Here is a 42,126-nt window from a genome sequence, read left to right on the forward strand (position 1 = left end):
GGTGTAATCCCACGCCTCAGTCAAGACCTCAGCCTTACTCGCCTGCGCCCACGCGATCACCTTCTCGAGGTAAAGCACCCGGTCGACGAACTGCGCCTGGTGCCGCTGAAACGGACTCAGCACGTCTGCCGGACCACCAGGGGCCAGACCGGGTTGGTCCGGATCAGCCTCAGCCGGGTCAGCCTCAGCACGGTCAGCCTCGCCACGGTCAGCCTCGGCACGGTCAGTGTGACGCTCGTCAGCGGTGCATCCGTCAGAGGTGCATCCGTCCGGGATGAAATCGACCGGGAGAAAATTGTCCGCGAGGTAGTTCGTATACAGGAACTCCTCGCGGAGGTCCTCATCGAAGAGGTTCTCGGGCGGCACCGCACCGAACACCTCGGTCAGATCGAGGCCGGCCGGAATGGTCGGGCAATCAATCAACTCCGGGCGGCCAATCGCCGGGCTCACCGGTGCCGGGTTGACCGGTGCCGGGTTGACCGGTTCCAGATCGACCGGGTCGGTGACCTCGTACGGGGCGAATTCTCCGAGCCCCTCGGCAATTTCACACCGCCAATCGGCCTGGCACTGCGCCCAGAACACCTCGAACTCGGCACGCTCTTCGAGTGTGGACGGCGGGTAGCCGTGAGCCGCGAAGAACGGATCGACACGGCCCGGCTGGGGAGTATCGCCGCTCTGGCTCATAGAAGAAGTGTACCAAAACCATGCGCCAGAGTCGAGGGTTTCTNGATTTCTGTGCGAATATGCATTCGGGCAGACCGCGCGTTGTCGAGACGGCTCGACCCAGTCCATGGCGGTCTCGGCAAGCTCGACCACCGGAAATGGTCGCGTTCCACAAACAGGCCACGTTAGGGAAGGCACGCTCCGGCACCCACAAGAGATCGCTTAGAAGCCCGAATGCGGGGCCACTAGTCCGTGGGTGCCTCGTAGGGGTCGACCGCCAGCACGTCGACCACGATCGCTGTGACGTTGTCGCGACCACCGTTTTCGAGGGCCGCGTCGACCATCGCTGAGACGGCATCCGCTGCCAGCTTCTTTTCGAGCAAAAAATGACGAATACCGTACGAGGTCAGTTCCTTGGTGAGCCCGTCTGAGCAGACCAGGATGCGCATGCCGGCCTGGATCGGCAGAATGCGATAGTCGGGAATAGGCGGTTCGTGAAAGCCGACCGCCCGGGTGATGATATTGCCGTGCGGGTGCACGTCGGCCTCTTCGCGGGTAATGCGCCCCGCATCGACGAGTTCCTGCACGACCGAGTGGTCGTTGGTGACCTGCTCGAGTACACCGTTGGACAACTGATAAACCCGGGAGTCGCCGATGTTGAAGACGATCCAACTGACGGCATCCGAAACCAGGGCCAGTGCAACCCCGGTCGCCGTTGTTCCGGTGCCCTGGTCGGTGACTCCGACACCCTGCGCCATATCCTCGACGGCCAGCACGAGGGCGCGGTCAATCGAACCGGCCTCGGCGACGAGCGTTCCGGACAGCTCGGCCAGCCTGGTGACGACGGCGGCACTGGCGACATCGCCGGCCGAATGCCCCCCCATACCGTCGGCGACGGCGAACAGCGGTGGCGCGGCGAGCAGGCTGTCTTCGTTGACCTCCCGGCGATGACCAACGTCGGTCAGGGCAGCCCACGCCAGCGTCAACGACGTTCCAACGCTGGGCAGTTCGACACGAAATTCGGTCGAACCTTGACCAATCTGGGTCACGGGTAGTGCCTTCCGAGTGTGGGGCGCGAAGCCGGCCCCGCCGTTCCAACGTTCACCGAAGGACTTGCACCATAATAACGGCACCGTCCGTTGGCACCGTACCGCACCTAATGTCCGATGTAGCTCATCACGTGCTTGATCCGGGTGTAGTCCTCGAAGCCATACATCGAGAGGTCCTTGCCGTACCCGGAGTGCTTGAAACCGCCGTGCGGCATCTCGGCCACGATCGGTATGTGGGTGTTGATCCAGACGCAACCGAAGTCAAGGTGCTTGGCAAAGCGCATCGCCCGACCGTGATCCCGGGTCCACACCGACGACGCGAGACCATACTGCACGTCGTTCGCCCAGCGCAGCGCCTCGGCCTCGTCAGTGAATCGCTGCACGGTCATCATCGGGCCGAAAATCTCTTGCTGCACGGCCTCGTCGGTCTGCAGCAGTCCGCTCACGATGGTCGCTTCGTGAAAATAGCCGGCCTGGCCGACGCGATGACCGCCGAGTTCGAGCACGGCGTGGTCGGGCAGCCGGTCGACGAAACCGGAGACCTGAGCGAGCTGGTTGACGTTATTCACCGGGCCGAACAGGATTCCCTGTGCGCTGGGAGCTCCGGTGCGCGCGTTCTCTCTGGCGTAGGCGGTGAGCGCGGCGACGAATTCGTCGTGAATGCCGGCCTGCACGAGCAGCCGGGTCGCAGCGGTGCAGTCCTGGCCGGCGTTGAAGAAGCCGGCGGCGACGATGCCGGCCACGGCGAGCTCGATGTCGGCATCGTCAAAGACGATCACCGGTGCCTTACCACCGAGTTCAAGGTGGACCCGTTTGAGATCGTGTGAGGCAGCTTCGGCGACGGCCATACCGGCCCGCACCGATCCGGTGATCGATACCAGCTGGGGAGTCTTGTGGTCGATCATGGCCGCACCGGTCGTGCGGTCACCGGTGATTACGTTGAGCACTCCCTTCGGCAGGAACTCTGCGGCGATCTCGGCGAGCAGCAGGGTCGCGCTCGGCGTCGTGTCGGAGGGCTTGAGCACGGTCGTATTGCCGGCGGCGAGCGCGGGCGCGAATTTCCAGACCGCCATGTTCAGCGGGTAGTTCCAAGGCGTGACCTGACCGACGACACCGATCGGTTCGCGGCGAATGAAGGAGGTGTGGTCGGTCAGATACTCGCCGGCCGCACGGCCCTCCAGATTGCGGGCGGCTCCGGCGAAGAACCGAATCTGATCGACCGAGAGCAGAATCTCGTCGTCGACGAGGGTCGAACGTGGCTTGCCGGTGTCGAGCGACTCGGCGTCGGCGAATTCCTCGGCACGCGCCTCCATCGCATCCGCTATACGAAACAGTGCGAGCTGCCGGACCGCCGGGGTCGTTTCGCCCCAAATTTCGAAAGCGGATGCCGCGGCGCGGTAGGCAGCATCGACGTCGGTCGCGTTCGAGACCGGGCTCGAGGCATAGACCGATTCGGTCGCCGGATCGATCAGGTCAAACCGTTCCGTCGACGTCGACTCGGAGTGCTGGCCATTGATGAAGTTGCGTAGTTCGGGGGCGCTCATGCGGCCCAGTGTATCGATTTCGGTTTGAAGCACACCCAGATTCACAAATGAAATCCGCAGTGTTTTGCGAAGACTGCTACGGATTCGCTTGCTGAAGTGCATTTTGACTGACACAATCGATGCATGAATGGACAAAGGCGTGGTCACCAGCCCAAGCCGGCCCAGCTCGACGATGTGTCGAAGAAGATCATCGAACAACTGCAGGTCGACGGACGCCGGTCGTACGCGGAGATCGGCAAAGCTGTCGGCCTCAGCGAGGCGGCCGTGCGGCAGCGGGTGCAAAAGCTCACCGATTCCGGCGTCATGCAGGTTGTCGCCGTAACCGACCCGATGCAGCTGGGCTTCTTTCGCCAGGCGATGATCGGAATTCGAGCCTCGGCCGACACCCGCATTCTCGCCGAACAGCTCGCAGCCATTGATGCCGTCGACTATGTCGTACTCACGGCCGGCACCTTTGACATTCTCGCCGAGGTCGTCTGCGAAGACGACGACGAATTACTTGAACTGCTCAACTCCAAGATCCGCAATCTCGAGGGGGTCCTCTCCACCGAGACCTTCGTTTATCTCAAACTCCACAAACAGTTCTATAACTGGGGAACACGGTAAAGAAAATGACGCTCACCACACCCATCGATTCACCGGTTGCCTTCAGCGACGCGCACAACGCCGAGTTGCAACAAAAGGCCAAGGATCATCTCTGGATGCACTTCTCCCGTCAGTCGGTGATGGAATCCGGCGCCGGAGTGCCCATCATCGTCAAAGGCAAGGGCCACCACATCTGGGATTCCCAGGGCAAGCAGTACATCGACGGCTTGAGCGGATTATTCACCGTCAACGCCGGACACGGACGCAAGCGCCTGGCCGAGGTCGCAGCCAAGCAGGCCGAAGAACTCGCATTCTTCCCGATCTGGTCGTATGCCCACCCGAACGCGATCGAGCTCGCTGACCGCCTCGCCTCCTATGCGCCCGGCGACCTCAACCGCGTGTTCTACTCGACCGGTGGCGGCGAAGCCGTTGAAACCGCATTCAAGCTCGCCAAGTACTACTGGAAACTGATGGGACGCCCGACCAAGCACAAGGTCATCTCCCGCAACGTCGCCTACCACGGCACCCCGCAGGGTGCGCTGGCCATCACCGGCATTCCGGCAATGAAGGAAATGTTCGAACCGGTCACCCCCGGCGGCTTCCGTGTTCCCAACACCAACTTCTACCGCGCCGACGAAATGAGCCCGGGCCTTGGCCTCGGCGACAACCTCGAAATGTTCGGCCAGTGGGCCGCCAATCGCATCGAAGAGATGATCGAGTTCGAAGGGCCGGAGACCGTGGCCGCCGTGTTCCTGGAACCAGTGCAGAACTCCGGTGGTTGCTTCCCGCCGCCTCCAGGCTATTTCAAGCGCGTGCGGGAGATCTGCGACAAGTACGACGTGCTCCTGGTCGCCGATGAGGTCATCACGGCTTTCGGTCGCATCGGCAATATGTTCGCCTCGACGACCTATGACATTCAGCCCGACATGATCACCTGTGCCAAGGGCATGACGAGCGGATACTCGCCGATCGGTGCGACCATTATCAGCGACCGCATCTACGAACCGTTCAAGCACGGCGATACGACGTTCTACCACGGCTACACCTTCGGCGGCCACCCGGTCTCCTCGGCCGTCGCCCTGGCCAACCTCGACATATTCGAGGAGGAGAAGCTCAACGAGAACGTGCGCGAGAACTCACCGTTGTTCCGCAAGGAGCTGGAGACGCTGCTCGACCTACCGATCGTCGGCGACGTGCGCGGTGCCGGCTACTTCTTCGGCATCGAGCTGGTCAAGGACAAGGGCACCAAGGAAACGTTCAACGACGACGAGTCCGAGCGTCTGCTGCGCGGCTACCTGTCCAAGGCGCTGTATGAGGCGGGCCTGTACTGCCGCGCCGATGACCGCGGCGACCCGGTGATTCAGCTCGCTCCCCCGCTGACGATTGGCCCGAAGGAATTCGCCGAGATCAGCGAGATTCTGCACGGCGTGCTCTCGGAGGCACCGAAGCACCTGTAGTTCGTTCGCCGGGACCCGGTCTCGCCTCCAAATGAATGCGCGACCGGGTCGCCGTCGGGCAGCACCTGCCTCAACCGCCGGCGGCCCTCGCCTCGTCGTCGTCTTCGTTGCTCTCGCCCTCGAAGGACCACAGAGCGTCGTCGCTGAGCGCGGCATCTTCGCCAAAGTCTTCGTCATTTTCGTAGCCGAAATCGTCGCTCTCCTCGTCGTCCCGGCGCGGAACCGCGAACGCCCACTCCGGCAGGTGTCCCGACCCGAGCAGCACTTCCAGCAGGTTCGCCATGCTGTACCGCGGGTCGATGGCGAGCGCTTGGTCCACGAAGAATCCGGCAACGGAGCCACTGCCGAGGGCCCAGGACAGCCAGGCGAGCATGCAGAGCGGCGCCGGTCTGGCGGAACGCGGCGCCAGCGCAACCACGGTGCGCAACAGGGTGATGGCCATCCGGATCCGGTCGACATCCGGTCGTTCCTGCCGCAGCCCGAGCATGATGTCCCCGGTATGTTGGGCGCTCGAGTCGCCGGAGTCCATCTCCTCGGCCACAAGATCGTCGAGGCTACGCCCGGTCTCGTGCTGGAGCAGGACGTAGTGCAGGTTGACCTTGTGGGCGCGAACGCCTTCCTCGCGGCCGAAGGCAAACTGCACCATGATCTGGTCGCGATTGGGCGGTGACTGCACGAGCACGAGCAGCGCTGCCGCGTCATCCTCGGTGGGCGGATTGCTCCAGGTCAGCGCTTCCTCCGCGATCGCGACCGGGTCGAGCAGCGCGCCGAGGGTAGGAAACAACTCCGGGGCATTTTCGGCCCGCGCGATCAGGTGGCGGTAGCGCCGGTAGACCCGGGCAAGGCGTTCCTTGGTGGCCAGATTGACGCCGACCGGTTCCGCGCCATTCTGCAGAGTGCCGAGCGGTCGCGCGGCCGGATCGGTCGCCTCGTCGTTCAGTGGGGACTCGGCAATGTCGCTGAGCGGATGCCCGCCCGCCGGGCACTGCGGGTCGAGATAGCTGCCCCAGGCATCAACTGACACGCAGAGCGAATCACGCAACAGAAAACCGCTGAGTTCGAGCCGCCGGTTCAGTATCTCCGCAAAACCCTCCCGTGGGATTCCGCGGGCTTCGACGAAGGAGTCGTCCGTGTAGATGACGGGAACGACAGCGTCGACGCCGGGAATCTTGCAGAGCATCCCGGCCAGTGTCGTGGCGATGCGTTGATACACCTTCTGCGGTGCGCCATCCTCGGGCAGGTTGAAGCGCAAGGCGCCGCAGGTGCGATTGCCGCGAAACGCGACGAGAACCGCGCTGGTCTCGGGCAGAAACCCGAGCAGCTGGGGAACGAGTGCCAGAAAGTCCTGGGCCTTCTGGGCTTTAACACGGGTTGGTTGCATGCCGCCACTGTGCCCGGTCGCGCGTAAACCCGCCGCTACCGACCGCGTATCTGGGGATCACCTCGGCGCCAGGACCCCTGTGAAGGAGACGCTCTAAACCTCGTCGGCGACCGGGGCCGCGAACTGCGCCGCATACAGCGCCTGGTAGGCACCGTTCGCGGCGAGCAACTGCACATGGTTGCCCTGCTCCACGATGCGGCCAGACTCCATCACGAGAATCAGGTCGGCGTCGCGAATGGTCGACAACCTGTGCGCGATGACAAAGCTGGTGCGTTCGGCCCGCAACGCGCTCATCGCCTTCTGCACGAGCACCTCGGTGCGGGTGTCGACCGAGCTCGTCGCCTCGTCGAGGATAAGAACGCTCGGCTTGGCCAGGAACGCCCGGGCAATGGTGAGCAGCTGCATCTCCCCCGCGCTCACGTTGCCTCCCTCGTCGTCGAGCACGGTGTCATATCCGTCCGGAAGCGAGTGCACGAACCGGTCCACGTAGGTGGCTGTGGCGGCAGCGAGAATGTCTTGCTCCGTCGCATCCGGTCGGCCGTAGGCGATATTGTCGCGGATGGTGCCGCCGAACAACCAGGTGTCCTGCAGCACCATTCCCATACGGCTGCGCAGGTCGTGCCGGGTCATGGTCGCCACGTCAACGCCGTCGAGCAGGATGCGCCCGGAATCAATCTCGTAGAACCGCATCATGAGGTTCACGAGGGTGGTCTTGCCTGCCCCGGTCGGGCCGACGATCGCGATGGTCTGCCCGGGTTCAGCGACGAGACTGAGCTCTTCGATCAGCGGCTTCTCGGCGCTATAACGGAACGACACGTTCTCGAAGACCAACCGACCGTGCGCTTCAGTCGGAGTCTCCGCCAAGTCCGGGTCTTCGCTCTGCTCCTCGGCATCGAGCAGGTCGAAGACCCGTTCAGCGGATGCGACGCCCGACTGCAGCAGGTTGGCCATCGACCCGAGCTGCGCGAGCGGCTGGGTGAACTGGCGGGAGTATTGAATGAACGCCTGCACGTCTCCGAGCTGCATGGCACCGGAGGCGACCTGCAGGCCGCCGACGACCGCGATGGCGACGTAGACGAGGTTGCCGATGAAGGTCATCGCCGGCATAATCAGTCCGCTGATGAACTGCGCGCCGAAGCTGGCCTCATAGAGTTCGTCGTTCTTGGCCTTGAACCGGGCGTCGACTTCCTTCTGCCGGCCGAACACCTTGACCAGGGCATGGCCGGTGAAGGTCTCCTCAATCTGACCGTTGAGCTCCCCGGTGTTCGCCCACTGGGCCACGAACAGCTTCTGCGAACGCTTGGCGATGAACGCGGTGATCACGAGGGTCAGCGGCACGGTGACGAGCGTGATCAGGGCGAGCAGTGGCGACAGGATGAGCATCATCACGATGACGCCGATCACGGTGAGCAGGCTCGTGACTACCTGGCTGAGCGACTGCTGCAGGCTCTGAGAGATATTGTCGACGTCGTTGGTGACCCGGCTGAGCAGTTCACCGCGCGGCTTCTTATCGAAGTAGCTCAGCGGCAGGCGATTGATTTTCGCCTCGATCTCTTCGCGCAGCCGGTAGACGGTGCGCTGCACGACTCCGTTGAGTACGTAGGCCTGCATCCAGCTGAACACGCTCGAGAGTACGTAGAGCGCGAGCGCCCAGAACAGCACGGTAGAGAGCATGGCGAAGTCGATTCCGAGCCCCGGCGTGAGCGTCATGCCACTGAGCATGTCGGCCTGCGTGCTGTCACCGGACGCCCGCAGCCCCGCGATCACTTCGGCCTGACTGCTGCCGCTCGGCAGCGATTTCGACACCACGCCGGAGAAGATCAGGTTGGTGCCCTCGCCGAGCAGGCGCGGCCCAAGCACCGAGAACGTCACGCTGATCACCGCCAGGGCGAACACGAGCGCGAGCCACAGGCGTTCCGGCCGCAGCTTACCGAGCAGCCGTTTGCCCGAGGCCGTGAAATTCAGGGATTTCTCGGCGGGCAGATTCCTCCCTCCGAAGGGCCCACCGCCGCGCTGCGGGCGCGGAGCCGGCTTGTCGTCAGCGTGTGTGTCGCTCATGCGGCTTCCTCCGCGGTGAGCTGGGCTGACACAATTTCCTGGTAGGTCGTATTGGACTCGAGCAGCTGCTCGTGGGTTCCTCGGCCGACGATGCGGCCGTCTTCCAGCACCAGGATCTGGTCGGCGTCGATGATGCTCGACACCCGCTGGGCGACGATGACCATGGTGGCTCCGTTGGCGCTCTGTTTGAGCGCGAGCCGCAGCCGGGCATCCGTCGCGAGGTCGAGGGCCGAGAACGAGTCGTCGAAAATGTACAGCTCCGGCTGTTTCACCAGGGCGCGGGCGATCGCGAGGCGCTGGCGCTGCCCACCCGACACATTGGTGCCGCCCTGGGTAATCTTCGCATCAAGCCCGCCCTCCATTTCGGTGACGAAATCCCGGGCCTGGGCGATGGTGAGCGCCTGCCAGAGTTCCTCTTCCGTCGCATCCGGTTTGCCGTAGAGCAAGTTGCTGCGCACAGTGCCGGAGAATAGGTAGGGCTTTTGCGGTACGAGACCGATATTGCCCCAGAGCAGGTCGGGGTTCAACTCGCGCACATTCACGCCGTTCACCAGAACGGAACCGCTTGTGGCGTCAAACAGTCGCGGCAACAGGTTCACTAGGGTGGTTTTGCCACTCCCCGTACTGCCGATGATCGCCGTGGTCTCGCCGTGGCGAGCGATGAAGCTCACGTTGCGCAACACCGGTTGTTCGGCGCCGGGATAGGCGAAGCCCACGTCGAGCAGTTCAAGCTCGCCGTGGCCGACGGTCACGTTCACCGGGTTTGCCGGCGGCACGACACTCGACGCGGTGGCCAGCACCTCGCCGATGCGGTCGGCCGAGACGGCGGCCCGCGGAATCATCACGGCCATGAACGTGGCCATCATGACCGCCATCAGAATCTGCATGAGGTAGCTGAGGAAGGCAATCAGTGTGCCGACCTGCATCGAACCGTCTTCGATGCGGAACGCGCCGAACCAGATCACGGCGACGCTCGACACGTTGAGCACGAGCATAACGATGGGGAACATGAGCGCCATCAGACGACCCGAACCCAGGGCCACGTCGGTGACGTCCTGGTTGGCCTTGGCGAACCGGGCAATCTCTTGCGTCTCCCGCACAAACGCCCGAACCACACGGATGCCGGTGAGCTGTTCCCGCAGCACCCGGTTGACGGTGTCGATGCGAGTCTGCATCTTGCGAAACAGGGGAACCATTCGTACGACGATGAGACCAACCGCGATGAGCAGTATCGGCACGCTCACCGCGATCAGCCAGGACAGCTGCACATCCTGGCGGATCGCCATGATCACGCCGCCAATGCTGAGGATGGGCGCGGAGACGAGCAGTGTGCAGGTGGTGAGCACGAGCATCTGCACCTGCTGCACGTCATTGGTGGAGCGGGTGATCAGCGACGGAGCGCCGAACCGGGTGACCTCCTGCTCGGAGAACTCCCCCACCCGGCTGAAGACCGCCCCGCGCAGGTCACGACCGACCTTCATCGCCACCTTGGCACCGAAGTACACGGCGACGATCGCGCACCCGATCTGGACGAGCGTGATGAGCAACATCAGCCCGCCGACACGCATAATGTAGCCGGTGTCGCCGGTAGCGACGCCCTCGTCGATGATGTCGGCGTTTAGAGCGGGCAGAAAAAGGGAAGCGATCGACTGGGCCAGTTGAAAGACGATCACCCCGGTGAGCAGTTGCCAGTACGGTCGCAGATAACGCACGAGCAAGGACCAAAGCACGAAACTCTCCTACTGAACCGTCTAGATGCGTGAATCGGCACCGCCCGGACCGGGGGGTCGGACCAGCTACCTCTGATGCCATAGTGCACTCTTTCCGACACGTCGTCGACCGAATTATTGCGTCCTGCGCAAAACTCGCCGACTTCGGCGCAACTTCACATCAGACGTTCAGGCAAAGAGGTCCGAAATGTAGGCCACCTCGTCGGCGCTCGGCTGCCACGCGGTCGCCGCGCTGGTATTTTGACGGATCTGTTCGGGCTTGGTCGCGCCGGCAATCACACTCGTCAGCCCGGGCTGGGCGAGCAGCCAGGCGAACGTCGCCGCCAACATACTCACGCCACGCGCGTCGCACCATTCCTGGTACTGCTCGATCACGTCCCAGGGAGCATCGTCAGCGAGATGGCGCCGGATCATCATGATGCGGCTGTCAGCTGGCCCACCCGAGCGGGAGAATTTGCCCGTGAACAGTCCGTTATAGAGGGGGAAGAACGGGAGAAAGCCCAGGCCGTAAGCGTTCACGGCCGGAAGGACCTCTTCTTCGACATCGCGCACCAGCAGGCTGTACTCGTTCTGGCTCGAGATGAATTTGGGATGCCCGTTCATTTGCGCTGTGAACTCCGCCTCCACGATCTGCCAGCCGGCCAGATTGGAGTGGCCGATGTAGCGAATCTTGCCCTCGGTGATGAGGTCATCGAGCGTGGACAGCGTTTCCTCGATCGGTGTCAATGGATCGGCGACGTGTAGCTGATACAGGTCAATCCAATCGGTTTGCAGACGTCGAAGCGATGCCTCAACGGCCAAACGGATGTACCGGCGCGAGCCGCGCGCGCCCCAGTCCGGGCCGTTCAGTCCGCCCATGTCCATGCCGAACTTGGACGCGAGCACAATCTGGTCGCGTTTGCCGCGCAGCGAGTGCCCCATCAGGGTCTCGCTCAGCCCTCGCTCGGCACCATAGATGTCTGCCGTGTCGAAGAGCGTCACCCCGGCCTCGAATGCCGCATCAATGACGGCGGTCGTGCCGTCCTGTCCCTCCGACGCCGTACCGCTGCGGCCGAAGTTATTGCAACCCAGTCCGATCGTTGAAACGGTCAGTCCGGAGGAGCCAAGTCTGCGATATTCAATCTGAGCCATCCCCTTAGACTAGGACTGTTCAGCCTGCTCGGGGCAAACCGACAGTCTCCTGCACAGCCTCACCGTTGCGGGCGTTCGGCACCGATGTCCAAAACCCGCGAGTGCGCTCGTGGGGTGCGGCTACAGTCGAAATATGACCACGACGCCTCCCGCGCTCCTTCGCCTGCCGAGCCCCGTCGGGCTGCTTGAGCTCACCGCCGATGATGACGGCATCCTCTCCCTCTCGATCGAAACGGACGGTCACCTTCCGCTCGCAGAATCCGCCGAGAACCCCTCCCCCGTGCTGCGACAGGCGGCCGAGCAGCTGGACGAGTACTTTGCGGGCACCCGACACTCGTTCGACCTTCCGGTGCACCTGACCCGCGGCACCGAATTTCAACGCAGCGTGTGGGCTCGCCTCTCAACTCTGGGCTTCGGCGAGGTCATCTCGTACGGTGCGCTCGGCACTGACATCGGGCGTGCCGGATCGGGCCGCGCCATCGGTGGAGCTGTCGGCGCCAACCCGGTGCCGATCATCATCGGCTGCCACCGCGTGCTCGCGACCACGGGGCGAATCACCGGTTACAGTGCCGGTCAGGGCATCCCCACCAAGGCCTGGCTGCTTGACCACGAGGGCATCATGCACCACTAGCCTGCTCCCGAAAACATGTCTGCGTGCTACCGGGTCGTGAAGATCGTCGACTTCGCCGGCTGGCCCTTGCTCGCCAGGTGCTGCTCGACGAGAAGCTGAAGTTCACCGGGCGCACCGGGTGCCAGGCTGATACCGACCGACCGGGCCCAGTCAATCAGGTCGGCAACGGCCCCGAAGTCCTGCCCGTTGTCGATCAGTGCCCGCGCGAATTCCCCCTTGGACTTCTTGTTGAAGTGATTGAGAGCGCGTCTCTGGCCGTCGCCGCTGTCGGCGACAACCCGCAGGTAGATCGAGTTCGGGCGCACCGGCCGGGCGCCCAGGGCGACATAGGCCTCCGAGCGCAAATCAAGCAACAGGCCCTCGGTACGGCCAAGGAGCTTCTGCACGTCGGCGGCCCAATGTTGTTTGAGCGAATGCTTGTTCAAGGTCAGATCCGGTACCCGGGAGTCATGCGACAGCCGGTAGGCCGGAATCGGGTCCAGGGCCGCGAGCGGCCCGAGCAGCGCAGAATGCACGACCAGGTGGGCCTGCGCGAACTCGCGCTGCGGGACCGTCAGGGTGGCAGCATCCAACCCATCGAAGAGCACCCCGGTATAACGGTCAATGACCGGCATGGTCGGCGACCGCAGAAGCTCACGGTTGCGGTCTAGTTCGAACAGCTGGGTGCGACCGAGTTTCAGGGCGGCCATCGCCGCCTCCGGGTGACGCGACAGGGTCACCACCGCTCGGGCCAGGGATCGGCGCTTGACGCTGAGGGCCGGGTAGGCCAGGAGGGACCAGTCCAGGGGTACAGCTTCGCCGCCGGAGCGTTTCGTCTCCGACGGCGGTAGCAGTATCAGCAAAGGTGTTCCGTTGTTAGACGAGTTCAGCCTTGCGAGCCACGACGGTCACAATGTCGTTGTCGACGGACAGAAAGCCATCTTCAGCCTTCGCGACGACCTTGGAACCATCGGCCAGGGTCAGGCGAACATCGCCTACGGCCAGAATCGCCAACATCGGTTCGTGACCGGCAAGAATACCGATCTCGCCCTCAACGGTCTTGGCGACAACCATCGTCGCTTCGCCGGTCCAGACCTGCTGGTCGGCCGACACAACGCTGACGGACAGCGACTTTGCCATGCTTAGTCGTTCTCTTTCTGAATCTGAGCCCACTTCTCTTCGACGTCGCTGATGCCACCGACGTTGAAGAATGCCTGCTCGGCGACGTGGTCGAAGTCACCGTTGGCGATCGCCGTGAACGACTCGATAGTGTCCTTCAGGGGAACCGTGGAGCCCTCAACACCGGTGAACTTCTTCGCCATGTAGGTGTTCTGGGAAAGGAACTGCTGAATACGACGGGCACGGGAAACCGTGACCTTGTCTTCTTCAGACAGCTCGTCAACACCGAGGATCGCGATGATCTCCTGGAGTTCCTTGTTCTTCTGCAGAATGGCCTTCACGCGAACGGCCGTGTTGTAGTGATCGGCACCCAGGTAGCGGGGGTCGAGGATACGGCTGGTCGAGGTGAGCGGGTCGACGGCCGGGTAGAGGCCCTTCGACGCGATTTCACGCGACAGCTCCGTCGTGGCGTCGAGGTGAGCGAACGTGGTCGCCGGAGCCGGGTCGGTGTAGTCGTCGGCAGGAACGTAGATCGCCTGAAGGGAGGTGATCGAGTGGCCACGCGTCGACGTGATGCGCTCCTGCAGGATGCCCATTTCGTCGGCGAGGTTCGGCTGGTAGCCCACGGCGGACGGCATACGGCCGAGCAGCGTGGAGACCTCTGAACCGGCCTGCGTGAAGCGGAAGATGTTGTCAATGAAGAGCAACACGTCCTGCTTCTCGACATCGCGGAAGTACTCCGCCATGGTGAGGGCAGAGAGCGCGACGCGCAGACGCGTTCCCGGCGGCTCGTCCATCTGGCCGAAGACCAGTGCGGTCTTGTCGAAGACGCCGGCTTCTTCCATCTCGGCGATGAGGTCGTTGCCCTCACGGGTACGCTCACCGACTCCGGCGAATACCGAAACTCCACCGTGGTCCTGCGCAACGCGCTGGATCATTTCCTGGATCAGAACGGTCTTACCGACACCGGCACCACCGAACAGACCGATCTTTCCACCGAGAACATACGGCGTCAGAAGGTCGATGACCTTGATACCGGTCTCGAACAGCTGAGTCTTCGACTCGAGCTGGTCGAAGGGCGGCGGCTTGCGGTGGATGGGCCAGCGCTCCGTGATCTCGATCTGCTCGCCCGGCTTGGCGTTCAGCACATCGCCGATGACGTTGAAGACCTTGCCCTTGGTGACGTTTCCGACCGGAACCGTGATGGGGCTGCCGGTGTCGCGCACTTCCTGGCCGCGGACAAGTCCGTCGGTCGGGTTGAGTGCGATGGCACGAACCAGGTCATCGCCGAGGTGCAGGGCAACCTCGAGGGTGATCTCGTTCGACTCGTCGCCGATGGTGATCGTGGTCTTCAGGGCGTTGTAGATGCCGGGGATCGAGTCATGCGGAAACTCGATGTCGACAACAGGGCCCGTGACACGGGCGATGCGGCCAACAGAGCCGGCCGTATCCTCCGCGCGGACTGGCGCGGTTGCGGTGTCAGTCATTGCTCTCTCTTCTCTGGTTACTTCTTGGCGGATGAGAGCGCATCGGCTCCACCCACGATCTCGGAAATCTGCTGGGTGATCTCGGACTGCCGCGCGTTGTTCGACAACCGCGTGTAGTCCGTGATCAGCTTGTCGGCGTTGTCGCTGGCCGACTTCATCGCCTTCTGACGGCTCGCGTGCTCGGAAGCCGCCGACTGCAACATGGCGTTGAACAGACGACTCTCGATGTAGACCGGGAGGAGGCTGTCCAGAACCGTTTCCACGTCGGGTTCGAACTCGTAGAGCGGAAGAACCGTGCTGTTGCCCGGTTCTTCCACACCCTCGACGACCTCGAGCGGAAGCAGTCGAACGACTTCGGGAACCTGGGTAACCATGCTCACGAAGCGGTTGTAGACGATGTGAATCTCATCGACGCCGCCATCGGAGTAGTCCGTGAGGAACGACTCGAGCAGGGCCTCGCCAATTTCCTTGGCCGTTTCGAACTGCGGCTGATCGGTGCCGCCGGTCCAGACTCGCTCAGACGCGCGGCCCCGAAACGTGAAGTAGGCGATGGCCTTACGGCCGACCAGGAAGTAGACGATGTCTTTGCCCTGGCCGCGCAACAGCTCACTGAGCGACTCCGCTTCACGCAGAACCTGCGAGCTGAACGCGCCGGCCAGGCCACGGTCGGAGGCGAAGATAACGACCGCTGCTCGCTCGATCTTCTCCGGCTCCGTTGTGAGCACGTGCTCGACGTTCGAGTACGTGGCCACGGCCGAGACGGCACGAGTCACTGCACGCGAGTACGGGGTTGACGCAGCGACTCGCGCCTGCGCTTTCTGGATGCGCGAGGCGGAGATCAGCTCCATGGCCCGAGTGATCTTCTTGGTCGTCTGGGCAGACTTGATCTTCTGCCGGTAGACGCGAAGTTGCGCTCCCATGTGTCTGCTTCCTTGTCTTTCAGTTTGATGAGATCAGTGGCACCGCAAGTCGAAAAGCGACTAGCGGCGGTGCTTGACGATCTTTTCCTGGTTGACGTCTTCGGCGGCGATGGCCTCAAACTTCTCTTTGCCAACCGAGGCGAGCGGCTTGCCCTCGCCGGTCTGGAACTCGAGCTTGAACTTGTCGACACCCGCGGTCAGAGCGGCAACGGTCTCGTCGGAGAGAACGTTGGTCTCGCGCAGGTTCTTCAGGATCTCGGTGTTGCGACCGAGGAAGTCGAGCAGCTCGCGCTCGAAACGCAGCACGTCGGGAACCGGAACCTCGTCGAGCTTGCCGTTGATGCCGGCCCAGATCGAGACAACCTGGTCCTCAACGGGGTACGGCGAGTACTGCGGCTGACGCAGAAGTTCGGTCAGACGAGCACCGCGAGCGAGCTGACGGCGGCTGGCCGCGTCGAGGTCGGAGGCGAACATCGCGAAGGCCTCGAGCGAGCGGTACTGAGCCAGCTCAAGCTTGAGCGTTCCCGACACCTTCTTGATCGACTTGACCTGCGCGTCGCCACCGACGCGGGAGACCGAGATACCCACGTCAACAGCGGGACGCTGGTTGGCGTTGAACAGGTCGGACTGCAGAAAGATCTGGCCGTCGGTGATCGAGATCACGTTGGTCGGAATGTAGGCGGCAACGTCGTTGGCCTTGGTCTCGATGATCGGAAGACCGGTCATCGAACCGGCGCCGAGGGCGTCGGACAGCTTGGCACAACGCTCGAGCAGGCGGGAGTGCAGGTAGAACACGTCTCCGGGGTACGCTTCGCGTCCCGGCGGGCGACGCAGCAGCAGCGAAACGGCACGGTAGGCCTCGGCCTGCTTGGACAGGTCGTCGAAGACGATGAGAACGTGCTTGCCGGCGTACATCCAGTGCTGGCCGATGGCCGAACCGGTGTACGGGGCGAGGTACTTGAAGCCAGCCGGGTCGGAAGCGGGGGCGGCGACGATGGTGGTGTACTCCATCGCTCCGGCATCCTCGAGCGCACCCTTCACCGAAGCGATGGTGGAGCCCTTCTGTCCGATGGCGACATAAATGCAACGAACCTGCTTGTTCGTGTCACCGGACTCCCAGTTGGCCTTCTGGTTGATGATGGTGTCGATCGCGATCGCGGTCTTGCCGGTCTGGCGGTCACCGATAATGAGCTGACGCTGGCCGCGGCCAATCGGGATCATGGCGTCGATGGCCTTGATACCGGTCTGCATCGGCTCGTGCACGCTCTTACGGTGCATGACACCGGGAGCCTGCAGCTCGAGGGCACGACGGGCCTCGCTGACAATCTCGCCGAGACCATCGATCGGCGCGCCCAGCGGGTCGACGACGCGACCGAGGAAGGCGTCACCGACGGGAACGGAGAGAACCTCGCCGGTGCGGTGCACCTCCATGCCCTCAACAACGCTGGCGAACTCGCCGAGGACGACGACGCCGATCTCATCTTCATCGAGGTTCTGGGCCAGGCCCAGGGTGCCGTCGGCGAATTTGATAAGCTCGTTGGCCATCACGCCGGGCAAGCCCTCAACGTGGGCGATACCGTCACCGGCCGTGGTGACGTAGCCGACCTCGGTCGTCGATGTCTTGTTCGGCTCATAGGACTTCACGAAGTCCTGGAGAGCGCCACGGATCTCATCGGGGCTGATCGTTAGTTCTGCCATCATCTTCCCTTTTCTGTACGGCTGTACAGGTTCTGTCTGTTCAAGACGCTGCCGCCCTGAATCTGGTACTGCGTGGTTTACGGTGCTGCCGGTTTTGCTGAACTGCGCAAAAATCAGCTGGCGAGCTGGAGTCTCAAATCGGCCAGGCGGGTTGCAATGCTGCCGTCGATGACCAGATCGCCGATCTGTACGCGTACTCCCCCGACCAGAGCCGGGTCGACGACCTGGTTGATGGTGAGTGCACGCCCATGGCGTTCCTGGAGGCTCTTGCGCAGACGGTCGAGCTGGCCGGGCGTCAAAACGCTCGCCGAAGTGATGGTGGCAATAGACGTTCCGGCCTGGTCGGCGACAACGGATGCCGCCTGCCGCAGCAATTCGCCGATGCGACGGCCGCGAGGCTGCTGCACCAGGTGGCGAACGATTGCGAGCGTCTGACCGGACACCTTGCCGGCCAGGAGCTTTTCAACCAGGGCGGCTTTGGCGTCGATTTTGCCAAGCTTGCTGGCCAGGGCCAGTTCGAGCTCGGCGTCAGAGGATACGGTCTTGCCGAAGGAGAACAGTTCGCCCTCGATCGACGTTTCGGCCGAAACAGACAGGGCGGATGCCCGAAGGCCCAGTTCTTCGATCCCGGCGAGCAGGTCGTCGTGGCTGGACCAGCGTTCGGCAACGGCTGCGACGAGCAGATCCAGCGCCCGAGGCGTCACGCTCGCACCGAAGACGGCACGAACGAGGGTGACCTTGGCCGCAGCATCCGCTGATGCATCGCCAAGCGCCGACAGGAGCTGCGACGACGAACCGATCACTCGACCGGCGCCGAAGAGGCTTTCGCCCGTCGCCAGATCAGTCGTGCTGCCGGGGACGGACAGTGCCGCCCTCGATGTGGCGAGTGCTTCTCTGGTGGCGCTTCCCATTGGTTAAATCTTTCCTGCTACTGGTGCTTCGCTGGCTTCGAGTTCAGCCAGGAAACGATCGACGATGGCGCTGGCCTTTGCGTCGTCAGAAAGGCTTTCACCGATGACGCCCGAGGCGAGGTCAATTGCAAGGGTGCCGACCTCACTGCGGAGCGACACGACTGCGGCCTGACGTTCGGCTTCGATCTGCGTCTTGGCACTGGCCGCGATGCGACCGGCCTCAGCCGCAGCCTGCTCCTTGTGCTCAGCGACGATGCGCTGGCCGTCGGTGCGGGCCTGGTCACGAATGGCAGCGGCTTCGGCGCGAGCGTCAGCGAGCTGGGCCGTGTACTGCACGAGTGCAGCTTCGGCCTTGCGCTGGGCGTCGTCCGCCTTGGCGATGTTGCCCTCGATGGCTTCTGCACGGTCGTCAAGAAGCTTCTGCATCTTCGGGAGCACGAGCTTCCAGAAGAAGAACAAAATCACGACAAAGCAGACCGCCGACCAGATGATGTCGTACCACTCTGGAATTAGCGGGTTCTTCGCCGCTTCTTCAGTCGCGGCTGCAATTACTGCGTGAAGCATCATGCCTCCTAACTAAGTAGTGAAGAGGACTAGTTCGTGAAGATGAAGTAGGTGGCGATGCCGATGAAGGCGAGCGCCTCGGTGAAGGCGATACCGATGTACATCAGCACCTGCAGGCGGCCGGCCAGTTCAGGCTGACGCGCGACACCCTCGATGGTCTTGCCAACGACGATACCTACACCGATTGCCGGGCCGATGGCTGCGAGGCCATAACCGACGGTCGCGATGTTTCCGCTGATTTCCGCGAGAACGGTTGTTGCGTCCACGTGTGTTTCCTTCCGTAGTGGTGAATTCGGCGATCGCCGGATTCGTAAAGTGTCTAGTGTTCCTCAGCCAGCGCGAGCTGGATGTAGACGGCGGTGAGTAGGGCAAAAATGTAAGCCTGGAGGACGGCAATCAGCACTTCGAACAGCGTGAAGGCGAAGCCGAAGACGAGGGTGCCAGCGCCGAAGAGCTTGAACCCGCCATCCGCAGTGAAGAAGAAGAACTGGGTGGCGCTGAAGAACAGCACGAGCAGAAGGTGTCCGACGATCATGTTCATCATCAGTCGAAGCGTAAGGGTGACCGGTCGCACCAGGAACGTCGAGATGAATTCAATCGGCGTCACGATGATGTACAGGGCCGGCGGAACTCCGGGCGGGAAGAGCGAGTTGCGGAAGAACTTCGCAGGGCTCTTCTTGACGCCGGCGTAGATGAAGGTTCCGTAGGAAATGACACCGAGCAGCAGCGGAACCCCGATCACCGAGGTACCGGCGATATTGAGGAACGGGATGATGCCCGTGATGTTCATGAACAACACCATGAAGAAGATGGTCGTCAGAAGCGGCAGAAAACGCTTGCCGTCTTTCTTACCGAGCAGGTCTTCGGCGATATTGACGCGAACGAAGTCGAGTCCCATTTCGGCCAGGCTCTGGCCGCGGGTCGGAATGATCTTCATGCGACGCGTACCAAGCCAGAACACCAGCATCAGAACCGCAACCGCGAGGAAGCGAATCAGGATAATGCGGTTGATCTCGAACGGAGTATCGGCAAAGAAGATTACATCGGGGAAGAACTCATTGATGGAGGGACCGTGGAATTCACCGTCGTCGGTGGCAGACGGGACCATCAGGTTTACGGCGATTTTTAGCAGCGCTTTCTCCTGTTTCGGGGCGGTGAGCTCTGCTCGCGCATCGACGAATATGGGCAGGTTCACTACGCTGTAAAGCATGTGCAAACCGGGGTTGGATCGGTGTTTACTCTAGCAAAGATCAGGCGCTGCGCCGAATCGAGAGCGGGATGGGTCGAGGCTTGGGTGCCAAGATCAGTCGTCGATGGGTGCAGGGGGCAACGTGACGTCACTCGTATAGGGCATTCGACTCTTCATCACCACGACCGCATCGACCACGAGGGAGCCGATCACTCCGGCAATGATGCAGAAGAACAGCACCATTGGCTGGATCCAGGCGCGGTCCTGCAGCAGCACCAAAAGCACCAGGAAGACGACGAACTTGAGCAGCCAGCCGCCCATGATGATGCCAAAGAATCCACCGATGGCGGATTCGTTTCCGGCCACGCGGTTGGCCAGGAGAATACTGCCGGCCGTGATCCCCATGAAGGCGACCGACATGGCCGTTCCGATCAGAGCGCTGAGCACCCCGGTACCGCCGTCGACGACAAAGCCCACAATGGATCCGACCACCGCGATGGCCACGGCGACGTAGACGCCGTAGATCAGGATGCGACGCAGCACGGGGATCGAGGTGGGCTGGGTGGGGGCGGGCGTGTTGGTGCTGGTCATGCGTTCTCCTCGGCAGGCGTCGCCGCGGGGGCGGTCGCTCGTGTCGTTGCGGGGTCGGATAGTACGGGTGTGTCTGTGGTGTCCTGGGCCGCGACGTCGAGCGGGTCGAGCTGATTCAGAACGACCACCGGCAGCGGCGCCGACTGGCTGGCCCACTCGCCGGTCTTGCGGCGACCGAGGGGGGCGAGGGTGACGATGGTGCAGATCAGGAGCGAGGTCACCAGGAAGATGGTGGCGTAGCCGGTGGGAAGACCGAGGTAAACCGGCAGGATGTAGTAGAGCAGGCATCCGATGGATGCTGCTGCTGTCCACCCATAGAAGATCAGCACGGCATGCAGGTGGGAATGTCCCATATCGAGCAAGCGGTGGTGCAGGTGTTTTCGGTCGGCACTGAAGGGGGACTTGCCCGCGTGTACCCGGCGGAGGACGGCGAGCCCGAAGTCCAGCAGCGGGATGATCATGATCGCCAGGGGCAGCAGGAGGGGAATGAAGGCCGGGAACAGCTGGGAACGATTGAGGGAGGTCAGGTCGATCTGCCCGGTGATGGCTATCGCACTCGTGGCCATGAGCAGGCCTACCAGGAGCGCACCGGCGTCGCCCATGAACATCTTCGCTGGATGCCAGTTCAACGGCAGGAACCCCACACAGGCGCCGACCAGGATGGCAGCAATCAGCGAGGCGAGGTTGAAGTAGTTGGTCGGCGAGGTGTCACGCACGAGCAGGTAGCTGTACAGAAAGAACACGCCGTTGGCGATGAGGGCGACGCCGGTGACGAGACCGTCGAGGCCATCGATGAAGTTGATCATGTTCATGACGACGACGATGGCGACGACCGTGACGACGATCGACGTCCAGCCGCTCCAGACCGTCAGTCCGCCGATCGGCAGGGAGTAGATCTGCACGCCCTGCCAGGCCACGAGCCCGGCGGCGATGAATTGGCCGGCGAGTTTCGTCATCCAGTCGAGGTCCCAGATGTCGTCGGCCACCCCGACCAGCACGATCAGCAGCGCTGCGCCGAGGATCGCGAGGATCTGCTGCGGGTCGGCAAAGACCAGGCGCAGCGGTGCGAATGCCCCGGCCGTGAGGTAGGCGATACCGAATGCGACCAGGATGCCGAGGAACATGGCGATTCCGCCGAGGCGCGGCGTCGGGCGGGTGTGCACGTCACGTTCCCGAATCTTTGGGTAGAGACGGTACTTGTGGCTGAGCTTGTAGACGACGATCGACAGCCCGAAGGTGACGATCGCCGAAACGAGCGCGAGCAGAATGAATACTGTCATGGGCTACCGGCTGGTATCCGTATCGTCCTGGGAGGGTGCGGAGAGCGTGGGTGCCGCATCCGTTTCGCCTGCATCGGCGGGATCGACCGCTGCGTCGGGCGCCGCTGTCTCGGGCGCCGCCTCCGGGGCCAGCAGTGCGGCGATGACGTCGGAGATCGCGTCTCGGGAGATGACCCCGGAGCGCACGATGTGCAGCAGACCGCCGTTGGTCTCAAAGCCGGTCGCGTCGACGATGGTCGAGGAGCCCTCACCAGCCAGTCCGAAGGCGCTTTCATAGGTGTTGCCGGCCGTTCCGCCGTCGAGATAGATCTCAACGCTTTCGCCGAGGGCGGCCTCGGCGGAAAGCGCGTCGAGGGCGGCGGGCGCGCCGCTGAGGTTCGCGCTCGACACCGCGAGCGGGCCGGTTGCGGCGAGCAAGTCGAGCGCGACCTGGTTGCTCGGCATGCGCAGGGCCACGGTGCCGCGGGTTTCGCCGAGATCCCAGACCAGCGACGGCTGGGCGTGGACGATGACGGTTAATCCGCCCGGCCAGAACGCCGCGACCAGATCGCGAACGGGCTGCGGTACGTCGACGGCGAGGGCATCGAGGGTGCTGACGGTGGGAATCAGCACGGGCGGCGGCGACTGGCGCCCGCGCCCCTTCGCGTCCAGGAGCAGCTGTACGGCTTCGGCATTGAACGCGTCGGCGGCAACCCCGTAGACGGTGTCGGTGGGGATGACGACGAGGGCCCCTCGGCCGATCGCCGACCGCGCCAGTGCGATGGCCGCCTGGTATTTCGATTGGTTCGTGTCGGACTCGCCCGTGTCCGAGTCGCTCGTGCAGTCGTAGATACGTGTCATTTCCGGCAATTCTAACCCAGCGCGGTTGTGAGAAGCGGATTCCACGGCCACCGGTTGCGTCGCGCGTCGCTCAGGGGTGCAACGCCGTGGTCGCCCGGTCGCGACTCGTGTAGTCACGGTGGGTGGCCGGGGCGCGCCAACCGTCCGCGGTTAGCAGAGCCCGGATAGCCACTCCCTGCAGTTCCCCGTGTTCGATCACGAGCACACCGCCCGGTCGCAGCAGGCGCAGGCCGGTCGCCGATACGCTTCGCACCACGTCGAGGCCGTCCGGACCACCGAACAGGGCATGGGCCGGATCGAACAGGCGCACCTCGGGGTCGCGGGGAATCGCATCCGCTGGAATGTACGGGGGATTGGAAATGACGACGGCGACCGTGCCGTTGAGTTCGACGAAGGCGTCGGCGAGGTCACCGAAGGTGAGGGTGGCGTTGGGGGCAGCGACCTCCGCGAAGTTGCGAGAGGTCCACGGGTACGCTTCCGCCGAGTTCTCGACGGCGAAGATACGGGCGTGCGGCACCTCTGTGGCCAGGGCCAGAGCGATGGCGCCACTGCCGGTGCCGAGGTCGACACCGATCGGCTCCGCGTCGGGCATCGATCGCAGCGCGTCGATAGCGAACTGGGCGACCTGCTCGGTTTCGGGGCGAGGCACGAAGACACCCGGTCCAACGTTGAGGGCCAGCGACCGGAAGGGGGCGCGCCCTGTTATGTGCTGCAGGGGCTCGCGGGCGCTGCGGCGGGCCAGCAGGAGGTCGATGGTGACTGCATCCGCTTTGCTGACGGGTTTGGCCAGGATGCTGGCGGCCTGCACTTCGCCGCGGCTTTGACCGAGCACGTGGCCGATCAGCAGGTCGGCGTCAACCTCCGGGTCGGTGATTCCGGCGGCGCCGAGCCGGGCAATCGCCTGGTTTCTCAAGGAGGTGACGGTGGGAGGCAGGGCAGAATCTGAAGAAGGCACGTAGTGAAATGTAACGCACCCGACCGTTGACGGCCGTGGGCCATAGGCTGGAGAAGGCCCTACACACCAAATTTTGCCGAAGATCACCGAATGAAAGTTGCTCACGTGCCCAAGATCTATTCCGACATCACCGAAGCCGTCGGTGGGACCCCCCTCGTCAAGCTGAACCGTTTGACCGCCGGGCTCGGCGCCACCGTTCTCGCCAAGCTCGAGTTCTACAACCCCTCCAGCAGCGTGAAGGACCGCATCGGCGTCGCCATCATCAACGCGGCCGAGAAGGATGGCTCGCTCAAGCCGGGCGGCACCATCGTTGAAGCGACCAGCGGCAACACGGGCATCGCCCTGGCTATGGTCGGCGCAGCCCGTGGCTACAACGTCATTCTGGCCATGCCGGAGACGATGAGCAAGGAACGTCGCGTCATGATGCGCGCTTACGGCGCCGAGATCGTGCTGACCTCCGGTGCCGACGGTATGCGCGGCGCGGTCGAGAAGGCCGCCGAGATCGTTTCCAACACCCCGGGCGCCGTTCTGGCCAGCCAGTTCACGAACCCGGCCAACCCAGCCATCCACCGCGCGACCACCGGCGTGGAGATCTGGAACGACACCGAGGGCACCGTCGACATTCTCGTCGCGGGCATCGGCACCGGCGGCACCATTTCCGGCACCGGCGGCTATCTCAAGGAGCAGAAGCCAGGCCTCAAGGTCGTCGGCGTTGAGCCGATTGACTCCCCCATTCTCTCCGGTGGCAAGCCCGGCCCGCACAAGATTCAGGGCCTCGGTGCGAACTTCGTGCCGGAAACTCTGGACCGTCAGGTCTACGACTCGATCACCGATGTCACCCTGGCCGACTCGCTCGCCACGGCACGCAAGCTCGGTACCGATGAGGGCATCCTCGGCGGCATCTCCGGTGGCGCTGCCGTCTGGGCCGCGCTCGAGCAGGCGAAACTGCCCGAGAACAAGGGCAAGACCATCGTCGTCATCATTCCCGGCTTCGGCGAACGGTACATCTCAACCGTGCTGTACGAAGACCTGCTCGACTAAGCCGTCAGCCCCTCCATGAATCCCCCAGAGTCAGTGAGCGTTTTCGAGCGCCTCCGCGAAGACATCGCAACGGCGCGCACCCACGACCCGGCCGCGCGCAGCAACACCGAGGTCTTCCTTGCCTACAGTGGGCTGCACGCGGTCTGGTCGTATCGGATCGCGAACCGTCTGTGGCGTCGTGGACTACACCTGCTGGCCCGCCTGATATCTCAGGTGACCCGGTTTCTGACCGGAATTGAGATTCACCCGGGGGCAACCATCGGGCGTCGCCTGTTCATTGACCACGGCATGGGTGTCGTGATCGGTGAAACGGCCGTGCTCGGGAACGATGTGATGCTGTACCACGCGGTGACGCTGGGCGGCAAGAGCCGGCACGGGCATTCACGCGGCGTGCGGCGGCATCCGTTTCTCGAAGACGGAGTCACCGTGGGAGCTGGCGCCAAGGTCCTCGGCCCGATCACCATCGGTGCCTGGAGCACGATCGGCTCGAACGCGGTCGTAACCAAAGATGCCCCGCCGCGGTCGCTGCTCGTGGGGGTGCCGGCGACGATACGCCCGCAGACGCCCGCGACGGTCGAGTCCGCCCGCGGAGGCACTCTGGAGCCCGAGTACTACCTCTAGAATACGACCGGGCCCGGGCCTGGAAAGTAGGCCCATGTTCTATCGTGGGCCCGCTTTCCGGGCCCGGGCCCGGTTAGGTTAATGCGAGTGCTACTCGGGGTCGCCGAGCTCGGCCAGGCGGGTTTCCTCGTCGGCGTGGATGCAGGAGTCGATCACGGGGCCGAGGGCTCCGTTCATGACGGCGTCGAGGTTGTAGGCCTTGTAGCCGGTACGGTGATCGGCGATGCGGTTCTCCGGAAAGTTATAAGTGCGGATGCGCTCGGAGCGATCCATGGTACGAATCTGCCCCTTGCGCACAAGCGAGGCCGCCGCGTCGATTTCTTCCTGCTGACGCGCCAGAACCCGGGCCCGCAGCACGCGCATCCCGGCTTCCTTGTTCTGCAGCTGCGACTTCTCGTTCTGCATGGCCACCACGATTCCGGTCGGAAGGTGGGTGATGCGCACGGCGGAGTCGGTGGTGTTGACCGACTGGCCACCGGGACCGCTCGAACGATACACGTCGATCTTGAGGTCGTTCGGGTGCAGCTCGACTTCTTCGGGCTCGTCAACCTCGGGGAAGACCAGCACGCCGGCCGCCGACGTGTGAATGCGTCCCTGCGACTCGGTCGCCGGTACGCGCTGCACGCGGTGCACGCCGCCCTCGTACTTCAGGTGCGCCCAGACACCGTCGGCAGGGTCGCTCGAATTGCCCTTGATAGCGAGCTGGATGTCTTTGATGCCGCCAAGATCGCTCGAAGTCTGCTCGATGATCTCGGTTTTCCAGCGATTGGACTCGGCGTAGTGCAGATACATGCGCAGCAGATCGGCGGCGAACAGTGCCGATTCGGCACCGCCCTCCCCCATCTTGATCTCCATGATCACGTCGCGGGCGTCGAGTTCGTCGCGCGGAATCAGCAGGCGTCGCAGCTTCTCAGCCGTAACATCAAGCTGTTCCACCAAATCCGGAATCTCTTCGGCGAAGGCAGCGTCTTCGTCAGCGAGTTCACGAGCGGCTTCGAGGTTATCTTCAACCGCTTTCCACTCGTGGTACGCCGCGATGATGCGACTCAACTCGGCATAGCGCCGGTTGACCTTTTTCGAACGGGCCGGATTCGCGTGCAGCTCCGGATCCGCCAACTGCGACTGCAGGTCGTCGTGCTCGGCCAGCAGCGTGAGGACGGATTCGAACATTACTTATCCTTGTCTGACCCGTTCAGGGTCGGCATCGACTTCTGAACCTGCATGAGGAATTCCACGTTCGAGGAGGTCTCCTTGAGACGGCCGAGGATGAGTTCGAGCGCCTGCTGCTGCTCGAGCCCGGCGAGGGCGCGACGCAGCTTCCAGGTGACCTTGACTTCATCCGCGCTCATCAGCATTTCTTCGCGGCGGGTGCCCGACGCGTTCACGTCGACGGCGGGGAAGATGCGCTTGTCGGCCAGCTGGCGGGACAGGCGCAGTTCCATGTTGCCGGTGCCCTTGAACTCTTCAAAGATGACCTCGTCCATCTTGGAGCCGGTCTCCACGAGCGCGGAGGCGAGAATGGTGAGCGAGCCACCGTTCTCAATATTGCGCGCCGCACCGAAGAAACGCTTCGGCGGATACAAAGCGGATGCGTCGACGCCGCCGGAGAGGATGCGACCGGAGGCCGGGGCCACCAGGTTGTAGGCGCGGCCCAGTCGGGTGATCGAGTCGAGCAGAACGACGACGTCGTGGCCGAGCTCGACCAGACGCTTGGCACGCTCGATGGCGAGTTCGGCGACGGTGGTGTGGTCTTCGGCCGGACGGTCGAAGGTGGAGGCGATGACCTCACCCTTCACCGTTCGCTGCATGTCGGTGACCTCCTCTGGACGCTCGTCAACCAGAACGACCATGAGGTGAACCTCAGGGTTGTTGGTGGCGATGGCGTTCGCGATCTGCTGCATGACGATGGTCTTGCCGGCCTTGGGCGGTGCAACGATCAGGCCGCGCTGGCCCTTGCCGATCGGAGCGACGAGGTCGATGATGCGCTGGGTGAGCTTGCCCGGCTCGGTTTCGAGGCGCAGGCGCTCCGTCGGGTACAGCGGCGTGAGCTTGTGGAAGTCGACACGGGCCGCGGCCTCTTCAACGGTCTGACCGTTGATCGAGTCGACCTTGACGATGGCGTTGTACTTCTGTCGGCCGGACTGGTCACCCTCGTGCGGCTGGCGAATGGAGCCGACGACGGCGTCACCCTTGCGCAGGTTGTACTTCTTGACCTGACCGAGCGAGACGTAGACGTCGCTCGCACCGGGCAGGTAGCCGGAGGTGCGCACGAACGCGTAGTTGTCGAGCACGTCCAGGATTCCGGCGACGGGAATGAGTACGTCATCGTCGTTGACCTCGGGCTCGAAGTCATCGCCCTGGTTTGGGCCGCGACGCTTGCGGTCACGGTACCGGTTGCGGTTGCCGCGGCCATTCATGTCGTCGTCGAGACGGTCGGGACCCTGGTTACGGTCCTGGCCACGGTCGTTCTGACCCTGATTGCGGTCCTGATTGCGGTCCTGGCCCTGATTACGGTCCTGATTGCGATCCTGGCCCTGATTGCGATCGGCCTGCGCCTGCGCGCGCTCCTGATTGCGTTCCTGGTTGCGCTCATTGCGCGCCTGACGCTGACTCTGTGCGCGGGTCAGGCCCTCGTCGTTTGAGCCGTTCTGGTTGCGGTCGTTCTGGTTGTTCTGATCAACCTGGTTACGGTCGGCGACCTGCGCACGATCGCCACCGCGGCTGCGGCTGCGGCTGCGGCCCTGGCGCGGCGCGTTCGCCTCGTTGGAGTCATCGGTCGATTCGTTTGAGTCGTCTACTGCCTCGACCTGCGGGGCCGCTGCGTCGGCGGGCACCTCGACCGGCGCGGCACTGTCGGTGCCAGCATCGGCTGCGGGAACGTTGCGCTGCGACGACGCCCGACGGGACGGACGGCGGGCTGCCGGTGCAGTCTCGGCTGGCGTGCTCTCGGCCGGGACGCTGTCGGTCGGGGCGCTGTCAGCGGCTGCGCTGTCGGTCGGGGCGCTGTCAGCGGTGTTGAGGACGACGGCGGCCGCACCATCGAGGTGAACCGGCGCAACCTGCACGCGCTTGCGCGCCTGGCGAACCGGCTTGTCGGTGACCGGTTCGGTGTTCTCGCCGGTGTTTTCAGAAGCGGATGCGGCAGCATCCGCTGTCGGCGCGCTAGCGGCGGCCGCAGCGCCACGGGCGTTGCGTGCAATACGAGAGCCGGCGGCCGGAGCGTCGGGAAGGATAATGCCGAATCCGGAGCTGGCGTCGGCATTGACGTGGGATTTGGCGGGAGCGGCGGTGCTGGTGCTGGCACGACGAGGCGCACGCTTACGCGGAGCAGCATCGATGGCCTCGGCGAGGCTCTCGACCGGTGCGGACTCGGCCGGCAACGACTCAACTACGGAAGCAACATCAAGGGGAGCAACGGTCAGGGCCGGAGCAGGGTTACTGGCCTGTTCAGTGCTGGTCTGCTCGGTATCGGCCTGTTCGGTGCCGGACCGAGCCGTTTCGATTGCGTCCACGAGTTCTCCTTTACGAAGCTTGGAAGCGCCGGAGATTCCCAGCTCGAGAGCCAGAGCCTGAAGCTCGGACACGCGAAGGGTACTGAGACGGGGAAGATCCGAGCCAGTGGCGCGGAGGTTGACATCAGTCACGAAGGGGGTTCCTTTCCCCTGCCGAACAAAAATTCAGGCCAGGAGATGTATGCAGCGACGAATGCGCTGCGGGTGATCCAATCCGACAAGTGGAGGGGATTGGTGTAAACACACACAGCTACGCACGAAATCGCAATAGCAGTGAGGTACAGGGAATGCACCGGATGTCGCCGGAGGCGGTTTCTATCGGGTGCGCTTCAACCATAGCACTCCACCACCAGTCGAATCGCCAGTCGGGCCGACGCGCACGAGGCACGTCAGCCCGATCAGAACGAGCGTTACGCGGCGCTCTCGGCCGTGCTCGCGGAAGCGAGCGGATGCACGGTGGCACCCTGCACATCAACGGCGAGCATGAGCGCGCGCCACGGGGTGTCTGACTGGCTCGCGACGAGTTCGGCTGCGACCAGACGCTGGCCCGGGTCACTCGCCAGCACCAGAATGGATGGACCGGCACCGGACACGACGGCCGCGAAGCCGGCTTCGCGCAGCAGGGTGATGAGCTTATTCGTCTCCGGCATGGCAGCGGCGCGGTAGCTCTGGTGCAGCTTGTCCTCGGTCGCGGCCAGCAGCAGCTCCGGGCTCTGAATCAGCGCGGCGATCAGCAGCGCAGAGCGCGACAGGTTGAAAACGGCGTCCTCGTGCGGCACGGAAGCTGGTTGCAGGCTGCGCGCAAGCGCGGTGGACATCTCCTGCTCAGGAACGAACACGAGAGGCTTGACGCCGCGGTGCACAACGAGCTTTTTGTGACGCGGGCCCTCGGGGGTGGTCCAGGCGATGGTCAAACTCCCAAACAGTGCGGGGGCGACGTTGTCCGGGTGCCCTTCCATCTCGGTGGCGAGTACGAGCAGCATTTCGGCGTCGATGTCGACCACGCCCTCCAGCAGTCCCTTGGCCGCCATGATGCCCGACACGATGGCCGCACCGGAGGAGCCGAGGCCGCGACCGTGCGGAATGACGTTGTGCGCGACGATGTTGAGCCCGGGCATGGGCTGACCCACGGCCTCGAAGGTGTGGATGATCGCACGCACGACGAGGTTGCTCTCGTCGGTGGGCACCTCACCGGCGCCCACTCCGTGCACCTCGACAAAGACACCGGGTTCGCTGCGCACGGTGACTTCGAGCTGGTCGTACTTGGCCAGTGCGAGCCCGAGCGTGTCGAAACCGGGGCCGAGGTTCGCCGTGGTGGCCGGCACCTGCACCGACACGGCCCGCCCAATCAGCGAGACAGAACTGGTCATGCCTTGCCCAGGCCGAGCACGCTGGCGATTTCGGCGGTGTCGACCGGAACGATGGTGGGCACGACGTCGGAGCCGTCGGCGGTGCGCAGCGCCCAGTTCGGATCCTTCAGACCGTGGCCGGTGACGGTGATCACGACGGTCGAGCCCTTGGGGATGAATCCGGCCTCGGCGCGCTCGAGCAGGCCGGCCACTCCAATAGCGGATGCCGGTTCTACGAAAATTCCGACCTCGGCCGAGAGAATGCGGTGCGCTTCAAGAATTTTTGCATCGGTGATGGCACCGAAATAGCCGTCGCTCTGCTCCCGCGCGTTCAGCGCGAGGTCCCAGGATGCCGGGTTGCCGATGCGGATGGCGCTCGCGATGGTGTCGGGGTTGTCGACCCGGTGGCCGAGCACGATCGGGGCGCTGCCGGAGGCCTGGAAACCGAACATGCGTGGCAGTTTCGTGGTGGCGCCGCGGGCGACCTCTTCGCTGTAACCGCGAAAATAGGCGGTGTAGTTGCCGGCGTTGCCGACCGGAACGAACTGAAAGTCCGGGGCGTCGCCGAGCACCTCGACGACCTCGAAGGCGGCGGTCTTCTGGCCTTCGATGCGGTCGGGGTTGACCGAGTTGACCAGGTGCACCGGGTAGTTGGTGGCGAGGTCACGGGCGATGTCGAGGCAGTCGTCGAAGTTGCCCTGCACCTGCAGCAGCTGCGCGTTGTGGGCGACAGCCTGGCTGAGCTTGCCCATGGCGATCTTGCCCTCGGGCACGAGCACAGCGGCGGTGATGCCCGCGTGGGTGGCGTAGGCGGCGGCGGAGGCACTCGTGTTGCCGGTCGAGGCGCAGATGACAGCCTTCGCGCCGTCTTCCATGGCCTTGGAGATGGCCATCGTCATGCCGCGGTCCTTGAACGACCCGGTCGGGTTCATGCCCTCGAACTTGATCCAGACCTTCGCGCCGGTGCGCGCGGAGAGCGCTGCGGCGGGGATGAGCGGCGTGCCGCCCTCCCCGAGGGTGATGATCGGGGTCTTCTCGGAGATATTCAGTCGGTCGGAGTATTCGTTCAGCACCCCGCGCCACTGGCGGCTGACGATCGCGCCGGGCTTGGTCAGATTGGTACTGGTCTCGCTTGGGCTAAACATCAGACTCCTTCAACTCTCAAAACGGATGCGACTTCGGTGACAACACTGTTGGTGGCCAGGTCCTGCACGGTGGCGGCGAGTGCGGCCTCCGTTGCGTCATGGGTCCCGATCACTAGGGTAGCCGTGGCCGAGCGTGCTGCACGACTCTTCGTTGCCATCACGGCCGGTGTCATGGACTGTTCCACGAGCGCCAACGAGACCTTGCGTTGGCCGAAGACGCTCGCGATGGTCGCGAGCACGCCGGGTTCGTCGGTGACTTCGAGGGTCACCGCGTACCGTGTGGTGACCCGGCCGATATCAAAGATGGGCAGTTCGGCGTAGGTCGACGCGGCAACGCCCGGCCCACCGGCAACGTGACGCCGCGCGATGGAGACAACGTCCCCGAGCACGGCCGAGGCCGTCTCCACTCCCCCGGCTCCGGCGCCGTAGAACATGAGGCTGCCGGCGGATTCCGCCTCGACGAAGACGGCATTGTTGGCGCCGTGCACAGCGGCCAGCGGATGGCTGCGCGGAACCATCGCCGGGTAGACCCGTGCCGACACCCCGTCGACGCCGTTTTCATCGGTGACCCGTTCGCAAATGGCGAGCAGCTTCACGACATAGCCGGCCTTGCGCGCCGATTCAATCTGCGCGGGGGTGACCGACTCAATGCCTTCACGGTAAACGGATGCCAACGGCACCGTCGTGTGAAATGCCAGACTCGCCAGAATGGCCGCCTTCTGCGCGGCGTCGTATCCGCCGATGTCGGCCGTCGGATCGGCCTCGGCGTAACCGAGCGCGGTCGCCTCGGCCAGCGCGTCTTTGAGACTGGACCCATCGGTGTCCATCCGGTCGAGAATGAAGTTCGTGGTGCCGTTCACGATGCCGAGAATGCGCTTGACTTGATCGCCGGCGAGGCTCTCCCGCAGCGGACGCACGATGGGGATGGCCCCAGCCACCGCGGCCTCGTAGTTGATTTGGGCGCCGACCTGATCGGCGGCCGCGAACAGCTCGGGTCCGGCTTGGGCGAGGAGCGCCTTGTTGGCGGTGACAACATCCGCTCCACTATTGATCGCCAGCAAAATGTGGCTGCGAGCCGGCTCGATGCCGCCCATCAGCTCGATCACGATGTCTGCGCCGAGAATAAGCTCTTCGGCGTTGGTGGTGAACAGGTCGCGGGGCAGGTCGACCGTGCGTTCCGCGTTCACGTCGCGCACCGCGATGCCGACCAGTTCGAGGGTGGCGCCGACGCGGTTGGCCAGTTCAGGGCCCTGTTCCAGCAACAGGCGGGCTACCTGGGCCCCCACGTTGCCACCGCCGAGGAGCGCGACGCGCAGATTGCGGTATTCGATCTTCAAGATTCTCCTCCATTGGCCGGGCCCGTCGAAGGCATCCCGGTGTCCCGCGCGAGCAGGTCGGCTATCGTTTCGCCGCGCACGAGCACCCGCGCCGTGCCATCCAGCACGGCAACGACGGGCGCGCGGCCCTGGTAGTTGTAGTTGTTGGACAAAGCCCAGCAGTAGGCGCCGGTGGCCGGCACCGCGAGCAGATCGCCGGGGGTCACATCATTCGGCAGATAGTCGGCGTCGACGACGATGTCGCCGCTCTCACAGTGCTTGCCGGCGATGCGCACGAGCACCGGCTCGGCCGTCGACACCCGATCGGCGAGGCGTACCGCATAGTCGGCCCCATAGAGGGCCGGGCGAACGTTGTCGCTCATGCCGCCATCGACGCTGACGTAGAGGCGCTGCGTGCCCGACACGTCGACCGCTTTGGTGGTGCCGACACGGTAGAGGCTCACGCCGGCGCGTCCGATGATGACGCGGCCCGGTTCGAACGCGACGACCGGCAGCGGGATGTTCAGCCGCGCGCACTCGGTGGCGACGATGTCGGCCAGGGCTTCGGCGAGCTCTCGAATCGGCGTGGGTTCGTCGGCGCTCGTGTAGGCGATGCCGAAGCCACCACCGAGGTTGAGTTCGGGCACCGGGCCGTCTTTGAGCAGGACCGCGTGCAGGTCGAGCAGCCGGGCGGCCGACTCGGCGAATCCGTCTGCACCGAAGATCTGAGAGCCGATGTGGCAGTGCAGGCCGACAAAGCCCAGCGCGGGTTCCGCGCGAATCAGCGCGACCAACCTCGGTGCATCGGTAAGCACGATGCCGAACTTCTGGTCTTCGTGCGAGGTGGCCAGAAATTCGTGGGTATGGGCGTGCACGCCGCTGTTCACGCGCAGCCGCACGTTCTGCACCCGGCCGTTGCGCGCGGCGGCTTCGGCGACGCGGCCGATTTCCACCTCGCTGTCGATCACGATCGTGCCGACGCCCACCCGGGTGGCCTGGTCGAGTTCGGCGAGGGACTTGTTATTGCCGTGAAAGCCGAGCCTGGCCGGTTCGGCGCCGCCAGCCAGCGCGACGGCGAGTTCGCCACCGCTGCAGACGTCGATATTGAGGCCCGCGGCGGTGACCCAGCGCACGATCTCGGTCGACAGAAACGCCTTCCCGGCGTAATACACCTTGACGCTCGTGCCGATACGCGCGAACTCAGCCTGGAACACGGTGAGCAGCTCGCTCGCGCGGGCGCGGGCATCCGCTTCATCGATGACATAGAGAGGAGTGCCGAATTCGGCGGCGAGGGCCGAAGCCCTCACCCCGCCGATGAGGAGTTCACCGCTGGTGCTGCGGGCGGCCGTCGCCGGCCAGAGGCCGGGTGCCAGCGCGTTCGCGTCGGCGGGAAGGCGCAGCCAGTCGGGGGCCAGAGAATTAGGTTCAGTCGTCACGGGGAGTACCTCACGAGAGTCGAAGGGGAATCTCAGCGAGCGAACCCGGATTGGTCCCTGAAGCCGGAAAAATTGGTCAGCCCACGAAAGGGGCAGGCCTGACCAAATTCTACCGCCGAAGGTGATGACGATCGAATTAGTCGGCGCAGCTGCCGAGGGTGGTCAGCGACTGCACGGTGAGCCGCAAAGTGCTCGACTCCAGCGTAACGCGTGCTCGCTCGGGTGAAATGTCAACGTCGCTCAGTTCGACTCCCTCGGGCAGGTAGCTGGCCACGCAGACACCGATCGGGGCCTGCTGGAGGATGAGATTGACCAGCGGTGTTGCATCGATGTCGCCAATGCCGCTGGTGACGGTCGCTTCGGTCGGGGTGAAGTTCAGGGTATCGCCGGCGGCGCTGGCCGTGGCCGTGGCGCTGTAGCCGACATTGAACTCGAACAACCTCACCGACGCGGTCAAGGCAACGTCATTATCGCCGAGGGTCAGGACGGCGTCGGCCGGCGCGCTGCCGGAGGCCTGAACGAGCTGATTGAGGGCGGCCTCATCGAGGTCAAGGGTCGCACTGAGCGAGCCAATCGCCTTGGCCGTATTGGTCGACACATCGCGGGCAATGACATGAACGGATGCCGGCACGCCGTCAACAGTCAGCTTCGGCGCGGTCAGTTCCACCTCGTCGAAATTGCCTCCGATGAACTGGGCGATCACCGAGGTGCCGCCGATGGTCACGGTGACGTCCCCGGTCACGGAGGCGGGCATCCGCTTGCTGATTTCGGTTTCGGCACGGTCCTGGGCGAAAGCGCGCAGTCCGCTATCGACCAGGAAAAACGCGACCACGAGCAGAACGGCAAGCGTCCCCAGAATTATCAGCGGAACCAGACCGCGACGTTTGCGCTTGGCCACGATTACATACGCTCCGGGGCGGTGACGCCGAGCAGGTCGAGGCCGTTGCGGATCACCTGGCTGGTCGCGTCGTTGAGCCACAGACGGGTGCGGTGCAGGTCGGTGACCGGTTCCTCGCCGAGCGGGATGACGCGGCAGTTGTCGTACCAGCGGTGGTAGTAGCCGGCGACCTCTTCGATGTAGCGGGCGACGCGGTGCGGCTCTCGCAATTCGGCGGCCTGGGCGACGATGCGCGGGTATTCCTGCAGCACGCCGAGCAGCGCGGATTCGCTGTCGTGCACGAGCAGCTCCGGCGAGAACACCGAGCGCTCGACGCCGCTCGCTGCCGCATTGCGGGCGACCGAGCAGGTGCGGGCGTGGGCGTACTGCACATAGAAGACCGGGTTGTCGTTCGTCTTCTTGCCGAGCAGGTCGAGGTCGATATCGAGCTGCGAGTCGCTGTTCGAGCGCACCAGGGCGTAGCGGCCGGCATCAACACCGACGGCGTCGACGAGGTCGTCCAGGGTGACGATGGTGCCGGCACGCTTACTCATGCGCACCGGTTCGCCGTCTTTGAGCAGGTTGACCATCTGGCCGATCAGAATCTGCAGGTTCACGCCGGGCTCGTCACCGAAGGCTGACACCATCGCCATCATGCGGCCGACATAACCGTGGTGGTCGGCGCCGAGCATGATCAGGCACTGGTCGAATCCGCGCTCACGCTTGTCGAGGTAGTAGCCGAGGTCGCCCGAAATATAGGCGGGTTCACCGTTGGAGCGGATGATCACCCGGTCACGATCGTCGCCGAAGGTGGTGGTGCGCAGCCAGATGGCGCCATCCGCTTCGAAAATATGACCCTGTTCGCGGAGGCGTTCGATGGCGCGGTTGACGGCGCCGGATTCGTGCAGCGAGTCTTCGTGAAAATACACGTCGAAGTCGACGCCGAAACCGTGCAGCTTGTCCTTGATCTCGGTGAACATGAGGTCGACACCGATCGAGCGGAACACTTCCTGCTGCTCGTCGCGGGGCAGGGCAGCGACGTCGCCGTCGTACTTCGCAAGCACGTTGGCCGCGATATCGCCAATGTACGCTCCGCCGTAGCCGTCTTCGGGAGTCGGCTCGTCGAGGTAGCTCGCCAGCACGCTGCGGGCAAAGCGATCGATCTGCGAGCCGTGGTCGTTGAAGTAGTACTCGCGGGTGACGTCGGCGCCCTCGGCTTGCAGTACGCGGGCGAGGCTGTCGCCGACCGCGGCCCAGCGCACGCCGCCCATGTGGATCGGGCCGGTGGGGTTGGCCGAGACGAATTCGAGGTTGATTTTGAGACCGTCGTAGAGGTGGCCGGTGCCGTAGACCTCGCCCAGGTTGACGATGGTCCTGGCGAGCGCGCCGGCCGCCGCAGCCTCGAGACGGATATTGATGAAGCCGGGGCCGGCGATTTCAACGGATGCGACATCGCTCAGCTGTTCGAGACCGGCGGCCAACTCCGCGGCGATTTCACGCGGGTTGGCGCCGAGCGGCTTGGCGATCTTCAGCGCGATGCTCGAGGCCCAGTCACCGTGGTCGCGATTGCGCGGGCGTTCGACGGCGACGTCGGCGAGGGTGAGTCCGAGGTCTACCCTTGCCGTGTCAGCCTCGCGTCGGCGTTCGCTGACGTCCTGGATGAGATCGAAAAGGGACTGGGAGAGTTCGGCAGGAGTCACTGAACAATCGTACCGGCCCCTCCTGTTGGTAAGGTCAACACGTGACTGATACCCGCGTCTACCCCTCATTTGCCCGCACCGTTCCTCGCTTTGCGCGGCGTCGGGCAGGCCTGGTGCTCGCCGGTGGCGCTCTGTTCGCGCTCGTTCTGAGCGGCTGCGCCAGTGGCGACGAGCCGACACCGACGGATTCTGCGGCGGCGACGAGCACGGCATCCGCTGAACCGACCGAGAGTGCAGCGCCCTCGTCATCGCCGACGCCGACCCCGGAAGCGACCGGTTCTCCGATCGAGCGAGCCTGCGATGAGCTGCTCACCCTGCAGGATCTCTACGATTTCAACCCGAATTACGGCACCGCGCCGAGCTTCGCCCCAGCCGCCGGTGGCTTGGCCGAGTCTGCGCTTGACTACAACGGACTCGCCTGCGGCTACTCGAACCAGACTAGTGGCGAGCTCATCGAGCTCTCGCTGGTGGCGCCGAACGACGTCTTGATGACCACGCTCAAGCAGCAAGCGGATGCCGACAGCCAGGCCGTGCCCACTTACGGAACCCCGCCGACCGTCGACGGCTTCTTTGAATACGCCGCCGCCGGCAGCGGCCAGGCACAGGTCTTCACGGGAACCTACTGGGTCACCTTGAGCTCGCCAGCCTTCATCGAGCCGGGCGACTCCGAGCGCCTCATGTCGGCGGTGCTCGGTCACCTCGGGTAGCTGCTAACCTTGAATCACCCTGGCCCCCATAGCTCAGGGGATAGAGCACTGCCCTCCGGAGGCAGGGGCGGCAGTTCGAATCTGCCTGGGGGCACATCTGTCACGTGACAGTCCAGTTCGGACTATTGCCACCTACTTCGGACAATCCGGCTATCAAGTTCGTTGAAAGTCATGTCGTTGTCATGAGCAGACGTGACCCGAACGCGGTCCTCAGCCTGTCGCAGTTGACGTGCCTTGGCGGGATTTCCTTACGCGACAGGTCAAACGGGACAAATTCGCTCAGACGGTGTGCGGGGCCCTGTCTTGGCGGGGGCGTTCCCGTATGAGGTCCGGCTTACGGGACGCTTTTCAGGTCTTGCCGAACCGGTAGGCCGTGGGGCCTTTGCCGTGCACCCGCCAGTCGTAGACCGTGGAGATCCGGATGCCCAGGTATGCCGCCAGCTCGTGGACGTCCATCAGAGGCTCCAGCCCAGTCGTCGATGGGAGGAGAAGTTGGGTAGTCGTCGTGGATGCTCATATCCAGAAGGTGCGCAAGACGATCCCGGACGATCCCGGACGATCGGGAGGGACCGAAACCGACCTCAGCGCCTCGGACGACAGGGCCGGCTCAGCGGCCCCGAAAGGGTCAAAATGATCAGGTAGTGATGACACAATCAAATCTCTTAACCAAAAAAGTCCCGGAAACCCCTTAAACCAGAAATCGCTCCTGAGAAGCCTCAGGAGCGATTTCTTTTTGTTTCGACCGGACCGTGTCGTGAAGAGTTTCTCGAACGGCCCTGTGGTCGGGCTGACAGATTTTGTACCGGCGACCCCCGAAGGTTTAGGCCTTAAAGGATGACCATGCGAACCACTTTGAGCGCTGTCCTTTACGCGCCTCGGCGACCAGACATCGAACGCACCAGGAACGCAATCACCGCAAGCACCAAGAGAATGATGCCAACCCACAATAAGAAATTCAGCGACTGCACAAAACCGCCAGTCAGCAGGAGGACGACCGCGATGATGGCGACGACGATAAACAGCATGTTCATGGTGTTTCCTTTCCTATGTTCCCCGGACCCCCCAGCATACGGGGCACGTTCGCTATTCCTTGAACACGTCTTTCACCTGTTCGCCGGCCTGCTTGAGACTCGCCTTGGCCTGATCGGTTTTGCCTTCAGTCTCGAGCGACTTGCCCCCCGCGATCTGGCCTGCGCTCTCCTTGAGCTTTCCTCCGGCCTTTTCAGCCGCGTTCCTGATTTTGTCGGCCTCACTCATTGTTTCCACCTCACGTCACTCGAAGATAGTGAGGTTGCCGGCTAATCGGATCTTCAGCATTCCGGACGAGCCTCTTTCCGATGACGGTACTCTCGCGCCAGGGTCGCAACAATGAGCTGGACACCGGCACCGCGGTCGTGACGCACCCCGTGCTGAGAATCCCGCCCATGCGAGCGAGCGTGGCGCGTTGAGCGGTCGGGACCGGGCGCGGAGGGATGCCGTCATTGTGGACCAGCGACAGCCGTTTTGTGCGAACGCCCGCGCCCGTACTTCGCCCGGGAATCGAAGGATTACCACCCAGCGCTACTATGGGGAAAATACCCGCATTGACAATGAGCAACGATGGGGCAACAAATGCTTCTGAATTTAGCTGAGTATTAGAGCCTCTGAGCCCCACCCGATCGTGCGGTTGAGCCCCACCCGATCGTGCGGTTGGGCCCCACTGATCGTGGCGCAGAGTCCCAGTCGTGGTGTGGCTCAGGACCACTGACTATTTGAGGCTGTGAGAGCCACCCAATTGTGCGGTTCAGAGCCACCGATCGTCCGGAAGTGCGCTCAATGACACCGACAATGGTGCTGAACAGTGCGAATCACGCATCTCAACAGTGGTGCTCACCCGCACCACAGGTGGTGCCCATCGAAGCGAATAGTCATTTAGCCAGGGAACGATGCGAAAGTCAAAATGCCCTGGCGTCAAGGCATCGCAACTAGTCATCAGTCGCCGGACCTTCGAGGCGGGAGAGTAGGGCTGCGAGCGCCCGGGTGATATCCATCGCGATGGATATCGCGGCCCCCATCGACGTCGCCGGAGTGGAGTCCTTTATGTCGTCAAGCTCGGCCATGAGGGACGCAACCGCATCCGCAGCAGCGGAGTGCGCCGTCAGATCCTTATTTCCCGAATCCCAATCACGCAGCGCCGCAGCCAGCGCGTCAAGCGCCAGGCTCACCGACGGGCGCAAGTCCTCTCTCAGTTGCACCTTGATCGGGGTGCCCCACACTGCCCCGGCCAGCACCTCCGTGAGGTCCCTCACGTGAAAGGCGATGGTTTCGAGCGCAGCAAGGTCCTCGTAGTCGGCGCTCAGGTCTCGGTGGCGGTGGATTCGAGCCCGCGGATTGACTTTGCGGCTTTCGTCGGCCTGCTGCAGCGATGTTCGCAACCCGCTGGAAAGGTTGACGAGCGAGTCATTGCGCGACGCCCAGCCCTCCCGCTCCGGTGGCCAGTTCTCGGCGACGACTTCGGCGACCTCGGATAGGTGATCGGCTAGCGCTGAGCGATAGTTCGAGAGGTTCTGGCCCACGGCATTGAGGTTCAGCGCGGGAAAGACCAACATGTTGATCAGGAGCCCGACGACGATGCCGAGGCTGATTTGCACGACATAGCCGATGGAATAAGAGTCGGCATCGGGCCCCCCCACGATCAGCACGAACAAGACCGTCACGGGTATGTATTCGCGGTTGTTGCCGAACCACCCTGTCGCGGCGATCAGCGCGCCGATGCCGACGGCGACCGAAATCGTCACCACGTTCGGCTGGCTGAAGACGAGCACAGCCGCGGCGAGCACAATTCCGACTGCGAGACTGCCGAGGGTCTGCAGAGCATTCCGAACCGAGCCCATGAGCGTGGGATACATGCTCACGAGGGCGCCGAGAGGTGCGTAGTAGGGGTAGTTGTCGGCGACCCCGGGCAAGTACGGAGCGATTGACCATGAAATGCCGACGGCTACTGCGGCTTTGCCGGCCTGCAGCATGCGCGACCTGGTTATCTGCGATTTCAGCTGCCACGCCGTGCGTATAACTGGTGCCAGCGTGGTGCCTGTCATTATTGTTCCATTCGATCACCGTGCCCACCGGGCGTTCGTTGCTTCGTTACCGTACCGACCGAACCGGGGAATTTCCAGGCAGTGCACTCCGTTCGAGTTGCCCGGTCATCGTTCCCCTGTGACACAACGTCGGCGAACTCGGCCGCCAAGTAGTTTGGACCCAGATCTGTCGCTCTCGACGTTCCGTTTACGGGCGCCTATCTCGGGCCGTTGCCCTGCAGCGACGCCATGCGGCAATAGCAACGGACATCGCCATCACGCCGAGGGTGACCAGTACGAAGGTGGCAGTTGGAGTCATGCGGCTCGCTATCTCTTTCGGAACGCTCAGGTGAGCTTCTTGAGCATCTTCACCGAAGTTGTTTCGTACCCAAGCGAGTTGTAAAGCCCCCGGGCGCCGGTGTTGAATCCGAAGACGCTCAGGCCGAGAGACTGCGCTCCGTGTGAGTGTGCGTATTCCTCGCCGAGGAGCATTGCCGCTCTCCCGAAACCCTGACCACGCTGGTCAACGTTGATGACAACGTCCCAGACCCACCACGCCCCTGGATCGGCGCTGACGTCCTGTCCGATCCACAGGTATCCCACTGCGGCACCCGCCTTGTTCATGACGTGAAAGACCTCATTGCCAGGGCTCGGAGCACCATCCGGGAACAAACGAGCCATGCTCTCGACGGCTCTGCGTTGCGCTTCCTCATGCGTTCCACCCTGGGCAACCAAATCACTTACGTATTCGGTGCAGCTGCGGTCCAACCACGCTGGGAACTCGCTGGTGAGGATTCGCTGAAGGGTCACAGTCATCCGTCAATTCTTCCAGACAAGTGTCGCCGGCCAACGATTCCTGGTCGAAGCAGATTCGGTTTATGCGACCCCATCTGATGCTATATTTGTATAGCACTCTGAGGAGGGATGCCATATGCCGCAAATCAATCTCCGCGTTGACGATGAAACGGATCATCGCCTGCAATATCTGTCGGAGCGCACTGGGCGGTCGAAAACGTTTTATGCGACCGAAGCATTGACCCAGTATCTGGACGAGAACGAAGACTATCTCTTGGCCAAGGATGCGCTCGAGGAATTCACTCAGTCCAACGACGACGCCATTGACCTAGCCGATGTGGTCTGGCCTGTGTGAGCTACACGATCAGATTCACCCCGAAGGCAGCGAAGCAGGTCAGGAAACTCGACTCGGCCGCCGCGAAACGGATTCGTGATTTTCTTGAGCAGAAGCTTTCCGTACTAGACAATCCGCGCCAGCTCGGTAAAAAGCTCGTTAACGAAGAATTCTGGCGTTACCGGGTCGGCGACTACCGAATCCTCACAAATATTGACGACGATCAAATTCTCATCCTCATTGTCGAGGTTGCACATCGTCGCGAGGTCTACAACAGGCTCTAAACACAGCAACGGCGCCGCTCGACGCGCCAAGTTCGATATTGCCAGCGAAACGAGACGTGTCCCGCAGAGGGTTGGCGAATTCAACCGGTCGTCGCAACGATGGGTATTTCTGGCTCTGACAATAGTCGTTGCATCGCTTGAGCGGGTGTGATGCCGCCGAGTGTTTTGCGGGGTCGATTGTTGAGTTCGGT

Annotated in this window: 40 protein-coding genes and 1 tRNA gene; 9 read left to right on the forward strand and 32 right to left on the reverse strand. The window is 63.4% G+C overall.

The genetic code is table 11. The features are described from left to right. From E3T46_RS05045 to E3T46_RS05055, 3 genes are all read right to left on the reverse strand, one after another. Positions 1-684, reverse strand: a 684-nt coding sequence (locus tag E3T46_RS05045; protein WP_134577702.1) for a hypothetical protein, incomplete at its 3' end; no start/stop codon positions are given. Positions 685-908: 224 nt separating this feature from the next. Further along, entirely contained in the window at positions 909-1,712 is an 804-nt protein-coding gene (locus tag E3T46_RS05050) for a protein phosphatase 2C domain-containing protein (RefSeq protein ID WP_134577703.1), read from the reverse strand. Between the two features lie 107 nt (positions 1,713-1,819). Next, on the reverse strand, positions 1,820-3,256 hold the full coding sequence (locus E3T46_RS05055) for a gamma-aminobutyraldehyde dehydrogenase (protein ID WP_134469881.1): 1,437 nt from the start codon (positions 3,254-3,256) through the stop codon (positions 1,820-1,822). Between the two features lie 123 nt (positions 3,257-3,379). Here E3T46_RS05055 and E3T46_RS05060 point away from each other — a divergent pair, with 123 nt between their 5' ends. Next, a complete protein-coding gene (locus tag E3T46_RS05060) occupies positions 3,380-3,862 on the forward strand; it encodes an Lrp/AsnC family transcriptional regulator (protein WP_134577704.1) in 483 nt (160 codons plus the stop codon). Positions 3,863-3,867: 5 nt separating this feature from the next. After that, entirely contained in the window at positions 3,868-5,298 is a 1,431-nt protein-coding gene (locus E3T46_RS05065; protein ID WP_134577705.1) for an aspartate aminotransferase family protein, read from the forward strand. A gap of 70 nt (positions 5,299-5,368) precedes the next feature. Here the strand turns inward: E3T46_RS05065 and E3T46_RS05070 are convergent, their stop codons facing one another. The 4 genes from E3T46_RS05070 to E3T46_RS05085 form a co-directional block, all read right to left on the reverse strand. Then, positions 5,369-6,679: a DUF4192 domain-containing protein gene (locus tag E3T46_RS05070; protein ID WP_134577706.1), complete on the reverse strand. Its 1,311-nt coding sequence runs from the start codon at positions 6,677-6,679 to the stop codon at positions 5,369-5,371. 93 nt (positions 6,680-6,772) lie between these two features. Continuing rightward, complete coding sequence (locus E3T46_RS05075) at positions 6,773-8,737, reverse strand: ABC transporter ATP-binding protein (protein ID WP_134577707.1); 1,965 nt, start codon at positions 8,735-8,737, stop codon at positions 6,773-6,775. Then, positions 8,734-10,467: an ABC transporter ATP-binding protein gene (locus tag E3T46_RS05080; RefSeq protein WP_134577708.1), complete on the reverse strand. Its 1,734-nt coding sequence runs from the start codon at positions 10,465-10,467 to the stop codon at positions 8,734-8,736. The genes E3T46_RS05075 and E3T46_RS05080 overlap by 4 nt, the downstream gene beginning before the upstream one ends. Positions 10,468-10,635: 168 nt before the next feature. Beyond that, positions 10,636-11,598, reverse strand: coding sequence for an aldo/keto reductase (locus tag E3T46_RS05085; protein WP_134577709.1), 963 nt, complete (start codon positions 11,596-11,598; stop codon positions 10,636-10,638). Between the two features lie 133 nt (positions 11,599-11,731). Between E3T46_RS05085 and E3T46_RS05090 the strand changes: the two genes are divergently transcribed. Next, entirely contained in the window at positions 11,732-12,229 is a 498-nt protein-coding gene (locus E3T46_RS05090) for a methylated-DNA--[protein]-cysteine S-methyltransferase (RefSeq protein WP_134577710.1), read from the forward strand. Positions 12,230-12,255: 26 nt separating this feature from the next. Here E3T46_RS05090 and E3T46_RS05095 read toward each other — a convergent pair whose 3' ends face one another. From E3T46_RS05095 to prmC, 13 genes are all read right to left on the reverse strand, one after another. Beyond that, entirely contained in the window at positions 12,256-13,071 is an 816-nt protein-coding gene (locus E3T46_RS05095; protein WP_134577711.1) for a peroxide stress protein YaaA, read from the reverse strand. A gap of 13 nt (positions 13,072-13,084) precedes the next feature. Then, entirely contained in the window at positions 13,085-13,348 is a 264-nt protein-coding gene (locus E3T46_RS05100; protein ID WP_134577712.1) for a F0F1 ATP synthase subunit epsilon, read from the reverse strand. Between the two features lie 2 nt (positions 13,349-13,350). After that, positions 13,351-14,814 carry a F0F1 ATP synthase subunit beta gene (gene atpD / locus E3T46_RS05105; RefSeq protein WP_134577713.1) on the reverse strand — a complete coding sequence of 488 codons (1,464 nt, stop codon included), beginning with the start codon at positions 14,812-14,814 and terminating at the stop codon, positions 13,351-13,353. Between the two features lie 17 nt (positions 14,815-14,831). Next, on the reverse strand, positions 14,832-15,734 hold the full coding sequence (locus E3T46_RS05110) for a F0F1 ATP synthase subunit gamma (protein ID WP_134469861.1): 903 nt from the start codon (positions 15,732-15,734) through the stop codon (positions 14,832-14,834). 60 nt (positions 15,735-15,794) lie between these two features. Continuing rightward, positions 15,795-17,432, reverse strand: coding sequence for a F0F1 ATP synthase subunit alpha (gene atpA / locus E3T46_RS05115; RefSeq protein ID WP_092448969.1), 1,638 nt, complete (start codon positions 17,430-17,432; stop codon positions 15,795-15,797). A gap of 113 nt (positions 17,433-17,545) precedes the next feature. Further along, on the reverse strand, positions 17,546-18,343 hold the full coding sequence (locus E3T46_RS05120; protein ID WP_134577714.1) for a F0F1 ATP synthase subunit delta: 798 nt from the start codon (positions 18,341-18,343) through the stop codon (positions 17,546-17,548). A gap of 3 nt (positions 18,344-18,346) precedes the next feature. Then, positions 18,347-18,907 carry a F0F1 ATP synthase subunit B gene (locus E3T46_RS05125; RefSeq protein ID WP_134444797.1) on the reverse strand — a complete coding sequence of 187 codons (561 nt, stop codon included), beginning with the start codon at positions 18,905-18,907 and terminating at the stop codon, positions 18,347-18,349. Positions 18,908-18,936: 29 nt separating this feature from the next. After that, a complete protein-coding gene (gene atpE, locus E3T46_RS05130) occupies positions 18,937-19,173 on the reverse strand; it encodes an ATP synthase F0 subunit C (RefSeq protein ID WP_092448748.1) in 237 nt (78 codons plus the stop codon). Positions 19,174-19,226: 53 nt separating this feature from the next. Next, positions 19,227-20,015, reverse strand: a complete 789-nt coding sequence (gene atpB, locus E3T46_RS05135) for a F0F1 ATP synthase subunit A (RefSeq protein WP_241980470.1) — start codon at positions 20,013-20,015, stop codon at positions 19,227-19,229. Positions 20,016-20,210: 195 nt separating this feature from the next. After that, positions 20,211-20,687: a hypothetical protein gene (locus tag E3T46_RS05140; protein ID WP_092448750.1), complete on the reverse strand. Its 477-nt coding sequence runs from the start codon at positions 20,685-20,687 to the stop codon at positions 20,211-20,213. Further along, positions 20,684-21,967, reverse strand: coding sequence for an MraY family glycosyltransferase (locus E3T46_RS05145; RefSeq protein ID WP_134577715.1), 1,284 nt, complete (start codon positions 21,965-21,967; stop codon positions 20,684-20,686). The genes E3T46_RS05140 and E3T46_RS05145 overlap by 4 nt, the downstream gene beginning before the upstream one ends. 3 nt (positions 21,968-21,970) lie before the next feature. Continuing rightward, the gene (locus E3T46_RS05150; protein ID WP_134577716.1) at positions 21,971-22,807 is read right to left on the reverse strand and encodes an L-threonylcarbamoyladenylate synthase; all 837 of its coding nucleotides are present in this window, start codon (positions 22,805-22,807) and stop codon (positions 21,971-21,973) included. 70 nt (positions 22,808-22,877) lie between these two features. Beyond that, the gene (gene prmC, locus E3T46_RS05155) at positions 22,878-23,741 is read right to left on the reverse strand and encodes a peptide chain release factor N(5)-glutamine methyltransferase (RefSeq protein ID WP_241980471.1); all 864 of its coding nucleotides are present in this window, start codon (positions 23,739-23,741) and stop codon (positions 22,878-22,880) included. Between the two features lie 126 nt (positions 23,742-23,867). Between prmC and cysK the strand changes: the two genes are divergently transcribed. Continuing rightward, a complete protein-coding gene (cysK, locus tag E3T46_RS05160) occupies positions 23,868-24,803 on the forward strand; it encodes a cysteine synthase A (RefSeq protein WP_174845375.1) in 936 nt (311 codons plus the stop codon). 33 nt (positions 24,804-24,836) lie between these two features. Beyond that, entirely contained in the window at positions 24,837-25,424 is a 588-nt protein-coding gene (gene epsC, locus E3T46_RS05165) for a serine O-acetyltransferase EpsC (RefSeq protein WP_134577719.1), read from the forward strand. A gap of 90 nt (positions 25,425-25,514) precedes the next feature. Here epsC and prfA read toward each other — a convergent pair whose 3' ends face one another. From prfA to argS, 8 genes are all read right to left on the reverse strand, one after another. Continuing rightward, positions 25,515-26,594 carry a peptide chain release factor 1 gene (prfA, locus tag E3T46_RS05170; protein WP_134577720.1) on the reverse strand — a complete coding sequence of 360 codons (1,080 nt, stop codon included), beginning with the start codon at positions 26,592-26,594 and terminating at the stop codon, positions 25,515-25,517. Continuing rightward, on the reverse strand, positions 26,594-29,068 hold the full coding sequence (rho, locus tag E3T46_RS05175; protein ID WP_134577721.1) for a transcription termination factor Rho: 2,475 nt from the start codon (positions 29,066-29,068) through the stop codon (positions 26,594-26,596). Before rho ends, prfA begins: the two co-directional genes overlap by 1 nt. A 278-nt stretch (positions 29,069-29,346) precedes the next feature. Continuing rightward, positions 29,347-30,306 (reverse strand): homoserine kinase, encoded by a 960-nt coding sequence (gene thrB, locus E3T46_RS05180; protein ID WP_134577722.1) that lies wholly within the window; start codon positions 30,304-30,306, stop codon positions 29,347-29,349. Then, on the reverse strand, positions 30,303-31,430 hold the full coding sequence (gene thrC / locus E3T46_RS05185; protein WP_134469839.1) for a threonine synthase: 1,128 nt from the start codon (positions 31,428-31,430) through the stop codon (positions 30,303-30,305). Before thrC ends, thrB begins: the two co-directional genes overlap by 4 nt. Continuing rightward, on the reverse strand, positions 31,430-32,767 hold the full coding sequence (locus E3T46_RS05190; RefSeq protein WP_241980469.1) for a homoserine dehydrogenase: 1,338 nt from the start codon (positions 32,765-32,767) through the stop codon (positions 31,430-31,432). The genes thrC and E3T46_RS05190 overlap by 1 nt, the downstream gene beginning before the upstream one ends. Beyond that, entirely contained in the window at positions 32,764-34,182 is a 1,419-nt protein-coding gene (lysA, locus tag E3T46_RS05195; RefSeq protein ID WP_134577723.1) for a diaminopimelate decarboxylase, read from the reverse strand. The genes E3T46_RS05190 and lysA overlap by 4 nt, the downstream gene beginning before the upstream one ends. A 136-nt stretch (positions 34,183-34,318) precedes the next feature. Beyond that, positions 34,319-35,080, reverse strand: coding sequence for a DUF2993 domain-containing protein (locus tag E3T46_RS05200; RefSeq protein ID WP_166790172.1), 762 nt, complete (start codon positions 35,078-35,080; stop codon positions 34,319-34,321). A gap of 2 nt (positions 35,081-35,082) precedes the next feature. Beyond that, positions 35,083-36,759 carry an arginine--tRNA ligase gene (gene argS, locus E3T46_RS05205; RefSeq protein ID WP_134577725.1) on the reverse strand — a complete coding sequence of 559 codons (1,677 nt, stop codon included), beginning with the start codon at positions 36,757-36,759 and terminating at the stop codon, positions 35,083-35,085. 41 nt (positions 36,760-36,800) lie between these two features. Here argS and E3T46_RS05210 point away from each other — a divergent pair, with 41 nt between their 5' ends. Further along, positions 36,801-37,466 carry an iron ABC transporter ATP-binding protein gene (locus E3T46_RS05210; protein ID WP_134577726.1) on the forward strand — a complete coding sequence of 222 codons (666 nt, stop codon included), beginning with the start codon at positions 36,801-36,803 and terminating at the stop codon, positions 37,464-37,466. A 22-nt stretch (positions 37,467-37,488) separates the two neighbouring features. Further along, positions 37,489-37,560 (forward strand) — tRNA-Arg (locus E3T46_RS05215). Positions 37,561-38,332: 772 nt separating this feature from the next. Here the strand turns inward: E3T46_RS05215 and E3T46_RS17765 are convergent. From E3T46_RS17765 to E3T46_RS05235, 4 genes are all read right to left on the reverse strand, one after another. Further along, on the reverse strand, positions 38,333-38,497 hold the full coding sequence (locus E3T46_RS17765; RefSeq protein ID WP_146070591.1) for a DUF2207 domain-containing protein: 165 nt from the start codon (positions 38,495-38,497) through the stop codon (positions 38,333-38,335). A gap of 52 nt (positions 38,498-38,549) precedes the next feature. After that, complete coding sequence (locus E3T46_RS05225) at positions 38,550-38,723, reverse strand: CsbD family protein (protein WP_134577728.1); 174 nt, start codon at positions 38,721-38,723, stop codon at positions 38,550-38,552. A 707-nt stretch (positions 38,724-39,430) separates the two neighbouring features. Further along, positions 39,431-40,543, reverse strand: coding sequence for an FUSC family protein (locus E3T46_RS05230; protein ID WP_134577729.1), 1,113 nt, complete (start codon positions 40,541-40,543; stop codon positions 39,431-39,433). Between the two features lie 324 nt (positions 40,544-40,867). Continuing rightward, positions 40,868-41,338, reverse strand: coding sequence for a GNAT family N-acetyltransferase (locus tag E3T46_RS05235; RefSeq protein WP_134577730.1), 471 nt, complete (start codon positions 41,336-41,338; stop codon positions 40,868-40,870). Positions 41,339-41,453: 115 nt separating this feature from the next. On the opposite strand from E3T46_RS05235, the gene E3T46_RS05240 reads away from it, so the two are divergent. Together E3T46_RS05240 and E3T46_RS05245 are read left to right on the forward strand one after the other, a co-directional pair. Beyond that, the gene (locus tag E3T46_RS05240) at positions 41,454-41,672 is read left to right on the forward strand and encodes a TraY domain-containing protein (protein WP_092448772.1); all 219 of its coding nucleotides are present in this window, start codon (positions 41,454-41,456) and stop codon (positions 41,670-41,672) included. Beyond that, positions 41,669-41,935: a type II toxin-antitoxin system RelE/ParE family toxin gene (locus tag E3T46_RS05245; protein WP_134441469.1), complete on the forward strand. Its 267-nt coding sequence runs from the start codon at positions 41,669-41,671 to the stop codon at positions 41,933-41,935. Before E3T46_RS05240 ends, E3T46_RS05245 begins: the two co-directional genes overlap by 4 nt. Positions 41,936-42,126: the final 191 nt, after the last annotated feature.

The organism is Cryobacterium sp. Hh11, assembly GCF_004404045.1.
In the GTDB taxonomy this organism is placed as follows: domain Bacteria; phylum Actinomycetota; class Actinomycetes; order Actinomycetales; family Microbacteriaceae; genus Cryobacterium; species Cryobacterium levicorallinum.

Excerpts from the sequence above, each read along its gene's own strand:
- E3T46_RS05145 (WP_134577715.1), bottom strand. The coding sequence starts at position 21,967 with ATGACAGTATTCATTCTGCTCGCGCTCGTTTCGGCGATCGTCACCTTC.
- prfA (WP_134577720.1), bottom strand. The coding sequence starts at position 26,594 with ATGTTCGAATCCGTCCTCACGCTGCTGGCCGAGCACGACGACCTGCAG.
- thrC (WP_134469839.1), bottom strand. The coding sequence starts at position 31,430 with ATGTTTAGCCCAAGCGAGACCAGTACCAATCTGACCAAGCCCGGCGCG.
- E3T46_RS05235 (WP_134577730.1), bottom strand. The coding sequence starts at position 41,338 with ATGACTGTGACCCTTCAGCGAATCCTCACCAGCGAGTTCCCAGCGTGG.
- E3T46_RS05065 (WP_134577705.1), top strand. The coding sequence starts at position 3,868 with ATGACGCTCACCACACCCATCGATTCACCGGTTGCCTTCAGCGACGCG.
- E3T46_RS05110 (WP_134469861.1), bottom strand. The coding sequence starts at position 15,734 with ATGGGAGCGCAACTTCGCGTCTACCGGCAGAAGATCAAGTCTGCCCAG.
- E3T46_RS17765 (WP_146070591.1), bottom strand. The coding sequence starts at position 38,497 with ATGAACATGCTGTTTATCGTCGTCGCCATCATCGCGGTCGTCCTCCTG.
- E3T46_RS05070 (WP_134577706.1), bottom strand. The coding sequence starts at position 6,679 with ATGCAACCAACCCGTGTTAAAGCCCAGAAGGCCCAGGACTTTCTGGCA.
- E3T46_RS05100 (WP_134577712.1), bottom strand. The coding sequence starts at position 13,348 with ATGGCAAAGTCGCTGTCCGTCAGCGTTGTGTCGGCCGACCAGCAGGTC.
- atpB (WP_241980470.1), bottom strand. The coding sequence starts at position 20,015 with ATGGTCCCGTCTGCCACCGACGACGGTGAATTCCACGGTCCCTCCATC.
- E3T46_RS05090 (WP_134577710.1), top strand. The coding sequence starts at position 11,732 with ATGACCACGACGCCTCCCGCGCTCCTTCGCCTGCCGAGCCCCGTCGGG.
- E3T46_RS05075 (WP_134577707.1), bottom strand. The coding sequence starts at position 8,737 with ATGAGCGACACACACGCTGACGACAAGCCGGCTCCGCGCCCGCAGCGC.
- E3T46_RS05230 (WP_134577729.1), bottom strand. The coding sequence starts at position 40,543 with ATGACAGGCACCACGCTGGCACCAGTTATACGCACGGCGTGGCAGCTG.
- E3T46_RS05125 (WP_134444797.1), bottom strand. The coding sequence starts at position 18,907 with ATGCTTCACGCAGTAATTGCAGCCGCGACTGAAGAAGCGGCGAAGAAC.
- thrB (WP_134577722.1), bottom strand. The coding sequence starts at position 30,306 with ATGACCAGTTCTGTCTCGCTGATTGGGCGGGCCGTGTCGGTGCAGGTG.
- atpA (WP_092448969.1), bottom strand. The coding sequence starts at position 17,432 with ATGGCAGAACTAACGATCAGCCCCGATGAGATCCGTGGCGCTCTCCAG.
- E3T46_RS05140 (WP_092448750.1), bottom strand. The coding sequence starts at position 20,687 with ATGACCAGCACCAACACGCCCGCCCCCACCCAGCCCACCTCGATCCCC.
- E3T46_RS05240 (WP_092448772.1), top strand. The coding sequence starts at position 41,454 with ATGCCGCAAATCAATCTCCGCGTTGACGATGAAACGGATCATCGCCTG.
- E3T46_RS05085 (WP_134577709.1), bottom strand. The coding sequence starts at position 11,598 with ATGGCTCAGATTGAATATCGCAGACTTGGCTCCTCCGGACTGACCGTT.
- E3T46_RS05120 (WP_134577714.1), bottom strand. The coding sequence starts at position 18,343 with ATGGGAAGCGCCACCAGAGAAGCACTCGCCACATCGAGGGCGGCACTG.
- E3T46_RS05055 (WP_134469881.1), bottom strand. The coding sequence starts at position 3,256 with ATGAGCGCCCCCGAACTACGCAACTTCATCAATGGCCAGCACTCCGAG.
- E3T46_RS05225 (WP_134577728.1), bottom strand. The coding sequence starts at position 38,723 with ATGAGTGAGGCCGACAAAATCAGGAACGCGGCTGAAAAGGCCGGAGGA.
- E3T46_RS05150 (WP_134577716.1), bottom strand. The coding sequence starts at position 22,807 with ATGACACGTATCTACGACTGCACGAGCGACTCGGACACGGGCGAGTCC.
- E3T46_RS05060 (WP_134577704.1), top strand. The coding sequence starts at position 3,380 with ATGAATGGACAAAGGCGTGGTCACCAGCCCAAGCCGGCCCAGCTCGAC.
- atpD (WP_134577713.1), bottom strand. The coding sequence starts at position 14,814 with ATGACTGACACCGCAACCGCGCCAGTCCGCGCGGAGGATACGGCCGGC.